The sequence below is a fragment of the Terribacillus saccharophilus genome, assembly GCF_046592895.1.
GTDB lineage: Bacteria > Bacillota > Bacilli > Bacillales > Amphibacillaceae > Terribacillus > Terribacillus saccharophilus_D.
Genome location: NZ_JAWVPU010000005.1, coordinates 168946 through 226285, shown reverse-complemented (window position 1 = coordinate 226285; position 57340 = coordinate 168946). Strand labels below are relative to the sequence as shown.

Below are 57340 nucleotides of genomic sequence, written 5' to 3'. Positions count from 1 at the left end.
CAATGATTTGCCTTCCTGCAATTTGCTTAACCTTGTAACGCTTAGTTATTTGAGCACTTGAGGATTTCACTCCAATCTCCTGTCCAAAATCAATCTTAAGCTTTATCGCAGGGATCTTTGCTTCTTCAAAAAACTCCGCTTCCATAATCGTTCCGACACGAATATCCAGTGCTGTAAAATTGTACTTGAATGATACTGCATATATTTCTGGGCTATATATTTTTAAAATGAAATTAATAAAGGAAAAGCTACTAGATGCTGTGTTCTAGTAGCTTTCTTTCTAATGCCGGAATCGATATGGGCAGCTTATTTGGAACTACTTAACGACTCATCGTTCTGATTCACGGTCAGACTTGGGCCATCCCGCCATCTACGAATAATTCGATGCCGTTTACATAGCTGCTTTCCTCCGAGGCCAGAAACATAACCGCGTCGGCAATCTCCTCCGTCTTGCCCATGCGGCTTAGCGGAACGGTATTTTTCGCTGATTCAAGGACTTGATCTACCGCCTCGCCAAACATATCATCATAAGCAGGAGTATGAACGCCGCCAGGGCTCAGTACATTAAGTCGAATCCCTGTACCTTTCAAATCCATTATCCAGCTCCTCGCCATCTGACGGAGCGCTGCCTTACTACCTCCGTAGACACTAAATCCTGGGTCGCCGATCGTACCAGCCGTCGATCCGGTTAAGATGATGGTCCCCGTCATATCTGGAAACAGCGGCAAAGCCTTTTGTATGGTAAACAAAGTACCCTTTACGTTCACTCCGAAAGTCGTGTCGTACTGCTCTTCCGTAATTTGACCTAATGGTAGTATGCTACCTATTCCAGCGTTTGCGAATAGAATATCCAGATGTCCTTTCTCCTGCTTAACCTTATCAAACAGTCTGTCCAAGTCCTTCAAATTAGAAATGTCACCTTGAACGCCGGTAACCCGGTCACCGATCAATTTTACAGCTGCTTCCAGCTCCATTTGTCTACGGCCGGTAATGAATACGTAGGCCCCTTCAGAAACAAATCGTTGTGCAGTCGTAAGTCCGATACCGCTTGTTCCTCCTGTGACAACTACTACCTTTCCTTCAAATCTCCCCATATCTATATACCTCCCATAATATTTTTGTATCGTCCCAGACCTTAAAACGTTAACGTTTCAACGTCATCACGCATGCGTTATATGACTTCCCCATTCGCCCGTCGGTTGCAACCAGCTGACGCTTCTATCCACAATTAGATCACCTAGTCTTCCTTCGTAATTCTTGCGGTATGGTTTAATAAATTCTTCTGCAAGCCATCTATCTCTCGTGCCTTGCCATGTTTCATATATGATCAGGTCATCCGGTTGATCCAGATCGTCCGATACAATAGCACTAATAAATGCCCTTTCGGATGACATCTCCTCAATAAGGGAAGATAGCTCCTTGCGGAATTCTTCTTTTTTTCCTGGCTTCGCTTTGAATCGAATATTGAGTTGAACTTGTTGATTGGACAAGTTGACACCCCTCCTATTAATTTCCGTCACGGCATTTATCATAACGCTGCCTGTAGAATTCATCAGTAATGTAGATTACGTTGAAGCATACATTCGAATAGAAATTCATACGATTCGAAATCAAGCCAGTTCTTTCATTGCTTTTCCGATATGAACCATGACCATTCTACGGCTGGTCATGATAATACCTTCATTAGATAGTTCCTGTAAGATAATCGATACCGCTTCTCTTGTGGCACCGATCATATTGGCTAATTCTTGATGAGTCAAGGGAATATCTATTTTTAGGTATCCATTTTCTTCTATGCCAAACTTCTTAGATAGTCGGTGGAGAAAGTAAAGTACTTTACCGCGTAGATCCCTAAAAACCAATTCTTCCACAAACTCCTCCTGATCTCGCAGGCGTTTGCTTATTTCTGATAAAAATCGTAAAGACAATTCAGGGTACTTTCTTAAAAGTGGTTCGAATTGTTCAGTCGGAATCGAAAAAACAATCGATTCTTCCATCGTCTCCACATAAACCCCTGTTGCGCCCAATGAAAATGTTTCAACTTCACCGAACATGCCGTCTTCACTTAGGATGCAGACCGTATGTTGTTTGCCATCCGAATTGGTTTTGTATAAGCGAAGTTTACCGGCAATTACGAAAAATAAGCCCTTCCTTTCATTTCCGGGCGTCTGAATGATGGAATTTTTTGAAATCCTATGCGTGTTTGATCTTGTTATGAATTGTTCGATTTCACGGATGATATCTTTCGGAAGTGATTCAAATATCTTTATTTGTGGCAAAAATGATGTTATGTTTTCTTCATAATGTAACATTTTGGCCCTCCTTTTAATGTTGCATGCGACGACTGCTCCACTCTCCGCGATATTTGTTGCTTGGTAACATGACCTATAGCGGAATGTTATATCCATCATAACCCATCAAAATTACTTCTTCTGTAATCCAGATTACAAATCCTTCGTTTAGAACCCAAGGAGAAAATTTCTTATCTTGGAAAAGGATTCTGTTAGTCTATACAACTATGTCAGCTAATAAATGTGATTTATCTATATCTAATATACTTTAAAGTTTACTTTACAAAATTCCCTACAGTCATTGTAGGGATTAATTTTCACATATTTAGCGATGCTTGGTTACGACACTTTCTCTCAATGCATCCCTGCTATAGATTTGCTTATACGTTTGCGTAGCACTGTACAGCTGCCGATCAGCAACAAGCATTTGAAAACTCTGCTTGCTGAACTTCTCTACAATCCATGTATTGTGCAGTATGCTTGAAGATGATATTATAGAAAAAATTCACAAGTGATGAAGCGGAATAGTACAGCACTGTAAGCTCCTTCTGCAGAGAATCCCTGGAATGCTGAAAAGGGTGAAGGAGCCCAGCTGGAACAAACCGCGGAGCTGTCTGCCGGATAAAACTGATGGCAGACCGGGAAAGTGCCCGTTATTGCACAAGGGTCTACGCAGCAATGCGTGTACTTTTTGAGCCTGGCTGGGTGACTTGCCGGGGAAGCTAGGGTGGCACCGCGACGGAATCTCGCCCCTAAGATGACAATCTTGGGGGTGGGTTTTTTTATTTGCTTTACTTCAAATCGAGAGGAGAATGAAGTTGAACAAATACCGTTTACGTGCTATCGGATTGCTTATTGCGATTGCTTGTGCCTCTTGTGGGGAATGGCTGTATTTGATTGCTTTGAATTTGAAAGTTTATGATGAGGCTGGCCAAACTGCAGCTGCTGTAGCAATCCTGTACATGATTAAGCCGGCAGCGGGATTGCTGATGAACATTTGGGCAGGGAGTATCATTGATCGGCTGGATAACCGGAAGTTGATGATTTTACTGTACGTTATACGGATTTCTGGAATAGCTGGGATGATCATGGCCAATTCTTTGTGGCAAATTTACGTGCTGGTTTTCTTTGTAGCAGCTGCAGGCGCCATCTTTGAGCCTGTAAGTTTACCTTATATAACTGGCTTAATCCAAAAACGGCACTGGCAGAAATTCAATTCTTACCGCGCTATTGCTGACGGTAGCGGATTTGTATTAGGTCCGGCAGCTGCAGGAATTCTAGTTGGTGCTGGATCTGTTGAAGCTGCTCTGGGAACCAATATCATGCTGCTGTTACTGGCAGTCGTCGTTATCATTGCTTTGCCATCTGTCAAAGTGATTTCTGAAGAAAGAGATGAAAGGAAGTGGCTGCAAATCTGGAAGGAAGATTGGCACCTTGTTACAGCTTTCAGTAAAAAGTCTGTCATGCTGACCCTTTTACTGCTGCTGTTCAGCTGCATCACTGTCATGACTGCAGCTGTCGATTCGATGGAAGTTGCCTTTTCGGCTGAAGCAATTGGATTATCAGAACCTGCTTATGGAATGCTTGTAAGTATTGCAGGTATCGGCTTTATTACAGGTTCAATGCTGTTGGCTGCAGTAAGTAGGTATTTTCAGTCCATTCAGCTGCTTACTTATGGGGCGGCTGGGGGAGCTTTAGGGTATGTGCTATTTGCTTTTTCACAAAGCTTCCTTCCAGCAAGTGCGGGTGTATTCATATTGTCTGGTGCGCTGGCTTTTTCAAATGCAGGATATGTAACCTATATGCAGGAGCATATTCCAGTCGAGCAGATGGGCCGGATACTGAGTATGTATCAGTCGATTGAAGCTATTTTGATTATAGGGATGACAGCAGTGCTGGCAGGTATCAATCAGCTGACGGATGTAGCCGCTGCGGTGCAAACCGGCTGTCTGATTATGCTGCTGTTAGCTATAATGCTAGGCATAAGCAGTAATAAGGTGAAGGAGAAAAAAGAAGTAGGATAAGAATAGAATCAACTTAGTGCATGCGTCATTTACATGCACTAAGTTGATAAATCAGATGAATCATAACACCAAGCCGCTAACAGCTCCGATTATTACAATGAACCAAGCTGGAACCTTCCAGAAAGCAAGCAGGCTGTAAAAAACAGCTGCCAATGCAATATCAGTGGCTGTGTGGATGGTGGACGACCAGATCGGGATAAAAAATGCACTGACCAAAATTCCCACAACAGCAGCATTTATTCCGGCAAAAGCCTTGCGGAAGCTGCTGTTTCTTTGCAAATTCACCCAAAAAGGCAGAGCTCCCATCAGGAGCAAAAAGGCTGGCAGGAAAATAGCTGCACTAGCTAGTAAACCTCCTTGCCACCCATAAAGCACAGTCCCAAGATAAGCAGCAAATGTAAAGAGCGGTCCTGGCACTGCTTGAGCAGCTCCGTAACCTGCAAGGACGTCTTGCTGGCTGATCAAGCCGGTCGGGACGAATTCACGTTCCAAGAGCGGGAGGACAACATGACCGCCGCCAAATACGAGGGAACCAGCGCGGTAGAAGCTGTCGATCATAGTAACGACAGGATTATCCGTTAACGCACGCAATGCAGGCAGCCCAATTAATAAAAGGAAGAACAGAGTCAGGCAGATTGCACCCATCCTCTTACTGATCGAGATGCTAAGACCAGTTTCCTTATCATTTTGATTCGGATGCAACAGAAGATATCCTGTAACAGCTGCAAGTATGATCACAACCAGCTGAGAAAATTGATGTGACCATAAAAGTGTGATTACCAGCGCACCTAATGCAATTGCTCTCGTTGTGGAAGTTGCGGTAAGTTTCTGGCTCATTCCCAGTACAGCATGTGCAACGACAGCCACTGCTACGAGCTTCAGTCCCTGAACCCAGCCGGCCTCTGCGGCATTTGTTTGTCCAAGGAACAAGGCGAACAAAATGAGTATCAAAACAGAAGGAAGAGTAAACCCGATGAAAGAAATGATACCTCCCATGAAGCCGCCTCTGGCAATACCGATGCCAATACCGACTTGACTGCTGGCAGGCCCGGGAAGAAACTGGCTCAATGCAACCAGGTTGGCGTAGGATTGTTCATCAAGCCAGCGTTTATTCCGTACATACGTTTCTTGAAAATATCCAAGATGAGCAATTGGACCACCGAAGGAAGTGCATCCTAAGCGGAGGGAAACAAGGAAAATTTCTAAAAGAGATGGTATTTTCTTTCGATTAGTCGTCATATTCAGCACACCTTTCCATATATTAATCGTTGGTGTGAGGTGAATGGTGTTATGAAATCTTCTTTGTACTATAGCATTTCCTTTATATTTTGATTATGAAATTAACGATAATTTTATAAAGAGAAAATGCAGAATCTATTCTTGACAGAACAAACAAAAGAAATTATCATTATCTAGACCAATCGTTATAATTTAAGGAGTGCAAGGTTGTATGGAACAGTGAAAAAGAAGGAAAGCACAAAAGAAATCATCCTACGTACCGCTTCAGAGTTGTTCCAGCGCCAAGGTTATCACGGCACAGGCTTGAATCAGATCATTGAAGAAAGCGGTGCCCCCAAAGGCTCGCTTTATTATCATTTCCCGAGGGGGAAGGAAGAGATTGCACAAGAAGCAATCATGCTAATGAAAGAGCAGGTCCTGGAAGGAGCCGCTAAGGACTTACAAGAGAAGGATACCGCGGCAGAGGCTTTTCAGTACCATATACAGAAGATCGCTTCCGAATTTGAAAAAAAACATCAAATGGAAGGTGTGCAGATCGGATTGATTGCATCCGAGACTGCTACAACGCATGAAGCGCTGCGAAACAGCTGTCAGCATGCTTATACAGATTGGCAGGCATTATACAGAGATCGACTGATTGCTTTTGGGTATGAAAAAGAAATGGCGATTGATTTAGCCGTTACAATAAATGCCTTGGTGGAAGGAGCGGTTATTCTTGCTCTGACAAGTGCATCGGGAAGTCCGCTGTATAGTGTAGCAAGACAGCTTCCATCGTTACTTACTAAATAAAATTCGCATTGGAGGAGAAAGTTTTGCAAATGGATAGTAATAATGCAGCTTCAACAGCTGTGGATACAAGTAAAATCAAAGCCATGCCAATCATCATTTCATTTTTGATTGCAGGTTTTATCGGTCTTTTCAGTGAGACCGCACTGAATATCGCATTGGAGAATATCATCACTGGATTCGGGGTCTCCCCTGCACTGGCCCAATGGCTGACTACAGGTTATCTATTGACACTTGGTGTGCTTGTACCGGTATCTGGTTTAATCATGCAATGGTTCACAACGCGCCAGTTATTTTTGGCTTCAGTCGTATTCTCCATCATAGGAACACTGATTGCTGCAATAGCACCATCATTCACCGTTCTTTTAATCGCGCGTATCGTACAGGCAATCGGAACTGCACTGCTCCTTCCGCTTATGTTCAATACAATCCTGAATATCATACCGCCGCATAAACGCGGAAAATCAATGGGCTTGATCGGATTGGTTATCATGTTCGCGCCAGCTGTAGGTCCGACTATTTCAGGTCTTATCATCGATAAACTGACTTGGCACTGGATTTTCTGGTTCTCCTTGCCATTGTTAGTGGTTGCACTTATTTTTGGTGCATTCTTCATGCAGAATGTCACCACACTGACGAAACCTAAGATCGACATTTTTTCGATCATTTTATCGACTATCGGTTTTGGCGGAGTAGTGTATGGTTTCAGTCACGCAGGTGAAGGCGGAGGCTGGGGTGACCCAATCGTCATCGTCACTATCGTAGTCGGTGTACTGAGTTTGATTCTATTCTCTGTACGTCAAATCAAGATGGAACAGCCGATGCTGAACTTAAATGCTTTCAGATATCCAATGTTCGTATTGGGCTTGCTGTTGATCCTTGTAAGCATGATGGTTATGCTATCTTCCATGATCCTGCTGCCGCTCTACTTGCAAAGATCCCTGGCACTGACGCCTTTGGTTGCCGGTATGACCATGCTTCCTGGCGGTCTGATCAACGGTTTGCTTTCTCCTGTCATGGGAGGACTATTCGACAAATTCGGACCAAGATTCCTTGTGACTCCAGGTCTGATCATCGTCGCAATCGTTATGTTTGGTTTCTCCACGATTTCCATGGAAACATCGATTGCATTCATCATTGGTTTGCATATCGCATTGATGATCGGTATTTCCATGATCATGATGCCGGCTCAGACAAATGGTTTAAACCAGCTGCCTCCTCGTCTGTATCCGGATGGAACAGCTATCATGAATACATTGCAGCAGGTTGCTGGTGCAATCGGTACAGCAGTTGCCATTTCCATCATGACTGCTGGAAGTAAAAGTTTCATAGAAGGTGCAGCTAACCCACAAGATCCGAATTTAGCTATTGAAGCTTTCACAGCAGGTGTCCAAAGTTCCTTTATCTTTGGTATCATCGCTGCTATCATCGGTGTTGTAATCAGCTTCTTCATCCGACGTGTGAAAGTGGATCATCAAGCAAATTAATCAATATCCTGCCGTTTATACGGCAGGTTTTTTTATTATACAGATATAAGTTATGATAAGTATTTATACAACATAGGGGGTATCGCTATTGCTTACAGCGGATCAATTGAACGAAATAAAAGCACTTCAGCAGACGGTGGAACAGCATGACATTATAGAGCTGAAGCTGAATTGGGACATGCTCGAGAATAGAAGCGAGGGAGAATTGACGGATTTCTTTGCGTTTGATTCCGGTAAGGTCGTTGGCTTTTTGGGACTATATCGTTTCGGAAGCAAAATTGAGGTTTGCGGCATGGTGCATCCGGATTTCCGGAAAAGGGGCATATTTTCTGATCTGTTTCGGCAAAGCATTACTGTCCTACAGAAATCACGTTACATATTATTGAATGTCCCGGCAAATAGTGTAACAGGCAAAGCATGGCTAAATAGAGTGTCTTGTACATTTAAAGAATCGGAATACCTGATGCGTTGGGAGGGCAGCAAAGCAATTCCTGATTCCGATCAGCCTATACAGTTGCGGCCCTCCCTTCCAGAAGATAACGATTTGAAGATCGAATTGGATATTGTCTGCTTCGATTTTCAAGCGGAAGAAGCAAAAGCATATAATGATTACTTGGCGAAGGGTGGATTTCAAAAGGAATTTTATATGATCGAAGCACAAGGTAAAACTGTCGGTAAGATCCGCATCCATCGTGTAGGGAAAAGAAGTGAAATATACGGGTTTGCCGTACTGCCGGAATTCCAAGGAAAGGGATATGGGAGGAAGGCATTGCAACAAGCTGTCAAGTTGGAAAAGGATCAAGGGCAAAGTGCTGTATACCTGGATGTCCAGCTGAAAAACGAGAGAGCATTGTCATTGTATACTTCCTGCGGGTTCGTTCAGGAAAGCCAACAAGATTATTATCTTTATTCCATATAAAAAAGACCGCCCGCGAGCGGTCTTTCCTCATTTTTGCAATAAGCGATTGATGCTTACCATTTCGACACAGAGACATAGTACCTCGATGGCCCTTTTCAGCTCTTCGATCGGAGGCAATGTCGGTGCAATCCGGATGTTACGGTCATACGGATCCTTGCCATAAGGGTAGGTTGCACCTGCACCGGTCAATGTCACACCAGCCTTCTTGGCCAGTTCGACTACCTCTTTGGCGCAGCCTTCCATCGTGTTCAAGCTGATGAAGTAACCGCCATTAGGATCGGTCCAATCTGCAATTCCTTTGTTGCCCAGCTTTTCTTTTAGAATGGAAAGGACAGTCTGGAATTTTGGAGCGAGGATTTCAGCGTGCTTTTTCATATGAGCTGTCAGTGTGTCTTTATCTTTCAAAAATGCTACATGGCGCAGCTGGTTAAGTTTATCAGGACCAATTGATTGGACAGACAGGTGTTTCTTGTAAAATGCAATGTTCTTTTCACTGGAAGCGAGTGCTGCTACTCCAGCTCCAGGGAATGTCACCTTGGAAGTGGAAGCGAACTCCATGACACGATCCGGGTAGCCTGCTTCCGCAACAGCTGTCATGATATTTTTCAATTCATCTGGTTCTTCGGTAAGGTGATGCACAATGTAGGCATTATCCCAGAAAATACGGAAATCATCCGCGGCGGTTTTCATATCGGCAAGTCGATCAACAACTTCATCCGTGTAGGTGAAGCCATCAGGGTTGCTGTATTTTGGAACACACCAAATTCCTTTGATTTGCGAATCAGCTGCGGCCAGCTTCTCCACTTCATCCATATCCGGACCGGACGGAGTCATCGCTACCGGAATCATTTCGATTCCTAATGCCTCGCATATCGTGAAATGACGATCATAGCCAGGACTAGGGCAAAGGAATTTTACACTTTCTTGCTTAATCCATGGTTTTGCTGTTTCTGATACGCCATGCAGGAGAAATTGAACGATGCTATCATGCATCATCGTCAGGCTGCTGTTTCCTCCAACGATCACTTGTTTTGGTTCGACATCAAGAATGGATGCAAAAAATTCCTTTGCTTCAGGAATTCCATCCAATCCGCCATAGTTCCGGGCATCTGTTCCATTTTCTGTTTTTACCACACTGCTTGATGTAAGAACATCGAGCAGTGGCTGGGATAGATCAAGCTGTTCGGTGCAAGGTTTCCCGCGCGACATGTCCAATTGCAGCTGCTGACTGGCAATTGCCTCGTATGCATCCTGCAGTGTATTGTACTTCTGTTGTAATGCTTCATCTGAAAGATCTTGATAATTAGCCATGATTGCCGCCTCCGTCTGCTTATTTTCAAAGATTATCTTATCACGAAAAAGGTGGATTTCCTAACGCGTTCAAATTATTCTATTAATAATACAAAGAAAGGTTTGGGAATTGCCCTTGCAGCATTTCGATAGCTTATTCAATGTGAAGGCAGGGAATATTATTTCTATGAGGTGATACAGATGCGGACACAAACCCACGTAAAGAAAAAACGAACGAAGGCAACGATCGCAGCAGCTCTGCAGTATGTATTGAATGCAGCACTGATCCTGCTTGCAATTGCCATCTCGATCTTATTGGTGAAGGAGTTGGTTGATATCATCAGCAACTCCTTATTCAATGAAGGTAACACTTCCAGACTGGAATTTTTGAATAATATTCTTGTGTTCTTCCTGTATTTCGAGTTCATTGCTATGATCGTGAAATACTTTCAAGAGGATTATCACTTTCCGATTCGCTATTTCTTATATATTGGTATAACTGCATTGATCCGTCTAATCGTTGTTTATCATGAAAGTGCGCTTCATACACTCTATTATTGCGGAGCGATCCTTTTATTGGTCATTTGTTATTTCTTTATGAATATAGCCAACGTGAAGTCGAAAAAGGAAGATCTCTAGAAGGGAAGCATGCTGCTTTAGGAGCCGGCATGCTTCTTTTTTTTCGGATATAGGATATAACTGAAACTTATGATGAAATCAATGACAAGGACGATGGACCAAACACGCAGCACATTCGTGAGTGCTTCTGTACGTTCGGCATCGCCGATCCAATAGGTGACAAAAAGCAGTAAACCAGCGCCAATGATGTAGGCAAGTAAATGCTGCAGCCAGCTCTTGATTTGTTTTAGAGTATACTCTTTGCCATAAAGTTTCTTTGGTTTTTCGCCTTGTTTGGTGATGTAATAAGCAAATCGATGATCAGCCCAGCGGATCATCGATTTACCATAAGCCAGACTGACACCGATGTAGATTGCGGCAATGGCATGTGCAGCAGTAGCAGTAGCACCGCGCGCCAAATCGAAACCTGTAGCTGCTAGCAGCAAAAGGTCAATCAATGGAGTTGCGCTGAGCAGGACCATTCCAACTCTAGGAAGCTTGAATACGTAGCGAGCAACCAATCCGGCTGCAATGAAAACCCAAAAACCGATTTCGCACAGAATGATCAATACAATGATGGCGTTCATCTTCCATCTCCTTTTTTAGTACAGTTGTAATATTATGCTAACACGATGCTTTATGTGATACAAGTGTATTAAATAAATTGATTTAAAAAACAATGTTTGCTACAGTAAAGCTATGCCAAAAAAAATCGATCATGAAGCAAGAAAACAGAATATAGCCAAAGCAACGTGGAAGGTCATCCTGGATGGTGGTATCGAAGCCGCATCAGTGCGCAACATAGCTAAAGAAGCAGATTTATCATTGGGGTCGCTGCGCCATTATTTCACAACGCAGGAAGAACTGCTGCAATACGCGATGGAACTTGTCAAAACCCGCTGCCAAGATCGGATCATGCAAGTCATTCAGCAGCCATTGCCGCCAAAGCAGCTTGCCATAAAAGTGTTGCTGGAGCTTCTTCCGATGGATTCAAATACGATGGCCGAGATGCAGGTATGGTTCGCATTTACGATGCACTTTAAATACAAACAGGGAAACGATTTTCAACAGACTGACGGAATCAGGGAAGTCGTCCAGCGCTTACTGGTATTGCTCGAAGAAAATAATGTGCTGAAGAAAGGGAAGGATATAAACAAGGAAACGGAAAAATTATATGCACTGATCGATGGACTGGCGATCCACCGATTTTTTGATCCAGAACGTTTTTCAGGTGAGTATGCTGGAGAATTATTGACGGAATATGTAGATGAATTATGTGTGTAAGAAGAGAAGGGCAGAAGCTGCCCTTCTCTTTTTTTAGTTAAAAAAGTATGCTTTTTTCTAGTAAAAATTATGGGTTGCAACTCATCACCCGGAAGATTTTTATAATGATAATGACATACTAATTTCATATGTTATATACTCAGGAACCTTGATATTACGGAAAAAATTAATTTATATTTTTTGAGCAAAATGATTCCATTATAAAAATGTTAGTAGTAGAATGAGTGTCAGAAACTTTTTTAAGTTTTTTAATTAAATAAACTAACTGCAACACGAGGAGGAAAAAGGAATGGAGTCAACAATTACAGCACAACGCTATTATGTGAATGGCGAATGGAAAGAAAGCACCACTGGAAATGTGGTGGAAATACTGTCTCCTTACAAAGAAGGCGCCGTTGGTACTGTACAGGCATTGTCTCAGGAAGAGGCAGCTGCGGCAATCCAGTCTGCAAAGCAAGCACAAAAAGCATGGGCAAAGGTTTCTTTGCAGGAAAAAGCTGAGTTGCTTTATAAATGGGCTGATGAATTGCTCGCGATTCAGGATGAATTGGCACAAACGATGATGCTTGAAGTCGGCAAGAGCTTGAAAGATGCCAAAAGTGAAGTGCAGCGGACATATGATTACATCCGTTATACTGCACAGGAAGCATTGCATACCAATGGCGAAAGTATGAGAGGCGACCGTTTCCCGGGTGGTTCCAGTTCCAAAGTTGGGATTGTAGACAGAGTACCATTAGGTGTAGTTCTGGCAATCTCGCCATTCAACTATCCAGTAAATCTATCAGCATCGAAATTGGCTCCAGCTCTTATTTCCGGTAATACAGTCATCTTCAAGCCTGCAACGCAAGGCGCACTAAGCGGTATCAAGATGATGGAAGCACTCGACCGGGCTGGCTTCCCAGCAGGTGTGGTAAACATCGTCACTGGCCGCGGTTCTGTCATCGGTGACTTCCTTGTGGAGCATAAAGATATTAGCATGGTTTCCTTCACGGGAGGAACCAAAACAGGTGAGAACTTGGCGAAAATCGCTGGTATGAAGCCTGTCGTCCTTGAACTTGGCGGTAAGGACCCTGGTATCGTCCGCGAAGATGCGGATCTTGAAAAAGCAGTGAAAAATATCATCAGCGGCGCATTTTCTTACTCTGGTCAGCGTTGTACTGCAATCAAACGCGTTCTGGTCCATGATGATGTGGCAAATGAACTGGTTGCAAAACTGCAGGCTGAAGTGGAAAAACTCGCTGTCGGATCACCGGAAGATGGTAACACTGTCGTCCCATTGATCGATAGTAAAGCAGCTGATGGCGTGCAAGCATTGATTGATGATGCATTGGCAAAAGGCGCGACACTTGTTACGGGTAACAAACGTGAAAACAATTTGATATATCCTACTTTGCTTGATCATGTAACAGAGGATATGGATGTGGCATGGGTAGAACCATTCGGTCCTGTACTGCCTGTCATCCGTGTTGGTTCCGATGAGGAAGCAATCGAGATCGCCAATAAATCCGAGTATGGCTTGCAAGCCAGCATCTTCACACGTGATGTGGATAAAGCCTTCTATATCGCGAATGAACTGGAAACTGGTGCTGTCCAGATCAACGGACGCACAGAGCGCGGCCCTGACCATTTCCCATTCCTTGGAGTGAAAGGTTCCGGTATGGGCACACAAGGTATTGCGAACAGCATCCTTTCCATGACAAGAGAGAAACTGACAGTATTGAACTTGGATAAATAATATAAAAAAGAGGAATCCCGCGGGATTCCTCTTTTTTATGCTTAGTCTTCGTCGATGATTGTAAGCTGACGTGTTTTCTCAGCAATTTCTTCTGGATCAACTGTAATACGGTTGACGCCAGTATCCATCGCTGCTTTCGCTACTGCTTTGGCAACAGCTGGAGCGACGCGTGGGTCGAATGGAGCTGGGATGACGTAGTCTTCGTTCAAGTCGCTTTCGTCGATCAATTCTGCGATTGCTTTCGCAGCGGCAATCTTCATTTCTTCATTGATGCCAGTTGCGCGAACATCTAGGGCACCGCGGAAGATACCAGGGAAGGCAAGTACGTTGTTCACCTGGTTCGGGAAGTCGGAGCGGCCAGTACCGATTACGCGGGCACCTGCTTCTTTTGCATCATCTGGCAGGATTTCCGGATCAGGGTTCGCCATTGCGAAGATGATCGGATCTTTTGCCATTGTGCGTACGTCGTCTTTGGACAGTAGGTTGGCCAAAGACACACCGATGAACACGTCTGCATCCTTAATTGCGTCAGACAGGCTGCCTTCTTGACGATCACGGTTTGTGATTTTCGCTACGCGGTCTTTCATTTTGTTCATGCCCTCCGGACGACCTTCGTAGATCATACCTTTGGAATCACACATGATGACGTTGTTTACACCAAGGCTGTGCAGCAATTCGATGATTGCGATACCAGCAGCGCCAGCTCCATTAGCGACAACTTTGATGTTATCGAAGCTTTTGCCTACCAATTTCAACGCGTTCAGCAAACCAGCAACTGTTACGATTGCCGTACCGTGCTGATCATCGTGGAATACTGGAATATCCGTCTCTGCTTTTAGACGCTCTTCGATTTCGAAGCAGCGAGGTGCAGAGATATCTTCCAGGTTCACACCGCCAAATGTTGGTGCCATCAATTTCACAGTACGAACGATTTCGTCCACATCGTTTGTATCAAGTACGATTGGGAAGCTGTCCACACCTGCGAAGCTCTGGAATAGAACGGATTTTCCTTCCATTACCGGCAGGGATGCTTCCGGACCGATGTTTCCAAGGCCAAGCACGGCAGAACCGTCACTGACAACCGCAACCATATTGCCTTTCATCGTGTATTCGTACACGTCATCCTTGTTTTGGTGGATTTCTTTACAAGGTTCCGCGACACCAGGAGAATAAGCAAGGCTCAAATCCGTCGCATTGCGGACAGGGATCTTCGACTTCATCGTCAGTTTCCCTTTATTTTCACGGTGTATTTTCAGTGCATCTTCTCGTAGATTACTCATCCTCTTACATCCCTTCTGTATATGTAAATATCTAATAGTAGATTTCTATACCAGCTTCGATTATACCTTTCTGCAGAGCAGGAAAGCGATTAATTGGCTTGTAATTTCCATTTTATAATTAAAATAAATGATAGTATAAATAAAGAAAGTAGCAATCCGTTATACGATAAGCCAATTGACAGGAAAAAATCGCTATGATATTTTCTATATAAAGCGTTTACAAATTGAACGAGGATTGTTACCGCATTGCGGGCAAAACCTGAATTTGCACAAGCAGCGAATTGCTATGTGTGAATTTGGGTTTTTTTCATTCTGTGATTGAAATGGGGGAAGATGATGAAGATAGAAAAAATCCTGAACAATAGTGTCGTGGTCACAAGGAATGACAAGAATCAGGAATTGGTCGTGATGGGCAGAGGTTTGGCTTTTAAGAAAAAGATCGGGGACCCGGTAGATGCATCGCAAATTGAAAAGAAATTCATCTTAGAAAAATCAGGCGTGACGGATAAATTGGAGACGCTGTTGCGTGATGTTTCTCCCTTTTATCTTAATATTGCCGCTAAGATAGTCGAATACGCACGCGGTCATCTCCCGTACGATCTGGATGAATATCTATACGTAGCATTGACTGATCACCTGAGTTTTGCCATCAGCAGGGTGAAACAAGGGATTACCTTGAAGAACCCGCTTGTCTGGGAGATACGGAAATATTATAAACAAGAATATAAGATTGCATGGAAAGCACTGGACATCATCGAAGAGGATACAGGTTATAAACTAGGGGAGGATGAAGCAGCATCCATCGCATTGCATTTGGTGAACAGTCAGCTGACAGGCGAGCATATGATGACGGCTGTCCAAGTGACGGAAATGGTCAGCAACTTGCTGAATATAGTTACTTATCACCTAAAAGGCAATTTGGATGAGAGTTCTGTCAATTATGAGCGGTTCCTTACACACTTGCGTTTTTTTGCGGTTCGTTTTCTGCGGGATGAAAGACTTCCTGAGTTGGCTGAATCATTCCTATATGATCAAGTGCGCTTGAAGTATGGAGATGCATTCCAATGTACGGAAAGAATGGATCTCTATTTGCAGGAAAAGTATAACGCTGGGCTTACGCAGGATGAGCAATTGTATTTGACTGTCCATATTCATCGCCTGACAAAACGATCACAGTAAAATAAAGGTAAATAAATTGCAAATGTAAGCGTTGACATTTGAGGGTGGGGATGATACATTTTAGGTATCAGCTGAATATCCTTCGAAGGAATGTTACCTTAATAGGGCATAACCTGATTAGCTTGGCAGGCACAATTTGTGCGCCAAACTAATCAGGTTTTTTATTTGCCTAATTCCAATAAAAGGTGGGATTAAGATGAAGTATGAACAATTGGCTAAAGATATCCTGGAACAAGTCGGCGGCCGCGAAAATGTCAACAGCGTTGTCCATTGTATCACTCGTTTGCGCTTCAAGTTGAAGGACGAAAATAAAGCAAATACCGAAGCATTGAAGAACATGGATGATGTTGTCACCGTTCTGAAGAGTGGCGGACAGTATCAGGTTGTCATCGGCAACCATGTACCGGATGTTTATAATGCAGTATCACATGTTGGTGGTTTTACAGGCAATGAGCAAGTCTCGCAAGAAGAAGACAAGGATACGAACCCTTTCAATAAATTCATTGATATCATTTCGAGCATATTTACACCTGTACTTGGTGTTCTAGCTGCAACAGGTATGATCAAAGGCTTTAACGCCATGTTCCTTGCTTTTGGGGTATATCCAGAAGAATCTGGAACCTATCAGATCCTTAACGCTATCGGCGATTCCTTGTTCTACTTCTTCCCGATTTTCTTGGGTTATACCGCGATGAAGAAGTTCGGCGGCAGTCATTTTATCGGGATGGCTATTGGGGCAGCACTTGTTTATCCGACATTATCCGGTCTTACAACGGGTGATCCGCTGTATACATTATTCAGCGGTACGCTGTTTGAATCACCTGTGCATATCACTTTCTTGGGGATGCCGGTTATCTTGATGACTTATTCATCCTCAGTTATTCCAATCATTTTGGCGACATTCTTTGCAGCGAAAGTGGAAAGAGGCTTTGCGAAGATTGTACCTAGTGTCATCAAGACGTTTGTTGTACCGTTCTTGACGCTGCTTGTGGTTGTGCCGTTAACATTCTTGATTATCGGTCCAATCGCTACGTGGGCAGGACAGCTGATCGGGCAAGCAACACTTAGCATTTATGACTTAAGTCCAATCATTGCTGGTTTGTTCCTAGGTGCCTTCTGGCAGATTTTCGTAATCTTCGGCTTGCATTGGGGACTTGTCCCGATCTCCATCAATAACTTGTCCGTTTACGGCGGAGATCCAGTATTGGCATTAGTCTTTGCTGCTTCCTTTGCCCAAATCGGTGCAGTATTGGCTGTTTGGTTCCGTATCAAGCAGAAAAAACTTAAAACGTTGAGTATCCCAGCCTTTATTTCAGGTATCTTTGGTGTGACGGAACCAGCGATTTATGGTATTACATTGCCGCTGAAAAGGCCATTCATCATTAGTTGTATCGGTGGTGCTTTAGGTGGTGCAGCTTTAGGTATAACGAAAACGACAGGATATATGACAGGGGGACTCGGCATCTTCCAAATCCCTACATTCATCGGTCCAAACGGTTTTGATTTAGGTTTCTGGGGATCATTCATCTCGATTGGAGTGGCATTTGTGAGTGCATTCGTACTGACGATGCTATTTGGCTTCACAAAGGAAAATAACAAGCCAGATACTGTCGGGGAGCCAGCAAAGACGATTCAGAAGGAAGAAAAGTTAGCGGTCGGAAATGCTGTAATCTCAAGCCCGTTTCAAGGTTCCGTCGTATCGTTAACAGAAATCAAGGATGAAGCATTTGCTTCTGGAGCACTCGGTAAAGGGGTAGCGATCATTCCATCAGAAGGTAAATTATACGCTCCTGCTTCTGGCGTTGTATCTGCATTATTCCCGACAAAACACGCCATTGGAATTACAACAGATGATGGAGTCGAGATTCTTATCCATATCGGAATGGATACAGTGCAGTTAGACGGAAAGTTCTTTGACGCGCAAGTGCAGCAAGGGGATCGAGTCGAAAAAGGCCAGCTGCTGATTACGTTTGATCTGGAAAGTATACAGGATGCTGGATTCGATATAGCGACACCTGTTGTTGTGACAGATGTAAAGGGTTACAGTTTGGTTGCAGCTACGGAAGAGAAACAAGTGAAATGGGGAGAGCCGCTTCTTACCCTGAATATATAGAATGCGTGGGTCAATAGATATTATGATAGAGGGGAGCAAAGAATATGACTATTTTTCCGGACGGATTTTTATGGGGGGGAGCTGTCGCGGCCAATCAAGTGGAAGGTGCCTATCGAGAAGGTGGGAAAGGGCTGACAACAGTAGACTTGCTGCCGATAGGAGAAGACAGATTTTCAATTATGCAAGGTAATCTTGATACACTTGAGCCAATTGAAGATTCCTATTACCCTTCACATGAGGCGATTGGTTTTTATCATACCTATAAAGAGGATATCGCTTTATTCGCAGAGATGGGGTTCAAGGCATTGCGGGTCTCCATTGCTTGGACCCGCATCTTCCCGCAGGGGGATGAAGAACAGCCGAATGAAGAAGGGTTGCAATTTTATGATGAGTTGTTTGATGAATTGCTAAAGTATGAGATCGAGCCAGTTGTTACGATGGCACATTTCGATGTGCCGGTCCATCTTGTAAAAACTTATGGAAGCTGGCGCAACCGCGAGCTTGTGAATTTTTTTGAAAGATATGCAGAAACCATATTTACAAGATACAAAGACAAAGTGAAGTACTGGATGACATTCAATGAAATCAATATGCTTCTGCATTTGCCGTTTGTCGGGGCTGGTCTGGTCTTTAATGAAGGTGATGACAAAAAGCAAACTCAATATCAAGCAGCTCATCATCAGCTGGTTGCTAGTGCATTGGCTGTAAAGCGATGCCACGAAATCATTCCGGAAGCAAAGATCGGCTGTATGCTGGCTGCTGGTACGACTTATCCTTATTCGGCAAATCCGGATGATTATCTGGATGCGATGGACCGAGATAGAGATTCCTTCTTCTTTATTGATGTGCAGGCACGAGGTGCTTATCCTGGATATGCGAAGCGCTTTTTCAAAGATAATGACATTGTCATCGAGATGGAACCTGGGGATGAAGAAATTTTGCGCCACACTGTCGATTACATCGGCTTCAGCTATTATGCAAGCCGTACTACCAGCACAGATCCGAAAGTGCTTGAGAAAACGACTTCCGGAAATGTATTTGGATCAGTCGAAAATCCGTATCTGCCGAAATCGGAGTGGGGCTGGACGATTGATCCGACAGGCTTCCGGATAACGGCAAATCAGCTTTATGACCGTTACCAAAAGCCATTGTTCGTGGTGGAAAATGGCTTGGGTGCAGTTGATGTAGTCAATGAAGAAGGAAAAGTTGAAGATACCTACCGGATCGACTATCTGCAAAAACATCTGGAGCAAATGGGCGAGGCAATAGAAGATGGTGTGGAGATACTTGGCTACACAAGCTGGGGACCGATCGATTTGGTCAGTGCGAGCACGGGGGAAATGAAGAAAAGATATGGTTATATCTATGTAGATAAAGATAATGAAGGAAATGGTTCCTTGAAAAGAATCAAAAAGAGCAGCTTTGATTGGTATAAGAAAGTCATTGAAACAAATGGCGCAAACTTGGATGCCTAAAAAACAGCACCTCACCGGACCATCCGGGAAGGTGCTGTTTCATTGTAATCAGCCTTTTTGTTTTGTCGGGCGAATGAGCAGTTCATTGACTGCAACATCATCCGGCTCGCTCAAAGCATAACGGACAGCTCGGGCAATGCTGTCGGGTGTGACAGCTGCATCCAATGTCTCACCCATGCTTTCACGGATTTCATCATCTGTGATGCTGTCCGGAAGTTCTGTTTTGATGGCTCCCGGGGAGATGATTGTCGTGCGGATATTGTTTTCTGCTTCCTCCTGACGCAAGCCTTCCGTGATGGCGCGTACAGCAAACTTAGTAGCAGAATAAACGGCTGATCCAGGATTTGTTTTATGTCCGGCTACAGAAGAAGTATTGATGATATGCCCTTGTTTTCGCTCGCGCATATGCGGAAGAACGGCAGCGATACCATACAGCACGCCTTTTATATTCACATCCACCATTGTATCCCACTCGGAAATCTGCTTTTTATGCAGGAAGGATAATGGCATGAGTCCGGCGTTGTTGAAGATGGCATCGATTTGACCATACGTATCAAGCGCGAGCTGTGCCAGTTGTTCGACTTCATCTTGATTGGTAACGTCCGTCACTTGATAGACAGCCTCTCCGCCATCCTTATTGATGGTATCTGCCAGCGCCAGCTCCTGCAAACGCTCTTCGCGGCGGGCGGCAAGGACGATTTTAGCACCGTGGCTTGCCAATTCTTTTGCAGTTGCTTCACCGATACCGCTGGAAGCACCAGTGATGATGACGACCTTATCTTGAATGTTTTCACTCATGATTGGTATGCTCCTTTTGATTGACTGATTTCCCTACTAATAACCTTTCTGGAAAATCTGAAACCTGAAAAAGAGCCTCCGAAGGGAGACTCTTGCTGATCAATCATCATCACCATCGTCATCATTGATGGATTCTTTTTCTGTATATGTCACTTCTCCGGACTCAGCATCCACGGTTACTTCGATTTCATCTCTATCGGTACGAAGCTCCACGTCGTACTCCAGTCTGCCGTCATCCTCATCTAGGTCGATGTCTGTCAGTGTAGCGCCTTTTTCTTGTGCCAAAGCTGTTTCAGCTGCTGTCTTGATGTCTATTTTTGGCTCTGTGACTTGGTTGCTGTCGTCGTCATCATCATTATCTTTCCGTGACTCGACAGAACCGTCATCTGCATTCACGCGCAGGTCATATTCCGCTTTATCTTCTTTTACGTCCACTTCATAATAAGCCTGCCCATCTCTTGCTGTATCAAGCTCTACGCTCGTGACAGTCCCAGTTTGCTCTTTGTTTGCATTATCGATTGCTTGATTCAGGTTTACTTTCGTATCAGTTGGCACTTTATCATCATCGGCGCTTACGTGATGGAAACCAAAACCCAACCCTGCCGCGATGGCAATTGCTAAACCGCTTGCTAGTAGATTCCTTCTTTTCATGTCATCCCATCTCCTTGTTCGTTGTTATGGTATTACTATATCCAACGGATCTTAGAGCAGCATGAAGTGAAAATTAGAAAACGCTGAGAAAAGGAAAAGACATTTCACAGATGACTTGTTTAATCTCCTGTACAAGGGGAATCGTCTCTAAGTCGAGACAATTCCTAAGGAGGCGTTATCAATCATGCAAAAGCAATTCGATTTACTTTATATAGACGGTGAATGGCGCAAAGGAAATAGTGAAGAGACGTTTGAAAATATCAATCCATATACAGGAGAAACATTGCTTACCATCCAAGGGGCAAATGAGGATGACGTGGATGAAGCTTATAAAGCGGCAGCAAGAGCACAGAAGCAATGGGCGCAGCAGCCGCCGCAAGTGAAGCGTGAGCTGATCGAGAAGGCGATTCAGATCATCGAGCGTGAAAAAGAGCTGTTCATCGAATGGCTGATCAAGGAAGCAGGCAGTACGTATCGGAAAGCTGTCGGTGAAATCGCCACTGCAGTCAATTTCATGAAAGAGGCTGCATCATATCCGAATCGCATGAAAGGGGAGGTATTCCTTTCCCATGTTCCCGGCAAAGTGAACAAGGTCTATCAGGAACCGCTCGGAGTAGTCGGAGTCATCAGTCCATGGAACTTCCCGCTTCATCTGACAATGCGCTCTGTTGCGGCCGCACTGGCGACAGGAAATGGTGTCGTGATCAAGCCTTCCAAGGATACAACAGTCACAGCTGGTTCACTTGTGGCAGCGTTGTTTGAGGAAGCTGGAGCTCCTAAAGGTTTGATCAATCTTGTCAGCGGTAAGAGCTCTGAAATCGGGGACAGCTTTGTCAAACACCCGACTCCGCGACTGATTTCCTTTACGGGATCCACTGGAGTCGGCAAGCATATCGCTTCCCTTGCTGCAGCTGAACTGAAAAGCACAGCACTGGAGCTGGGCGGCAATAACGTACTCATCGTGATGGAGGACGCCAATATCGATGCGGCGGTGGAATCCGCGGTTTATGGTAAGTTCTATCACCAAGGACAAGTTTGTATCGCGTTGAACCGTATCCTTGTTCAAGCATCTGTTGCAGAGGAATTCACGAGCAAGTTCGTTGCAAAAGTGAAAGAACTGCGATACGGTGACCCTGCAGATAAAAACACGCAAGTAGGACCGATTATAAATCAGCAGCAAGTGGAAAGCATAAAAGAGCAGCTGCAGCGCGCAGTCGATGCTGGGGCAAATGTCCTGACAGGCGGCAATTGGAATGGCAATGTACTGGAGCCTACTGTCGTCAATCAAGTGGACAACCAGTCTCCGCTTGCAGCCGAAGAAATATTCGGACCAATCGCACCGATCATTACATTCGAAACAGAAGATGAAGCAGTCGAAATGGCCAATGAGCATCCTTATGGTCTTTCCGGAGCTGTGCATTCCACAGTCGGACGTGGTGAACTGATCGCCAAACGGGTCGAAACAGGCATGATTCATGTGAATGACCAGAGCATTAATGACGAACCACAGGCGCCATTCGGCGGGGTGAAGCAGTCCGGTCTTGGCCGTTTCAATGGCAAATGGGCATTGGAAGAGTTCACCGAAACAAAATGGATCGGTGTCCAAAACGATCGCACGGATTATGACAACTTCTTAAAATAAACAGAGATGAGGGATTAAGATGAGCAAAGTATTTATTATTGGAGCAAACGGTAAAGTGGGAAAAAACTTAGTTAACGTATTGAATGAAAAGAATGAGCATGAAGTATCTGTAGGACTTCGCAAGGAAGAACAATTCGGATATTTCGAAGAAAAAGGCGTCAAACCAGTATTCTTGAACTTGGAGGATAACGTGGACGCGATCACAGACGCCATTCAAGGTTCTGATGTCGTTGTGTTCACAGCAGGATCTGGCGGCAGCACTGGAGCCGATAAGACTCTGGCGATCGATTTGGACGGAGCTGCGAAGTCGGTGAAAGCTGCCGAAAAGATTGGTGCCAAACAGTTCATCATGGTCAGTGCCATCCATGCTGACTCTCCAGAAGAGTGGAGTGAGAGCATGAAGCCATATTACATCGCGAAACATTACGCTGATCAAATCATTCAAGGCAGCGAACTGAATTATACCATCCTGCGTCCAGGCGGACTATCTGATGATGCGGGTACTGGTAAGGTCACGACCGACCCATCTGGATTCAAGACAACACAAATCCCGCGTGAAGATGTGGCACGTGCCATCGTTGCAGCAATCGGGAATGAGAAAGCAGAAGGAAAGATTGTCAGCTTGCTTGCTGGAGATACACCGGTAGAAGATATTTACTAAATGAATACAGATGAAAGAAGGCCGCTAAGTAGTAGCGGTCTTTTTTTTATCCCGGAATCATGTATAAGTCGATTGTAAAATAGTTCAAATAAACGAATCCTCCCCGCAATTATTCGCGTAGACTTACTAAATACAGTTTCTGGGAGGGTAAGTGTGAAAAGATTACTTTCTTTGATTTTACTAGTTGTGATATTAGCAGGATGCTCCATTGAAATAGAAGAGGCGGACGAAAGGAAAGATGGTTTCTCTTTTGAAAGGGTCAATGGAAAGGAAGAAAAAGATAGTGGGAGGTAACGGATGAAAGGGCATATAGAAAATAGACTCAAACAGCTCTGCTCCGGCGAATTACTTGCCGTTATCGGTTTTGCGATTGCCAGCGTGCTTGTGAATCATCATTATCCAAGTCTGAAGCTTTATTCACTTTTTTCGTTTTGGACAGCATTCCTTCTTATGGAATTCATATTATTACAAGGCACCATGTATTGGTATGCGAAACTCAAAAGGTTCAGGGACGAGAAGACGATCATCACGCCAGGAAATGTAATACGTAAATTAGTGAAACTAAGGAAGTTAAACTTACTGGTTATTGCCATTCCGCCTTTTGCTTTTATCTTTGATTTTGTACGCTTGCAGTCACCGCTTCCTTCAGGGGGGATATGGATAGCTGCATGTATTTATCTTTTCACTATTTTGGAATACATAAACTACTTCCATACACAGCTTTCCTACGATAACAAAGCTGATTTACTTTATCTGAAGCAGCATAAAGCATTGAAGCAAGCTAGCATGAAAAGAGACATCAATCGATTATTCCATAAAAACGTAAAAAAGAACCTCTGAGATTGAACTGCACCCAAAGAGCGACATTGACTTTTGGGGTGCGGTTCAGATAGAGGTTCTTTTACTTGATTACTTCCAAAGTTCGGAAAGCAGTGTATAGCTATTGCGACGTTTTTCTTGATCGTAAATATCCGCAGAAACAATCAGTTCATCAAACTGTGTCTTCGCATGGAAGGCTTCTAGTTCACTGGCTACTTTTTCTTTATCCCCAACGAAGGAATAAGTCAGCGTGTTGGTAACATGCAGTTTTTCCTGTTCGTTCCAAATATGATCCATGCTTTCAACCGGAGCGGTGGATGCACCGGAACGGCCGCGGATGATGCTTAGGAATTTCAGCTTCAATGTCGTGGACAGGAATTCGGCCTCTTCATTTGTATCCGCAACGATTCCATTGACTGTAACCATCGCATATGGTTTGTCCAGATAGGCGGATGGCTGGAATCGTTCGCGGTACAAACGCAGTGCATTATGCAATTCGCCTGGTGCGAAGTGGCTCGCAAATGCAAATGGTAACCCGAGCATTGCAGCAAGCTGGGCGCTGAATGTACTGGATCCTAAGAGATAAACAGGCACATGCGTCCCGTGTCCAGGATGCGCTTTGATCGGTGTATTGGCATCACCCAAGTATTGCAGCAACTCTTGGACATCTTCCGGGAAATTCTCAGCACTGGAATGCGCATCACGGCGTAAAGCGCGGCTTGTCATGAAGTCTGTACCAGGCGCACGTCCCAAACCGAGGTCGATGCGATCTGGGTACATCGTTGCCAATGTCCCGAATTGCTCCGCTATCACTAATGGAGAGTGGTTCGGCAGCATCACACCGCCAGAGCCGACACGGATGGTCGAGCTGTGGCCTGCAAGATAGCCAATCAATACACTAGTTGCAGAGCTGGCAATGCTCGGCATATTGTGATGTTCTGCAACCCAGTAACGGTTGTATCCAAGTTTTTCTGTATGCTGAATCAGCTTCTTGCTGTTCTCGAATGCCTCTTTTGGTGTTTGATTATCTGGTACTGGTGATAAGTCCAAGACTGATAGTGGTGTTTTGGTCATGATTCATACTTCCTTTCTGATTGGTCCTTCTTATTTATAATCGTAGCCGTTTTGTTTCAGAACGTCGGCTACTTTTCCGTATTCTTTATATCGTTCCGAATAGAAAGCGGCAATTCGTTCCGACCAAGGATGTGCTTTTGTTTCACCTGTGCGAGCTTGAATGGCTTCTTGCTGTTGTTTATCCATTGCTTCAACGGCTGCCTGCTGGTTTTGTACATATGTTTCTTTATGATAGAAAGCGTCCATTGGAATTCGCGGACTTTGCGGTGGCAGTGGATCGGCTGGATAGCCGATAGCTAGTCCAGAGATCGGGAAAGCAAGTTTCGGCAGCTCGAGCAGCTCTGAGATTTCAGCCGGGCTTCTGCGGACGCCGCCGATCGGGACGGTGCCGATTCCCATTGATTCTGCTGCGGCAACAGCAGTGCCAAGGGCGATACCGACATCGGTGGAGCCGACTAGTACAGCCTCGATGTTTTCCATCACTTCAAGTTTTTTATCATGCATATCCGTAATATGTTTGGCGCGACTGTAATCCATGCAGAAAACAAGGAAAGCTGCTGCGTCATCGATATGTTTTTGATTGCCGGAAAGCTCTGCTAATCGGCTTTTCCTCTCTTTGTCCGTCACGACGACAACTGAAACCTGCTGGCCATTGATCCAGTTAGGTGCGTGGATAGCTGCTCCCATGATTGCATCGAGTTGATCTGGTGTCAGTTTTTTATCTGTGAATGTCCGTACAGAACGGTGATTGTGCAATTGGTTGATAAAGTCGTTCATAATAGCCTCCCATTGGTCATGGTACTTACATGCTCTATGGAATATTATACGTAGGTAAAAGAATAGAAAGCAAAAGAACAGCTTACAAGCACAAAGCACGAGCGCTATGCTCGTGCTTTTTAGTTCAATCTTTATTCAATGTGAGCACTGTTTCGGCTGTCTCGTTCAATACATGGATTTGCTGGGTTGGTGTTTGCGGATAATAATAGCCATGCTCCATCATGTAGCTGAAGATGCGTTCATGCTGCTCGATATGTTCATGCAGCTTTGATTTCAAGTTGGTGCGCAGCTGTTCATTTCCCGTTTCATTTATAGCCTTCGCTGTGTTGATGATACCGGTTTTGACAGTGACCAGTAAATCAGTCACGATGACTTGATCTGTCACTTCCCGAGCTGATCCTAGTATTTCAATAAGCTTATCCATGCCGTTCCTCCTGATTCAGAAAATGCTGCAGCATATGGATATGACGTTTATCTGCATCTGCCTGAGCACTCAGCAGGGTTTTCAGTCCGTCATCCTTTGCCAAAAATCGCATACCTGAGGATTTTGTCAGCGAAAGACAAGCTGTATTCAGCAGCTCCATTGCTTCCATCGTTTCATGGATACCGGATTGATGCATATCAGATGTGCCCCCTCTTTTAACACTATTTTGTGAGAAACTGGCGGCTTTATTCATACATAAAATTGTTGCTCGGGGACAAGCTGAAATCAGATAAGGAGGATGGACGATGAGTGATAACCAGCAACTGGCCCCGCATGAAACGATGGAAGTCCATGAGCTGCTGAACTTCAAGACAACAGCAGTCATGAAGGCGAAGTTTTTGCAAGGTGTTGTATTCGATCAGAAAATCAAACAGCTGATGGAGAAAGATGTGGAAAACTCTGTGAGGCAAATTCGGGAATTGGAGAAGCTGTACAGTAAGTCGCAGCTTTTAAAGGAAGGTGAAGCAGATGCGTGATTTCTTAGATCCGGAAAACGCCAAAGGCATGCCAGATTTGATGGATTCCGCCATTTGTACAGAGATGCTCATCACGGCTAAGTCAGCAGTGAATAACTATGCAATCGCCATAACGGAGGCTGTGCATCCAGTGCTGCGGCAAACATTGATCCGTCATTTGGATGAAGCGATCGAGATGCAAGGTGCCATATCCGCTTTGATGGCACAGCATGACTGGCTGTTTCCAGCTGACCCGAATTCACAGTACCCATTTGATCGGAAAGCTGCCAATACCGCAATCGATGTCGTGAGTATGGATTTGTTCCCATATGATACAGACCGTTTAGGTATGTTCGCGACGCCGACCAATACCGAGTCGAAGGAGAATCAGCAATGAAGGCAGTGACGTATCAAGGAATAAAAGATGTACGTGTAAAAGAAGTGAAAGCACCTTCGATCAAAAAGCCGGATGATATCATTGTCAAACTGACAGCTACAGCGATTTGCGGTTCTGATCTGCATTTGATCCATGGCATGATTCCGAACATGCCGGAGAATTATATCATCGGTCATGAACCGATGGGAATTGTGGAAGAGGTCGGCCCAGAAGTGACAAAAGTGAAAAAGGGAGACCGTGTTGTCATTCCGTTCAATGTGAGCTGTGGGGAATGCTTCTTCTGTAAGCATGATTTGGAAAGCCAATGTGATAATAGCAATGACAATGGGCAAGTGGGAGCCTATTTTGGCTACTCTGATAATAACGGTGGTTATCCTGGCGGCCAAGCGGAATACATGCGGGTACCTTACGGAAACTTTGTGCCATTCAAAATCCCCGACAATTCGGAAGTGGCGGATGAACAGCTGATCATGCTTGCGGATGCAGGATCTACCGCTTTTTGGTCTGTGGACAATGGCGGTGTAAAACCTGGTGATACAGTGATCATTTTTGGATGTGGACCGGTTGGCTTGCTGGCACAGAAATTTGCCTGGCTGAAAGGAGCCAAACGAGTCATCGCAGTCGATTACATCGATTACCGGCTGGAGCATGCAAAACGTACCAACAACGTCGAAGTAGTCAATTTCGAGCAACATGAAAATACCGGGGAATATTTGAAGGAGATCACCAAAGGCGGAGCGGATGTTGTCATCGATGCTGTCGGCATGGATGGGAAAATGACACCGATGGAATTCATCGGCAGCGGACTGAAACTGCAAGGCGGCGCATTGGGTGCATTCGTCATGGCAGCTCAATGCGTGCGCAAGGGCGGCAATATCCAAGTGACCGGAGCATACGGAGGCCGTTATAATGCCTTTCCTTTCGGTGATATATTCCAGCGTAACGTCACCATTAAAAGCGGGCAGGCGCCTGTCATTCATACAATGCCATATTTGCATGGCTTGCTTCAGGAACGAAAGGTGGATCTAGCCGACATCATCACCCACATCCTTCCCCTTGAACAAGCGAAGGAAGGGTATGAAAAATTCGATACGAAAACCGATGGATGTATCAAGGTCATCTTGAAGCCGTAAAAGCATGACGGGATCCAAATCTTAATCCTGTTAAGATGCGGGTGGGTAAAGGCATTCAATGCAAAATCATTGAGTAAGTAAAAATAGTAAAAAAGAACTTTTCTATATCTGGGAACAAATGCCCCCGCATCTTCGTATGAAGGAAATAGATAAATTTGCGGAGGTGCGGCAATGGCGACTTACTATATCAAACAAAAGACATTCAGCTTCAAGGATAGCTTTTCGGTATTCGATGCAGATCAGCGGGAAGTTTATCGTGTTAAAAGCAAACTGTTTTCTTGGCAGAATAGATTGACGATCACGGATCTTGATGATCGGCCGCTGGCTGAGATCAAGCAGCAGCTGTCTTTTTTGAAGCCTAGATATATCATTGAAGAGAATGGCAAACCAGTGGCTGAGGTGACCAAAAACTTCACCTTCTTCAAAGCTAATTTCTCCATGAAGCCGCAAAACTGGAATTTGGATGGCGATGTTTGGGCGCATCAGTATACGCTGACGGATGAAAACGGGACGCTTATGCATGTGACGAAGAAGTGGTTCAGCTGGGGCGACACATATGAAATGCAAATAGAAGATGAATCCCATCTGCTGACGTATATTGCGGTGATGATTGTGTTGGATATGGTGTTGCATAACAATAACGGCGGCTTCGCATTTGACGGCGGCGGGGGAGAGTAAGAAAAGAGGCAGTGCATATGCGCTGCCTCTTTTGCTTTTATTGTGCCAGTTGCGGGACGTGCAGTCCCAAATGCATTCGGTCAACCAGCCGATTCAAGTGTTTCCGATACAGGAACATGACGAGCATGTGGATTGGTGCTTGCGTATATTTATAGACGATCCATGGCAAGGCAGGCAAATATTCATGGATGGCTACGATCATTTCCTGTTTGCCGGGTATTTGCCGGAATTCGATTCGTCCATTCTGTGCTTCTTTTACATTCGCGAACAAGCCGCCGGTGATGTAATAAAGGGCACGGTGCTCGGTGCTTCTTTCCTTGGCGTAGGACAGAATCAGCAGCGGCTTTTGCATGAACCTCAGATAGATTTTGCAGTTAAGATTCTCATCGACTTCAGTTCGCACAGCAGGACGCAGTGATTCGGCTACCCAGGTCATATAATGTTTGGCTGCCCAATCCGCGTCTTTCCCAGCAGGAAGCTGCATCCGCTGTACAGAGCGGACATCTTGGCGCGTAGGGAGTGAAGGAAGCTTCGACTTTTTGCTTTGGCTGCCGGAGGCTTTGTTTTTTTCTTCTTCCTCCAGTGCTGATCTGGCGGCTTCGTCAAAAGTGATTTTGCCATTGCTGATACCTTCGACGTAATGGGATTTTTGTGCAACCATCGGATGCGACAAGCTCTCGATCAACGGATAAACTGTCGCTTTTGGCATGCCGCTTATGAGTTTCACCCACAGACGGGAAAGTTTCACAGTCGGGAATGGGACATTGAAGCTGCGGAGTTTCCTGCCCATGACACCGGCGAGATGTTCGAGCATTTCCTTATACGTCATGACCTCAGGACCTCCGACATCGATTGCTTTATCGGTAACGTCTTTGTTGCCGACGCTTTTTTGCAGAGCAGTCAGTACATCCGCAAGTGCAATCGGATGTGTCTTTGTTTTTGTCCAGCTTGGTAAGACCATGACAGGCAGCCGTTTGACCAGCTTTTCGGCTATCGGGAAAGATGAACCTTTGGGGCCGACGATCAGTCCGGCTCTTACTGTCGTGACAGGCACGCCGTATGAACCAAGGATCTTTTCCACTTCCAACCGGCTGCGAAGGTGGCGGGATAGTTTTTGTTCAGGCGGTATGATGCCGCTCAGGTAGACGATCTGTTTCACCCCGTTTTTCTTGGCGGCCTGGGCGAAGTTATCGGCTAAAATGACATCCATATCCTCGAATCGTGCTTGTGTGAGTTTGGCTGAAGGGCTCATGGAATGAACAAGGTAGACGGCGATATCCGCTCCTTGTAATCCTTTCTCCGTATCGATTTGTGAAAACAAATCACATGACCGCCACGTCACTTGTTCGGTGTTTTCGCGCTTATCACCGCTCCTTGATAGCGCAATGATGTCGAAGCGCTGTTTCAACTTATCCAAAAGGTGGCTGCCTATGTAGCCGCTGGCGCCTGTCAGGGCGACGACCGGTCTTTTTTTCTGTTCTGTTTGCATCGTTATAACGCTCCTGTCTGCTTCGGTTCTTGTATCTAATCGTACCCTTCTTTAAGGGGGCTGTAACACAAAAAACCTTCTCTGGAGAGAGAAGGTCAATTTGGTGCGGGTTTGGCAATATTTTGTGTTGAATGAAGCTGTGCCAAAGCCGCTTGCAGCTGGTTGAGCTCTTGCTGCACATCAAGCTCGTCGTATCTTTCAATTGGAATAGGCTGTTGGCTATTGAGACTCGTCATGACACCGCCCAGCTGATTTTGAATTGCATCATATTGCCCTTCTGTCAGCTTATCTTTTTGTTTGCGCAAGCTCATGAGCAGGTAGCCTGCATGCTGGGCGTGCATGATGGCAGGCCATAGAATCTCTGCACGCTGCTGGGAAGCTGAAAAATCACCAAGACTTCTTTCATATGCTGCACGCAATTCGAGCAGACTGTTCAGCAGTTTCTTGGTTTGTTTCTTTTCGTGTTCCCCGGCTTGGATGGCGCGGAGCAGCTGCTGCATGCGCAGGATCGTTTCCTTCAGAATAACTGGAAGAAAGCGAGTATGGATGCCTCGCCATAATAGCAGCACAGCTATGATAGCAATCAAGCTGCCGACAATGGTATCCACGACTCTTGCTGTTACAAAGTAACTAACAGTATTGCCGGGATTCATTGTTTCTACTAAAACGAGAACAAGAGGTGCGATGAACATATTGGCAAATACATAGTTGCGGACAATCACCAGTTCCACACTTAGCTGCAGCAAACCGACGATAAGGATCAGATAAATGCCGGATGGCTCCAGTGACAATATCAGCCCGCCGATCAAGGTACCGACGATGGTGCCCAGGGACCGCTGAATCGCACGGTGGATGGTCAGGGTAGTGTTGGCGCCGATCAGTACAGCGGCACAAGCGACCGGTACCCAGTAAGGCCTATTAAAGCCTAGCCAATGAGCCAGCAGCGAAGCAATCATAATGAAGAGCCCATAGAACAAAGCATGCCGCACAGTGATATTCGTACGGGAAATGCCGTTAAGCAGCACATTCCATGAAGATTCCGTATCGACTTGGATGCGACTTTCTGCTTTTGGCTGCGAGGCTAGCTGATACGCTTCTTCCAATTCGGTCTGCAGCATTTTTATTACTGGCTGTTCGGATGCTGAATGTGCCGGCCAATTGCCTTTTGCATCCTCAAGCGCCTCGATAACGGCATTGAGCTGATCTTCAAGAGGTTTTCTTATGTCTGCGGAAATAGTACTGTTTTTAAGCTGGGTAAGCGTTTGGAATATATCTGCTGCCAGTTCGTGCAGACGAAATGCTGACGGCTGCCTTTTGGATGCGTAGATGATCTTGTCGGCTTGCTTTAGTGTCAGCACAGTGAGATGCTGCATCTGGTAAAACGATGGGGTGCCGATGGACTGCAGCATCGCCATGAGCTGACGGTATGATTTGATAAGGATTTGCTTATCGGTGCTTTTTTTCGCCCAAAGCCAGCTTGACATGGCAAGCAGCCAAGACAATGCTCCGCCCAGCAACACATATAATCCTCTCTCCCAAGCACTATGCGGGTCTGTTGGCAGTCCTGTAGCCATGCAGAAAATCAAGACAAAGAACATTGGACCCGGAATGAGAAGCTGTAATGTGTTCAAGACATAAAAAGCGATGACGCCGATGATGCCTGCAACGATGGAGAGTAATATCATATAAGGTGCAAGCAGGCTTCCGAGCACCATCGCAGCTGCAAGGCACAGTGCAACCGCGGCAAGTTTCTTTGCCCGCTGCTTATATGTTTCTGCTCCAATATAAATGAATGTGAAAGCCCCAAGCGCAGCTGAAAATCCGTGGATGATGTCACCCAGGAGAAATCCGATCAATATCGGCAAACAGGTTGCCAGACCTGATCCGATCGCTCGGTTCCAAGGGTAAGCTGCGGATCTGACACGCAATGCATCCCGTAAACTGAGCCGGGATGGCGCCTGTGGCAAATGATATTCTTTCAAGTGTAATCCCTTCTTTTCTTTCCGTGATACCCATAAAAAAAGGCCATAATCAGAACTATTATATTGTAATCCAATTCACAAACTAATTCAAACGCATGAAGTAAATAGGAAGGAACTTGCTCATGGAATACCTGTAATCAATTGTGTTGCAAGGCATCCATTTTTACATTTTAATGTTATGATGATATGTGAAACATATAATCTATTATTTCTGAAATAAAGGAGAGATAGTGAGATGGCAAAGAAAAAATCCGCAGGCAATACATCACAGGCTGCTTCCAAAGCATCCAAGGTCATTGTTTGGGTAGTCCTGGCGATTGTCCTTTTGGTTGTAGCGTTGGTCTTGATTAATTCTTATTCAGGAAGCAAAGATGCACAGGATATCAGCTACAGCGATCAGCCATTCCTCGGTGATGAAAATGCCCCGGTTAAAATAATCGAATTCGGTGATTACAAATGCATCCACTGCCAGGAGTTCGAGCATAATAACTTCCCGGTGATCGACCAGGAACTGATTGAGACTGGTAAAGCTAGCTTCTACTTCATGAACATGCCGATCATCAATGACGATTCAAAGAAGGCTGCCCGCTTCAGTGAGGCTGTTTATCAAGTACTTGGCGATGACGGTTTCTGGAAGTTCCATGAAGTGCTCTTTGCAGAAGATTTGAATACTAGCTTCACGGATGACTTCTTGATGGACAAGCTGCGCTCTGTTGTCAGCGCTGAAGAGGCAGAAGAAGTGCTGCAAGTGTATCAGGATAATGGCACCGACAAAGCTGTTTCCACAGACACAAAACTTGCAGATGATCTTGGTGTCAAAGGTACGCCTACCATCTTCGTCAATGGTAAATTGTTTGAAGGTCAGGATATGAATGACTTGATCGAGATGGTGGATGAGGAAACGCAGGAGGCAAACTGATGAATAAGAGTTTGTTCTTAGGCTGGGTTACAGCAGTCATCGCGATGCTTGGGAGTCTTTATTTCAGTGAAATCATGAAGTTCGTCCCTTGTACGATGTGCTGGTATCAGAGAATCCTGATGTATCCGCTGGCTATCATTCTCGGAATAGCATTCTATAAGAATGATGTGCGCATTTATAAATATGTGCTGCCGCTCAGTATCCTGGGAGTATTGATCTCTGGATATCATTATTTGCATCAGAAAGTGCCAGCATTGAAGGGTGCAAGTCTTTGCTCCGGGGGCGTGCCGTGTTCTGGACATTATATTAACTGGCTTGGATTCATAACAATTCCGTTGCTGGCATTCACTGCTTTCGTGATCATTACAGTCTGCATGTTCGTTTTGCGGAAAAAACAAGCATAAAAAAAGCATCTGCCGTTCATGGCAGATGCTTTTATTCATAAAATGGTGATTTGCAAGAGGGAGGGAATGAGCAAACCGGCCCAGACCAGTGTCATGGCAGCAGCCATGATCATACCGATTGTCGAGAAGGTACCTTCTTGCTCGCCATATTCCATTGCTTTGTTCGTTCCGACACCATGAGCACCCATACCAAGTGCCAAGCCTCGGGCAACAGGGGATTTCAGCGCCATCAGCCGGATGACGTAAGGACCGATGATGCCGCCTGTGACACCTGTGACGATGACAAAGACAGTTGTCAATGTCGGCAAGCCGCCGATCGTTTTGGATACTTCGATTGCGATGGGAGTTGTGATGGATCTTGGCAGGATACTGATCAGTAAATCACCGTTGAAACGCATCACAAGACTTAACAGCAGCGAAGAACCGATGGCAACAAGCGTACCAGCTGCAATGCTCGCCAAAATGATCATGATGTTTTTTCGCAGCAAGGGAGCGTGTTTATAAATGGGAATTGCAAAAGCGACAGTTGCTGGTCCGAGCATATGTGTCCATACGCTGGAAGATAAAGCATAATCGCTCGGATCCAAATGGGATGATTGAATGATGCCGATCAAGATAAGGGGACACAGCAGCAATGGGTGAAAGAAAGGCAGCGGCCATTTTTTATACACGACTTTTGAAAAGCGGTATATGACATACGTTACGATGGTGCCTATCAATATGGTAAGTGCAGTCGTCATGAAGTGTGTCCTCCTTTCCTTTTTCGTTTGTAAAGCTTCTCAGCAGTGAACCCGGTAGCGGCCATCACGATGAATGTACTGATCAGGATCAGTAGAACGGTCTCAAGTCCTTGCCAGTTCAATATCTCTTTGTAATTCAATATGCCGACAGCAGAAGGGACAAAGAAAAGCAGAAGTTCAGCCAAAAGCCAGCCTCCTGCTTTTTCGATCCACTCCAGTTTGATGATGCCTGCAAACAAGCTTAGTAATAACAAGACCAGACCTACAATTGAGCCTGGTACTGGAAGAGATAATATATGTGCTAAGCCGACACCGGCAAAATAAAATACGTGAATGATCGCTAGCTGAGAAAGCATGGTAATCGTTTTGCGTACCATATTTCTTCCTCCTAGATTAAATTATCGGTAACTTTATTTGATAATTTAATCATACTGCGGTCTCGCGTATTCGTAAAATACATATATTTTATATTGTGTATAACTTTTAGTTATATCAACTTAAAGGAAAAATTCGATGAACCTTCTTCCAGCATAGGAGATATATCTGTCTTTCTTTGTTATGATTGCTAAATTCCATGGGATGGAAGGTGTTAAATCGATGATACGAATGTCGGCATTGTAAGTGCGGTTGCAAATCGACTCTGGAAGCAGGCTGACGCCGAGGTTTGCTGCCACCATTTCACTGATGAAATCCCATTGTGCACTCTTGAACAGGATATGAGGCTCAAAGCCTTCTTCGATGCAGCGTTTCCGCATGATATCGTGCAAAGCAAATTCCTCATTATAAAAGATGAAATCCTCATTTTTCAATTCTTTGAGCTCAACCAGCTCCCGATCGGCCAGCGGATGTTCGCGGTGGACCATCAGCTTCATATCTTCTTCTACGATTGGATAATAATTGAACTCTGCTTCATCAAGCGGAAGAACGGCTACTCCAAGTTCGAATTCCCCTTCATCCACTGCTTTCACAACGCGGGCAGCCCCGTATTCGGTAATATTGATCGTAACATTCGGATAGGTCTGGTGAAAGCGAGCCATCACTTTAGGGAAGAACAGGCTGCCGATGATCGGCGGAATACCAATGGTGACAGCGCCTTGCTTCAAATCGGTAAGATCCTGCAGCGTTGTCTGCATTTCATCCAATTGGGAAAGCACCTGCTGAGCATACGTATGTACAATCTTTCCGGCATCAGTCAATGTAGTGGCTTTGTTTGTACGATTAAACAATGTGATGCCCAATTCCTCTTCCAAGCTCTTGATAGTCTTGCTGAGAGCCGGTTGGGAGACATGCAAGCTTTCGGCTGCTTTTGTGAGCCTTTTTTGTTTGACGATTTCCACCAAATAGCGCAGCTGTCGTAGTTCCATAAACATACCGTCCTTTCTTATCTATCAGTATACCCATTTCACGGGGAATGAGAAATGCTATAATACAAGCATTAACAAGTAGAAGGAGTCCTTTTGATGGGATATGAAATAAAATCATTAACTGCTGATGAGGCGTATGCGGTCCTGCATTGGCAGTATGAACCTCCTTATGATCTGTATAACCTTACCTACACAGAGGGTGCCGTCATGATGCTCATGGTAGGTGACTATTATGGCGTATACGAAAATGGGCATTTACTTGGGTATTTTTGTGTTGGGGAAGATGCACAGGTGCCGGGCGGGGATTATAGTGACACATCGTTTGTGGATATTGGTATTGGTATGGCGCCCGGGAAGACAGGACAAGGAAGAGGATTGCCGTTTTTTGATGAAATTCAAAAGTGGATCAAGAAGAATGTCGCAAGAAATCACTTCCGCCTTACTGTGGCGGCATTCAACGAACGTGCTGTCCGTTTGTATGAAAAGTCAGGGTTCCGGCAAATCGATCGTTTTGAACGGGAATCGGACGGTTTATTGTTTTTGATCATGGTAAAGAGCCCATGCTGAGCATGGGCTCCTATTATATTAACGCACCTTCTGGATCATAAGCTGATATATCGATATCAGTTTCTTGACCTGCTATCAGCTTGGTGAGCTGGGAGGCTACAAACGGGCCCATCGTAAGACCTGATGCACCGAGTCCATTCATTACAAACAGATTTTGATGGTTTGGCATGCGGCCGAACACCGGCAGGAAACCAGGTGTAAAGGGACGGAAGCCTACTCTTGTCTCCGTCAATCCTGCCTCGGTCAGTCCTGGGGCAATTCCTATTGCTTTTGACAATACTTCATGCACGCCTCCGGCTGTGATGTTTGTATCCATATCAGTATCATTTTCATGCGTGGCACCAGCTACAACTCGACCGTCAGGGAAAGTGAGCAGATACTGGTCATTTGGGGGCATGACCACAGGCCAATTTTCTGTTTTGGTATCCTGCAGCTGTAAATGGCAGATTTGTGCTTTTTGGAAGCTGACTTGCAGGGAATAACCTAATGGCTCCAACAGCGACTTTGCCCAAGCGCCAGCTGTGACGACGACTTGATCGGGATGGAATTCCTCCTTACCGGCTGTGACGGCAATTTGGCCTGTCTTCATGGAAAGGCGAGCTTCGGCTGTTATGAAGCGGGCATTGTATTTCTTAGCGGCCCGGTGCAAGCTGTTGCGCAATGCCCGGCCGTCGACACGAGCAGCTCCGCTTACATGTACCGCACCGTACCCCGGTGCAAGCAAAGGGAAAAGCTGGCGCGCCTTGTGTTCATCCAGCAAGGTGATTTCACCGATTTCCGGTGCATCTGCTTTTCGTTTTTCTGCTCGCTTTTGCATAGCATCTAGCTTCTTTGCATCTTGATGCAAACTTAAGGCGCCTACCCGGGCATATCCTGTTTCTTCTTCGCCATCGAGACGCAGCTCTTCGATTATTTCTGGATAATAACGGGCACCGCCTTTGGCAAGCTGATACCAATCTTTATTCCGCCGTTGTGACAGCCACGGACATACAATCCCGGCTGCTGCATCTGTTGCTTGCCCCGTGTCGAAGCGATCGATCACGGTTACCTGCATGCCTGCTTTGGCCAGTTTATAAGCAGTGACCGATCCCGCTATTCCTGCTCCTATGATTGCAATATGCATGTTGAACATCCTTTTCTTCATTTAGCTACAATATACCATAGCATATTCACACTTTTTTCAGTATTATATTCGAATGATATATCGTAGTGAGATGGCAATTGAACAAAAATGGCACTGAGGAATATGTGCGTTGTACCAAACATAGCATTTCTTATTTTATAAACAACTACATATTAGTGGCTGATATGACAATGGTGTATCCGTTTACGGTTTCTCAATTCTTTGTTTTCAGATAAAATGGAATCACATCATTAAATTACTGGAGGAGTGACAGAATTGGATAAGAAAGAGATAGAAATATTAGAGCTATTAGAAAAAAACGGCAGGATGGATGTACATACGATAGCGCGTATGGTGGAGCTTTCCGCGGAAGAAGTGGAAACAGCCATCACTAAATTCGAGGAAATGCAAATTGTCCATGGTTATTCCACATTGATAGATTGGGCTGAGGTACGCGGTCATGAGGGTGTGACTGCCATGATCGATGTCAAAGTGACACCGATACGCGGTAAAGGATTCGATGATGTGGCCGAGCGGATTTACCGATTTCCGGAAGTAAAAGCTGTCTATCTGATGTCTGGTGCTTATGATCTGTCCGTTTCGGTGGAAGGAAAAACGATGTCCCAAGTGGCGCGGTTTGTCTCCGAGAAGCTGTCCACTTTGGATACTGTCATTTCGACGACAACACACTTCATCCTGAAAAAATATAAACATGATGGCATCATCTTCGGTGAGGATGACGAAAATGATCGCAGAATGCCGGTGACTCCATGAGTTCCGATACAAGCCGTTTTATTGCGGAACATGTTGATGCATTGAAGCCATCAGGAATCCGCCGCTTTTTCGATTTGGCATCGACAATGGAAAATGTCATTTCTCTTGGTGTCGGTGAACCGGATTTCGTAACACCATGGAATGTCATTGAAGCAAGCTATCACTCGCTCGAGCAGGGGTATACTGCGTACACGGCCAATGCAGGTCTGTTGGAGCTGCGTGAATTGATAGCTGAATATCTTAAAACAACTTATTCCGTATCTTATCGCCCAGCGGACGAGGTGATTGTGACGGTCGGGGCCAGCCAAGCCATCGACATTGCACTTCGGGCTATCTTGAATCCAGGGGATGAAGTCATCATCGTCGAGCCATGTTTCGTGGCCTATGCCTCCGCGGTGAGCCTGGCAGGCGGTATACCGGTATCAGTCGGGACAAAATCGAAAAACGGTTTCAAGCTGCAGCCAGAAGAACTGGAGAGTGCCCTTACGTCAAAAACGAAGGCCATCATCTTGTGCAATCCGAATAACCCGACAGGAACCATGCTGAATCGGGAGGAGCTGCTGCCGATTGCGGAGCTTGTGGAAGCACATGACTTGGTCGTCCTTTCTGATGAGATTTATGCTGAGCTAAGTTATGATGCTGATTATGTCAGTTTCGCAAGCTTGCCGAATATGCAGGAACGTACCGTCCTTATATCCGGATTTTCGAAATCGTTTGCGATGACAGGCTGGAGGCTCGGTTATGCTGCAGGTCCTGCCGAACTGATCCAAGCGATGACCAAGATCCATCAGTATACAATCATGTGTGCGCCGACGATGGCACAATATGGTGCTGTCGAAGCGCTGCGCAGCGGAGCTGCAAGTGTGGAGCATATGAGGAAGAGCTATCGTCAGCGTCGGAATTTCGTTACAACAGCTTTCGAGGAAATGGGCTTGATGACGAACAGACCAGGCGGAGCTTTTTATATTTTCCCATCCATCAAAGAAACCGGGATGACTTCCGAAGCTTTTGCCGAAGCATTGTTGATGGAAGAAAAGGTTGCCGTCGTACCTGGAAGTGTGTTCGGGGAGAGTGGAGAAGGTTATATCCGCTGTTCGTATGCAACTTCGATGAAACAGCTGACAGAAGCGATGAAGAGAATAAAGCGGTTTGTTGAAAAACAGCTTGCATAAGAAAAACCCTCTCAAATGATGAGAGGGTTTTCGCTTATTCATTCAATAGTAGTCTATCCCGACCGAATTGGAACCAGTCTTTAACAGCTTGTTTCTGATCCTTGTCAAGACTAGTCAATCCTTTTTCTGATTCTGCTGCGAATACAGCATCACCATATAGTTTGCCAAGTTCATGAACATGGTCATTATGACGCTGGAAAATGGTGAAGTTCAATGGGTCGTTTTCGGTAGCATTTTCATTGCTGACGACAACGATTCCCTCAACCAATCTTGTCATGATCGGTGAGCCGCCGACGAATTTTTGGATGCCTTGCGGGTCTGATGGGACGGACTTTGCAGCAAAGTCTCTTTCTGGTTTCAATACTAGTGCTGATATTTTTGCCATGAGGGCTCTCTCCTTCGAATGCTTTTATTCCATTAAAGCATAATAGGATGCGCTTCGCTATTACTCTGCTTTTGTCGGAACCCAGCCTTTTGTTTGCAAAACAATATTCCAAAGCGTATCTGTAAGACCATGATGATCTGCGCGGGCAGGATCGATCAAGCTGATGATTTCATCTTCGCGTCCTTCTTTCAGCTTCGTTGCGAATTCAGGATCGATCAGCATTTCACGTCCCAGAGCAATCAGTGGTACACCAGTTGCTTTTGCTGCAGCTACATCGTCAGCAGTATATAAGGATCCAACACCGATCAATGGAATCCGTCCATTGATCCGCTCTTGGATCAAGTCGATGCGTTTCGCATTCGTATCAGCACCGCGGCGGGCAGTGGAATGGAAGTCCATCAACGATACATGCAGATAATCCAACGGTTTTTCTACAAGGGCATCAATTAGCTCGAATGTTTCTTTCATCGTCAAACCAGGCGTTTCCGGTTCTTCAGGAGAGAAGCGGTAACCGACGATGAAGTCTTTGGATCCGTGCTTTTCTACCGTTTCGTTTACTTTATCGATGATAGCCAATGGGAAACGCAAGCGCTCGCCCCACTCATCATCACGACGATTGGAGAACGGAGAGAAGAACTGCTGAATGATATAGCCGTTTGCGCCATGGATTTCGACACCGTCAAAACCAGCTTCGATTGCACGGCGAGTCGCTTCACCGAAATCTTCGACGATTTGCTGTACTTCTGCAGTTTCCAATGCACGTGGTGTAGCAGCGCCTTCTTTCTCGACAGCGCTTGGAGCAACGATATCCCCATTAGGGACTAGATCAGCAACGGCTTCCCGTCCGCCGTGATGCAGCTGGATGATTGCTTTTGCTCCTTCAGCTTTGATCACGTCCACCTGTTTTTTCAGTCCAGGAATATCTGTATCATGAGCGATGGAAGGCTGACCTGGGAAAGCTTTTCCGCTATCGGATACGTTGGACGCAGCCGTGATCACCAAGCCGATATCCTTGGAACGCTGTGCGATATATGGAAGTTCCTGATCTGAAATCGTACCATCAGGATTGGAAGAGTAATGTGTCATCGGAGCGAGTACGAAGCGGTTTTTCAACGTAACGCCATTTGGTAAAGTCAAACTCTCGAAAAGAGAAGCGTATTTTTCATTCATGGGAAATATTCCTCCTTTATATGGACTTTATTCTAGTGCCTTGTGAAAAAGGTAGCAAACAAAATGCTCATTCGTAAGTGAGTTATTTTTTGTAACAGGTCTGTCTGCAAATATGACGGGTAACATGCTATACTGTTGGAACAACACAGACAGGAGCAACGATAGTATGCTGAACAAATACGATTATTATTATGGTGCCTTTCTCTCCAAGCTCGTATCCATGCAGATAGTGCCGGCGCTGATCGAGGAAAGCAAGGAGAGGCGGGTATATCAGCTGGAGACAAATTCGAACCGGGTGAAAGTGTATTCCAAATATGCGACAAGTGCGACCAGTACATGGAATTTCCGCTTTTCAGAAGAAGAAAGAACACGGCTGCTGCAATGGTCGGATGAAGAACGGAAGCAGCTCTTTGTATTGATTTGCAGTAAAAAAGACTTGCTGGGCGGCGAGATTGCCATTTTGACATTCGACCAGCTGCTGGCTTGTATGGATGTCCGGGAAAAATACAAGGAAGCAAGCTTGAGGGTGGCCATAAAGAAAAGGAAGCACAGTCCTTTCCTTTATGCATATGGCACTTCCCGAAGCTTGGACGACGCCTTGCCGGTCACGCGTAATTTTGCGGATTTATTATTGCATACATCGATACCTGAGCCAGTATAAAGAAATGTATAGCAAAAAATAGCTATACATTTTTTCTATATAGGAAAGAAAGCGGATTCAAAAAGTTACACAAAGGACTAAATATCTATTACAATATCGATATGCATAATAAAAGGAGATAGCTTATGGGGAAATCCTTTTCTGTCCAAAAGGTACTGAATAATAATGTACTCATTGCTGAAAATGAAGCTGCGAAAGAAGTTGTGCTGATCGGTAAAGGAGTTGGTTTCGGAAAAAAAGAAGGCAGCAGACTGGAAGAAGGCGCATTTGAGAAGCTGTTTGTCCTGCAAGATGAAAAGGAACAAACTAGCTACAAACAAATGCTGGATCATATCGATGAAGAGCTTGTAGCAGTGATGAATGATGTGATTCATTTAATAGCGGAACGGATGGAGCATCCGCTGAATGAGCATATTCACGTTGGTTTGACAGATCATTTGGCTTTTGCGATGAAAAGGCTCGATCAAGGCTTGGACATCAAGAACCCATTCGCTGTCGAAACGAAATTCATCTATCCAAAGGAATATACTGTGGCAAGTGAGGCAGTTTCCGTATTGAACGAACGTCTCGGAATCGAGCTTCCGGAGGGGGAAGTCGGTTTCATAGCCTTGCATATTCACAGTGCCTGTATCAATCAGCCGGTTGGGGAGTTGAGTCAGTATACAAGGCTCATCGCGCAGATGTTCCAGGTTATCGAAAAAAGTCTTGCCATTACAGTCGATCGGGAAAGCATCAATTATATCAGGCTTGTCCGTCATTTCCGTTTTGCAATCGATCGGATAAAGCGGGGTGAGGAAGTCCGTGAGCCGGATAAGATCACGACTCTCTTGAAAAATGAGTATCCGCTGTGCTATAATACTGCATGGAAGCTAGTCAAAATATTACAGCAAACGTTAAAACGTCCAGTGCAAGAAGCGGAGACGGTCTATCTCACTTTGCATCTGTACCGTTTAACCAATAAATTATAATGTGCATTGCATTTATACGTGTAACTGCTCAGATCAGGCATGAGGATAAAAGGATGCGCAAAAAGAATATCATTCTTTTTGTGTCAACTTCTTTATCGCTCATGTCTTTTTTATTGACTATATTGTAACCGTTATCACATAGCGTGATAGGAGGCTTGAAAAGATGAAAAATGCTTTTGGGGTTTTGCAGAAAATCGGACGGGCGCTTATGCTGCCTGTTGCAATCCTTCCGGCTGCCGGTATTTTGCTTGCGCTTGGGGATGCATTGCAGAATCCGGATCTCATGGGGAATATCGGCTTTTTGAATAGTGCTTTAATACAGCAGATTGCCTCTGTCATGCAAAGTGCCGGGGATATTGTATTTGCCAATCTGCCGCTATTATTTGCTGTTGGTGTTGCCATCGGGCTCTCGAATGGGGATGGTGTAGCGGGTATTGCTGCCATCATCGGCTATCTGATCATGAATGTGACGATGAGTGCGGTCCTCATCGCTAATGGCAGCATACCGGAAGATGCTGTGGAACAAGCGGAATTCCTTGCCGGGAATAATCCGGCGTATACATCGATGATTGGAATCCCGACACTTGCTACAGGAGTGTTCGGCGGAATCATCGTCGGTGTGCTGGCAGCTATTATGTTCAATAAGTTTTACAAAGTAGAGTTACCGCAGTATTTGGGTTTTTTCGCAGGTAAACGTTTTGTTCCAATCGTGACATCTCTTGCAGCATTAGTGCTTGGTCTGGTGATGCTTGTCATCTGGCCGCCGATCCAGCATGCACTGAATAGCTTCTCGAGCGGCCTGTTATCTTCCAATATGACGCTCACAGCATTCGTTTTTGGTGTCATCGAGCGGGCACTGATTCCGTTCGGACTGCATCACATCTTTTATTCGCCGTTCTGGTATGAATTTTTCAGCTATACAAATTCGGCTGGTGAATTGATTCGTGGTGATCAGCGCATCTTCATGGAACAAATCAGGGACGGAGCAGAGCTGACAGCAGGTACATTCATGACTGGCAGATATCCGTTCATGATGTTCGGTTTACCGGCGGCTGCTTTGGCCATCTATCATGAAGCAAGTCCCAAAAGGAAGAAAGTTGTTGCCGGATTGATGGGGTCGGCTGCTCTGACATCCTTCCTGACAGGAATCACCGAGCCGCTTGATTTCTCTTTCTTGTTCGTTGCGCCTTTATTATACGCTGTGCACTGTGTGTTTGCCGGCCTTTCTTATATGACGATGTACATACTGGATATCAAAGTAGGAATGACCTTCTCCGGTGGTTTCATTGATTTCTTCCTGTACGGAATCCTGCCGAATCGAACCGATTGGTGGCTGGTCATTCCAGTCGGACTGGCATTTGCGGTCATCTACTATTTCGGATTCCGATTTGCCATTCGCAAATTCAATTTGATGACGCCAGGGCGCGAAAAGGAAATGGCGGAAGATACAAACGAAGCCAATGTGCAGACTGGGGGATTGGCGTATCACGTACTTGATGCAATGGGCAACAAAGATAATATCAAATATTTGGACGCTTGCTTAACGCGTCTCCGTGTCACAGTGAATGATAAAAACAAAGTCGACAAAAAAGCACTGGAGAAACTAGGTGCAGCGGGTGTGCTGGAGGTAGGCAACAATATGCAAGCCATCTTTGGGCCAAGATCCGAAGGGCTGAAAGAGCAAATGCGTGATATCATGAACGGCAGAATTCCGAGAGCACAGGCTATACTCGCTGCAGAATCCGGTGATTTGGTGGAAGATGCTGCATCAGACTTCCTTCAGGACGATCCAAGAGCGCAACCGTTTGTGATGCCTATGTCTGGTACACTCCATTCTCTGGAGGGTGTGCCGGATTTGGTCTTCTCGGAAAAGCTGATGGGAGATGGTTTTGCAATCGAACCTACCGATGGAACAGTTGTTTCACCGATTAACGGAGAAGTCATCCACATCTTCCCGACCAAGCACGCGATTGGATTACAAGCAGACGATGGTCGTGAAATATTGATTCATATCGGTTTGGAAACAGTGAACTTGAAAGGCAAAGGTTTTCAGGTTTTCGTGAAGGAAGGAGACCGGGTGACTATGGGGCAAAAGTTGATAGAAGCAGATCTTACAATAATAGCAGCCAATGTCCCCTCGTTGCTATCGCCGATTATATTCACAAACCTCCATGCTGCGGAAAAAGTGGTTTTTCAAGAAGGAGAGCGAGTTGAAATGGAACAGGGAGGTAAAATCACAGTAACATTGTTTTAAGAAAATAGTTCGCCAGTAAAACAAGGCAGCCGTCTGATTAATGGACAGCTGCCTTTGTTCATTTGTATTGCTTGAACCATTGTTTCCATTTGTCCTTGCCTGATTTCAGCAAAGATTCCGTTGTCTTATCGTACTTTTGCTTCTGATATTCCATGTAGCTTGCAGATGCGATCAGCAATAAGCCAGCTCCGATAAGATACAGCCACCACGGAGCACTGCCCCAAAGCATGCGCGTATTAAAGAATAAATTGAACACGATGGTAATTGTTCCTGTCAGGAAATAAGCACGATATTTCCTTATGAATCCGATGATAGCCGCCGCTAAGGAAAGGCTGCCAAGGGATAATGCATCATGAATCGTCATAGTCGATAGTCCATCGATCACTAATATTCCAAACCCGATTGTGAGCAATGTCAGCTCGATATTCGGGGTCACATCAGGGTCATAAAAGAATAAGCGTAAAATGACCAGGACGAGTAATGCAATCGGCACGACGTATAACTCTGTTGTCAAATAAGGACTGATATCCGCGATTTGCAGCGCAAGCAGATACGGATACAAACAAGAGACAATGGCAGCCAGCCGGATATAACGTCTTTCAGCTGGAGGTGCTGTATATACGCTGATAGCAAATAACAATAGCGGAACAGTCAAGCCGAACAGCGTATCCACAAAGCCTGATGCGTAAGCGGTGACGCCTGCAAGACTGCCGATGAAGCAATAAATGATCGTAAAGATCCGATATATATCCACTCTATTCCAAACAGATTGATCTGCTGCCAGGAAAGACTGGTAACTGTTGCAGCTGGTGATTGCTAGACCAATGCTGCCTGCCAGCAATAAATAAGCTGTACGGATTTCCTCGCCTATCGTTCCGTAGAGAAGCAAAATGGCCATCAGCAGGAACAATGTACAGGAAGATATAAGCACCAGCTTCCATTGATGCTGGTGGTAGACAGCCACTGCACCTGCAATGAGGCTCAACAAAATGATCTGCCAAGAGAAAGAAATGGTAAGCTCAGTCAAAGCGAACAGCAAAATGAACTGATAAGCAGCCAATAAGCTGTATTGCAGTATATGACGCCATTTTGGCAGCAGCGCAAACGTGCCGGCTATGCACAGAGCTGTCACTGCTGCAGTCAATGTCATCAGATGCGTCAATTCTGTGTAGTGATGCAAATGCGTTATCACAAGAAGGAAGAATACAAAGATACTCGTATTCGCAAAAATGAACCTTTCGATGATTTGTTTAACCCAATGAGCAGACAAGACGAACTGGGCCAGCGGCAGGATAAACCAAGCTGGCGGAACCAAATCAAGGAGTTGTGCAAAGAATATCCACATGATCGCAAAGAAAGCCACAGCATGACTAGTCCAAAAGAAATAAACTGCGCCTATCGACGACCGCTGCCGCAGGAAAATACTTGCCGCAAACAGAATAACATTGCATAAAAGAATATAAGCAATTGTTACATTTGGGCCTTCGATATTGAATAAATCCTGAAGCGAACTATAAGCCAGGATGATGGAACCAATTACAGACATCCACAACGGATGTTTACGGAAGACAAGAAGTGCCGCGAATTGAATACCGACATTGACAAACGTTACAGCCGTAATGGTCGCAGCTGGCAGATTCCACGATAAGATGGCTGTTAAAGCAGCCAAGCTTTGCAGGATCTGTCCAGTTAGAAAGAATGATAGAAACAGCGGTTGGTACTGGTATTTCCGGCAAATCAAAGCAACGGCGACAGTGATCAATGCGATGAAAGTAGCGTGCCCGGAAATGCCGATGTGCTGCTGGTAAAACATATTTTCCGCATGCAATCGGTAACCACCCAGATATAGAGCCGCGATGAAGCTGATTGGTGTAATGATCTTACTTACCAGTACAATCTCTGGATTTTCTTTCGAGAAACAGAAAAAGCCGGCTGCAGCCACTAACAGCAGAAGATAGCTATTTGCTTCATATAAACCATAACTATGATTCACGAAGAATAATGGGATGACTATTCCAACTGCCGCCCAGCTGATTGTCCCTTGGAATAGTTTCAAATAAGACGTCTTCTTTGGCCGGATATAACAATACGCCAGCCCGACGAAAGCCAATGTCGCAAATATACTCGTCTGCAGCCACACGGGGGCGCTTGTCACATGAAGCAGCCGATATATGACTACAATGAGAAGCCCTACACTTGGATAGCTGTAATGTGGATTGCGCGAGGTCATGGTCCACACTGTGTATTGAATCAGCAGGAATAAGATACCGACCAAGTACGCCCAATCGAATTCATAGGAATAAAGTAAAACGGAAAAGAACAGGAACAGAAATCCATTGATGCTATGAATCAAGCTTTCATAGATATTGTGCAGCCATCTTGGCAAATTCCATGTCAATAAAACCAGCACAAATCCGATACTCATGAATTGACCTAAGAACAGGTTGAAATAAGAATTGATTTCCAAAAGCAGCAGAATGCCTGAAATCAATGTAAATACCATAAACCCAAAGTGATAGAGCTTGCTGTAATTTTTGGCAGCAAGTATCAGTGCGTTGATTCCAATCAACAGCAACGTCAGGTCATACGTGATGGCGCCGCTTATAAGAATGATGGTGATGATGGCTTCCGTTCCTAGCTTCATTTGCAGGTAATATGGCCAATATTGCTGTAATATTGGAAGTTTGAAAGATTTGCGTATCGTTCGCTCAAACAAGAGCAGCAGTAAATTGGCTAGCTGTAAACAGAATAAAAATGCACTATATGTAGTTGTCACATATAGCAGTGCCGAGATCAGTGTCGACGATATGCCGACATACGTCACCCATATGAAGGCTTTGGATCCTGTGCGTGCTGCCACGGAATAGTACAAGGCAGTACAGCCCAGTGCAGCGACGGTTCCTATCAAAGCCGCTCCGTCACCCCCGAAGGATAGATAGCTGCCGAACAGCTGGTAGTAAGAAGCGGAGAAAATGACAATCGGCACGAACAACGCAGCCAGCATCAAAAAAGCAAAAGCTGTCTGCGGAATGGCGAATTTATAGCTGATATAGCTCAAGCCTGCGAACAGGAAAGGAATCAAGCTGATCAACAGCACCTTGCCTAAAGAGGAGAAGTTTCCCCAATTGGACGTGCCGAGATACAATCCGCCAAAGAAAAGCATGATGATTCCGAGGACAAGTACAATCGTTAAATTGCGCTCCCGTATTTGTTCAGGGGTCTTTTGTTTTTTAAATGATGTTTTCTCATGCACAGAAGGTCTTGGTGCAGCTTGTGTTTGTACTGCTGCAGCAGCTGTTTGCTGCACCGGAAGCTGCTTTTTCGGCATTTGTGCTTCCCTGGATTTGGATGCCTCATAAAGCTGCTTCGTCCGATAACCGGTCAAAACACTTGAGTGCGCTTCGCTAGATATGTAGCCTTGCTCTAATAAATCCTGAAGTTTCCTTTCGAAGGCATCTCCTGATTTATTTGGCGGCTGAGTATCCATTTTTTCACCTCGCAATGTATTGGCTGTTATTTCCAATCTTATTATATAGAAGTGGAACTTGTCTGAAAAGACGTGTCATTCCTTTCATTTCGGTTTTCTGTTATGATAGGCGGTAGAAAACGTGAACGACACAGTTCATATAGAAGGAGAATGAAAATGAAGGATTTTCTACAATTACAAGATAAGCATATTGTCATCATGGGTGTTGCCAATGATCGCAGTATCGCATGGGGTGTTGCGCAATCCTTGTATGCAGCAGGTGCGAAACTTATTTTTACATACCGCCAGGAGCGTTCTGCTAAAAAGTTGAACAAGCTATTGGAAAAGAATGAAATGGAAGCAGCAGTCATCCAATGTGATGTAAATGATGATGACAGCATCGCATCCGCATTCGCAGAAATCAAAGAAAAGTTCACGACTGTCCATGGTCTTGTGCATTCTGTAGCACACGCGCACCAGGAAGATTTGAGAGGTGATTTCATCGATACTTCTCGTGATGGTTATGCATTTGCACAGGATACAAGTGCTTATTCACTAGTTGCTGTAGCAAAAGCAGTTCGCCCGATTATGTCAGAAGGCGGCTCCATCGTGACGATGAGCTACCTTGGTGCTGATCGTGTGCTGCAAGGCTACAATGTCATGGGTGTTGCAAAAGCGGCGTTGGAAGCAAGCGTGCGCTACTTGGCAAATGACCTTGGTCCGGATAACATCCGTATCAATGCGATTTCCGCAGGCCCGATCCGTACATTGGCTGCCAAAGGTGTACCATCTTTCAATGATATTCTTTCCAAAGTGGAGCACACTGCACCGCTTCGCCGTAATGTTTCCGCTGAAGAAGTCGGCGACATGACAGTTGGCTTGCTAGGCGCTCTTTCCCGCGGTGTAACTGGCGAAATACTTTATGTTGATGCTGGCTTCAATATCATCGGTATTGGCTGATTTAGTGATGAATCCGTCCTGATTTTGATCAGGGCGGTTTTTTAGATGACAATGGAAACGTGGGAAATACCTTCTAATCGCAATTAATTTATTGGAAAAGCTAGATCTTGGGATCTGGCTTTTTATTTTGGAAAAAAGTTCTTTTCAAATGGAAAAGGCTGGTGTATACTTTGGTGTATCAAGTGTACTACTATAACTAATACAGTTAATACAGAAAACTGATTGAGGTGAATACATGTTTGAACTTGACTTGCGGAGCGGCAAGCCGATTTATGAACAAATCGTCGATAAGTTCAAGGAACTGATCATCAATCAGGTGCTGGAAACGGACGAGAAGCTTCCTTCGGTACGGGAGCTGGCCCAGCAGCTGACGATCAATCCAAATACAATCCAAAAAGCATACCGTGAATTAGAGAATCAGGAATTGATATATTCCGTGAAGGGGCGAGGAAGTTTCGTGAACGCAATCAACGTACAAATCGATCCGCAGAAAGTGAAGCACATGCAGGAAGAATTGAAAAAAATGCTGACCGAAGCACTTTTTATCGGCATGACAGCAGATGAAATCCGGGATATAGTAGAGTGCCAGCTGCGCAATGGAGGAGGAAGCGATACATGATCAAAGCAGTGGAAATCAGTAAGAAATTCGATCGGAAGCAAGTGCTGGATCAAGTGGGCTTCCAGGTGAGAAAAGGGACGATTTATGGTCTGCTCGGTTCCAATGGTGCTGGTAAGACGACAATCATGCGAATCCTGGCTGGAATATTGAAGCAGGACAAAGGCTGTGTACTGGTTGATGGAAAATCGGTATTCGAAAATGTGGCTTTGAAACAGCGTATCATCTTTATGCCGGATATCCTTTATTTCCTACCGCAATATACGGTCAAGCAAATGGGACGCTATTATGCCGATATGTACGCCAATTGGGACCAGCAGCGTTATGACCAGCTGATCAGCCAATTCAAACTTGAGAATAAGAAAGTCGCTACCTTTTCAAAAGGGATGCAGCGTCAAGTGGCCTTTTGCCTGGCCTTGGCGGCAAAGCCTGATTATCTGATCATGGATGAACCGCTGGATGGACTGGATGCTGTTGTGCGGCAGCGAATCAAAGGCTTACTCATGAATGACGTAGCGGAGAGGGAGATGACGGTCCTTATTTCTTCCCACAATCTGCGCGAAATGGAAAACCTCTGTGACGACGTCGGCATTGTACATAAAGGGAAGATGATCCTGGAGCGCAATCTGGATGACATGATCACAGAGGTTCAAAAAGTTCAGTTCGCATTGCGAAAAGGGCAGGACATGAGTTTCATGGAAAAACTGAACATCCTGCATGAAGAAAAACGCGGAAGCATCCATCTTCTGATCGTCAAATCGGATCGTCGGGAATTGGAAGGACTTCTGGCAGCACAAAATCCAGTGGTGCTGGATATGCTGCCGCTGTCCTTGGAAGAAATATTCATTTATGAAATGGGAGGTGCTGGCTATGCCATCGAAAACATCCTCGATTAAGAAGCAGATCATTTTGCATGATATTCGCCAGGTTGGTTGGCTTGGTGTGCTGTACTTTTTGGCTTTATTACTAATCCTGCCAATACATATCATCATCCAGTATTCCAACCCGCAGGCAAGAGAGTTTATGGAAAAAGGGAATTTATTCTTATATATTCCTGAAATTCAATGGCTTCTGTCCATCACGGTGCCGGTGCTGATGGGAATATTATTGCTGCGCTACTTGCACAAAAAACAGACATCTGATTTTATTCACAGTTTGCCAATTAAAAGAGCATCATTATATCATCATCATCTAGTGGCTGGACTGGCGATATTAATTATGCCGATTATATTGAATGCACTGATTCTGCTAGGGTTACAAGCATTCTCTGGTATAGGGGATTATTTTAATATGATGCATGTGTTTTCTTGGCTTGGCATCATATTATTCCTGAATGTTTTTATGCTATTGGCTACCTTTTTCACTGGAATGATCACAGGGATGTTTTCCATGCACTTTGTGCTCACCTATATCCTAGTCTTGCTACCGGCAGGTCTTGCACTCTTGTTGTTTGCAAACATGGGTATATTATTCATAGGTTTCCCAATAGAATACTATACGAATATAGCCATCTATAAGTTCTCACCGATTTCGTATTTCCTATACAACTTCAATCCTGATCCAGATTTAACTTGGATTGTGACGTTAGCATATGCAGCAGCAGGCATTCTGCTATACCTGGCTGCATACTGGTTATACGTTAATCGGCGTATGGAGGCTACCTCCCAAGCGATCGTATATCCATTCATGCGGCCTGTTTTCCGATATGGTGTCACCCTCTGCTTCATGATGGCAGGTGGATATTATTTTCATGTTGTATCGTTTTCATTCGCATGGGTGATATTCGGTTATGTTGCAGGATCTCTGATCGGGTTTATCATCGCTGAAGCAATATTGAATAAAACCTGGAAAATATACAGCAGCTATAAATCTTATCTGATATTCGTAGTTTCTTTAGCTGTAATACTATTGGCAGTTAATCTTGTAAAAGAGAATTATGAAAATAAGATTCCTGCTGCTGACAATGTTGAAAAAGTTTATTTCGGAGACTCCTATTCTTATACGGGGAATCCGGAAGATTTGGAACCGGGTACCAAGCCGCTATTTTTCACGGATAAGCAGGATATTGAAAGAGTTCGGGCTTTGCATGAGCAAGCGATAGATGCACCGAAGGCAGATGATTATTACGAAGGTGATTTGCGTTCGACCTTTATCGTATACGAGCTGAAAAACGGTAAAAAGGTAGCAAGATCATACACTTATTCTCTCGACGACAGTGCAGAACTGAAAAGTCTTCAATATGAGATTGAAGGAACGAATGCGTATAAGTATGCAAATAATGCAGTCTTCAATTTTAATTCAGACGAAATCTATGGCGTGGATGTAACATCGAATAGCATGAAGCAAAGCAGCACTACCATCTCTGATCCGCAACTGATCAATAAGCTATTGGAAGCTATCAAGAAAGATATCGAGATCGGCGACCCGCAAGAGGATTCAGAGCAAACACAAACCTATTCTTTTGATTTCCTGACAAATAAAAACCAAGGAAGTTCCTATTATGCTTCTTTTGATGATGGTGACAAAAATACAATTAAGGTCCTTCAGGAAGCAGGGCTTTATGATGATTTAAAAGTTTATCCTGAAGATATTTCCAGTATTGATTTAGAGAATTATGAACGGGACTATAGTATAACGATAGATGACCCTGAAGATATCAAGCATATTAGGGATCACATGGTCTATTACAGTGACAACGAAGATTCGTATTATGTAACGTTCCATCTTAATAGAGGACAAAGCATGCAGGATGAATTTTCCATTGAATACGACGATCTCCCAGACTCTATCAAAACCCAACTGGAGGAATAAGACGTGGCTAGCGATCATGCATATGTGATGGAGAATGTGTTTCAGCATATCTATTCGCTTTACCATCAGCGCGTTTATCATGCAGCACAAAAGGTGCTGCGTGATCCGCAGCTGGCGGAAGATGCGGCGCAAGAGACGTTCATCAAAGCTTATCGGAATCTGGATAAGCTGGATGATATGTCAAAGGCGGGTGCATGGCTGGCTACGATTGCTTCCAGGACAGCGATTGATATGCTTCGCAAGGAAGGAAAGCGAAAGTTCATCAGCATAGAGCTGGCAAACTGGGAGCTGGAGCAGTATTATCTGGAGCATATCGTCACGAGAGAAGTGGAACTGCGGGAGACCATACAAGAGCTAGAGCAGGACATCCAGGGTCTCAAACCGAAGCATCGGGAAGTGCTTGCACTCCGATATATGAATGATATGAAAGACAGTGAGATTGCAGCATCTTTGGCTTTGCCAAAAGGTACGGTGAAAACAAGATTATACCGTGCAAAGGCGGCGATCAAGCAGGCGAAGCAGCAACGGGATAAAATGGCATCAGTTTAAAAGATACAGATCTGCTTAAGATCTGTATCTTTTTTGACGAACTTTTTCTTTCAATCAAACGTGTCATTATTGTATAATTTAGATGAAATAATAAAATAATTCAAAATATGTTCGGTTTTGGGGTGCTTTATGAGTGAAAAGTTGATTTTAGATGTGGATACTGGCATTGATGATGCAATAGCCATACTTTTAGCGGTCAAAAGTGAAGAACTGGACCTGATCGGCATTACAACGGGCTGCGGTAATGTATCGCTTGAAGCAGCCACCACTAACACGTGTAAGGTGCTGGATTTGATTGAAGCGCCAGCCATTCCTGTAGTGTGTGGCAGTGAAGCACCATTGAAACGACAGCCGCATTATGAACATAAAGTGCATGGTACTGACGGTATCGGAGGCGCGCTGCAGGATGTTGTCTCGCATAGGGAAGTAGCTGAAGGAAACGCTGCCGACTTCATGATCGAGCAAGTCATGAAGAACCCTGGCGACGTTACGATCGTCTGCACAGGACCATTGACTAATCTAGCAGTGGCCATCATGCGGAATCCTTCCATTGTCAGCAATGTGAAGGAAGTCATCTATATGGGCGGTGCAATCAACGGGATTGGGAACGTCACCCCGGTTGCAGAGTTCAATACCTATGCTGATCCCGAAGCTGCAAGCATTGTTTTGGATGCTGGTATACCAAAGCTTACGCAAGTCGGACTGGATGTTACCAAAAAAGCGCTGCTGACAGATAAGCATATCGATGCGATCCAGCAACCTGTGCTGCATGATTTTGTGAAAACAAGTACAGCAACGTATCGTAAAGCATTTTATGAGCAAAATGGCATTTGGGCCTGCGCCATGCATGATCCGCTTGCAGTCGGTGTGCTGATCGACCCTACTTTGGTCGGGAAGACAGCGTGTACAGTCGCCGTAGAAACGAACAGTACTTACTGTGACGGGCAAACAGTGTGGGACAGACAAGGAAAATGGGGGAAACCTGCCAATGTCCAAGTGTGCATGACCGTTGAGAATGAGCGTTTTCTGGATTTATTGACTAATGTACTGAACCAAGCTTAAGATCATACATTGAAACAGGGGAGTCTGCGTCTGCAGGCTCTTTTTATATGCTAATATTAGAAGCGTTTGCGCAGTTCCGATATAATGGAAGAAAATCATGAAGATGAAGGTGAGTCGCATGCCAGATTATAATAAGACACTCTATGATTACATCATGGACAGCGCTCCTCAAATCACGGATCGCTGGGCCAAATTGTTATATGACTATAAAGATTCGATTTATGCGGATGATGCTGGACAGGAGATGCGTGCGAAGCTTCGGAAACAGCATAAAATGACGATTGAAACAGTAGCAAGTGCAATTTTGGAAGATGAAACGGAATATGAGAAGCATGTGAAATTATGGGTGGAAAAAGTGGCGAATAGTCGCGTGCAGACGAACACACCGATTCATGAAGTGCTGCAGGCAGTTGGGAAATCAGGAACGGTCATATGGGAATTCATCGAATCATTCACGGAAGAACATAAGCAGGATATCACTCCGGCGATGGTCATACGCTGGTCCAAGAACCTTCACCGTGCCCTCGATGAGGTCATCAATAAATTTACGAAATTATATTATGAGCTGACTGACAGGAAAATCAAGAGTCAGCGCGAAGAACTACATAAGATAAGCTCTCCAGTCATTCCTATCATCAAAGGCATCGGAGTATTTCCGTTGGTTGGACACATCAGTGAGCGGCGAGCGGAGCTGATCATCCAGTACATACCGCAAGTGTGCAAGGAGAAGGATATCGAAACGCTCTTCATCGATCTGTCTGGAGCGAGTTTCAACGAGACGTATGTGAGGGAAAAGCTCAGGCAAATGGTGCGAATTCTGAAGATGCTTGGAATAGACTGTGCAGTAGCCGGTCTGCGTCCCGATTTGGTGATGCTTTTGGGAGGAGACAGACAAGTCAAGGATATCTTTTTCTATAATTCCCTTCAGCAAGCGTTGGCGCATTATGGTTTGACCCGCAATTGATTTTACAAGTACAAGGAGGGTTCTGATGAGAGTTGAACACTTGACAGTAAAAGCAAATGGATTGAATCTGCATATGGCGGCGGCTGGTCCGAATGATGGCAAACTGGTGATCCTTCTGCATGGATTCCCTGAATTCTGGTATGGTTGGAAGGAACAGATCGTGCCGATTGCAGAACAAGGTTTCCGGGTTTTGGCACTGGATCAGCGCGGCTATAATCTGAGTGATAAACCAGAAGGTACAGCCAATTATGTCCTGGACACCCTGCGTGATGATGTAATCGATGTGATGCGCGTTTTCCAACGGGACAAGGCCATCATCATCGGACATGATTGGGGAGGAGCCGTCGGCTGGCATATGGCGGTGACACGACCGGAGCATGTTGAGAAATTCATTGCTATCAATATGCCGCATCCCGCTGCCATGCCAAAGGTTCTTGCCACGCAGCCGCTGCAATGGTTCAAGAGTTCCTATATGGCTTTTTTCCAGATGGAAGATGTGCCGGAACGTTCCTTGGCAGCTAATGATTATCAAGCTCTCGCGATGGCACTGACGAAATTCAGCCAGAATGGTACATTTTCGCAAATGGATGTGGAAAATTACAAGGAATCTTGGGCTAAGCCTGGTGCGCTTACGGGCATGCTGAATTGGTACCGGGCGCTGACGGAGAAAGACAATATCAGTATGTATGGGAAGAAGGACGACGTCATGGTTCATGTACCAACAAAGATCATTTGGGGTATCAAGGACCAATTCCTTCTGAAGAAATTGGCTAAGGAATCAGCCAAGTATTGTACGGATCATGAGCTTGTGTATATTGATGATGCGACCCATTGGGTGCATCACGAACAGCCTGATATCGTGAACAGCCTGATTAAATCCTTCCTCGAAGAAAATATCCAAGTGGCAAAAGGAGCGAGGGTATGACGTTCGATTTGCATACACATCATTATCGATGCGGACACGCAGAAGGTCAAATAGAGGACTACGTGAAAGCCGCGATAGAAAAAGGATTGGAATATATCGGAATTGCCGATCACTCTCCGTATTTTTATAGTGAGGAAGATCAGCTTTTTCCTGGCATCGCCATGCCGATCAGCGGTTTTGAAGCGTATGTTCAGGAAGTGCTGCATTTGAAAGAGAAATACAAGGATCAGATTCATGTGTTATTGGGCATGGAAAGTGATTACTTTCCTCAGCATGCGGCCTTATATGCGGATTACTACCGAAAATATCCCTTTGACTATATAATCGGCTCGGTCCATTATGTGGATGAAGTGAATATCTTCAAGCAAGGAAGATGGGATGGTTTGACGGAAGCTGCCCGCATCAAGGTGAAAGAAACTTATTATGATCTGATTCAGCAATCAGCTAAAAGCGGCATATTTCAAGTGCTTGGTCATATCGATGCAATGAAAGGCTTCTATCCTGCCTTTTCAGATATTCCTGCGGACGATGCAATCGAACAGACATTGAAAGTGATCGGGGAAGCTGGGGTAGCCATCGAGGTAAATACATCAGGAGGCACGAAGGCTGTCGGGGGCTGGTATCCTTCTGACTCGATCCTTGAACGTGCACTGCATTATGGTGTGGAAATTTCCTTCGGTTCAGATGCGCATATACCTTCTCGGATCGGCGAGGATTTCGACAAAG

Annotated in this window: 58 protein-coding genes (2 of these 58 running past the window's edge); 35 read left to right on the top strand and 23 right to left on the bottom strand. The window is 44.9% G+C overall.

Translation table 11 applies throughout. The features are described from left to right. From csaA to SFC66_RS15705, 4 genes are all read right to left on the bottom strand, one after another. Positions 1-205 carry the 5' portion of a chaperone CsaA gene (gene csaA, locus SFC66_RS15720; protein WP_411219786.1) on the bottom strand. The gene continues 137 nt to the left of window position 1, outside the view, so 205 of the gene's 342 nt are visible here — the first part of the coding sequence; its start codon is at positions 203-205; its stop codon lies off the left edge, out of view. Between the two features lie 142 nt (positions 206-347). Continuing rightward, entirely contained in the window at positions 348-1094 is a 747-nt protein-coding gene (locus SFC66_RS15715) for an SDR family NAD(P)-dependent oxidoreductase (protein WP_411219676.1), read from the bottom strand. A 66-nt stretch (positions 1095-1160) separates the two neighbouring features. Continuing rightward, entirely contained in the window at positions 1161-1490 is a 330-nt protein-coding gene (locus SFC66_RS15710) for a putative quinol monooxygenase (protein WP_411219675.1), read from the bottom strand. Positions 1491-1610: 120 nt separating this feature from the next. After that, complete coding sequence (locus SFC66_RS15705; protein WP_411219674.1) at positions 1611-2312, bottom strand: Crp/Fnr family transcriptional regulator; 702 nt, start codon at positions 2310-2312, stop codon at positions 1611-1613. Between the two features lie 797 nt (positions 2313-3109). Here SFC66_RS15705 and SFC66_RS15700 point away from each other — a divergent pair. Beyond that, on the top strand, positions 3110-4315 hold the full coding sequence (locus SFC66_RS15700) for an MFS transporter (RefSeq protein WP_411219673.1): 1206 nt from the start codon (positions 3110-3112) through the stop codon (positions 4313-4315). A gap of 60 nt (positions 4316-4375) precedes the next feature. On the opposite strand, the gene chrA is transcribed toward SFC66_RS15700, so the two are convergent. Continuing rightward, positions 4376-5554 (bottom strand): chromate efflux transporter, encoded by a 1179-nt coding sequence (gene chrA / locus SFC66_RS15695; RefSeq protein ID WP_411219672.1) that lies wholly within the window; start codon positions 5552-5554, stop codon positions 4376-4378. Between the two features lie 207 nt (positions 5555-5761). Between chrA and SFC66_RS15690 the strand changes: the two genes are divergently transcribed. The 3 genes from SFC66_RS15690 (at position 5762) to SFC66_RS15680 (ending at position 8746) form a co-directional block, all read left to right on the top strand. After that, positions 5762-6343 carry a TetR/AcrR family transcriptional regulator gene (locus SFC66_RS15690; protein ID WP_411219671.1) on the top strand — a complete coding sequence of 194 codons (582 nt, stop codon included), beginning with the start codon at positions 5762-5764 and terminating at the stop codon, positions 6341-6343. 29 nt (positions 6344-6372) lie between these two features. Further along, positions 6373-7827 (top strand): DHA2 family efflux MFS transporter permease subunit, encoded by a 1455-nt coding sequence (locus SFC66_RS15685; RefSeq protein WP_411219670.1) that lies wholly within the window; start codon positions 6373-6375, stop codon positions 7825-7827. A gap of 88 nt (positions 7828-7915) precedes the next feature. Then, positions 7916-8746: a GNAT family N-acetyltransferase gene (locus tag SFC66_RS15680; RefSeq protein ID WP_411219669.1), complete on the top strand. Its 831-nt coding sequence runs from the start codon at positions 7916-7918 to the stop codon at positions 8744-8746. Between the two features lie 27 nt (positions 8747-8773). On the opposite strand, the gene SFC66_RS15675 is transcribed toward SFC66_RS15680, so the two are convergent. Then, a complete protein-coding gene (locus tag SFC66_RS15675) occupies positions 8774-10057 on the bottom strand; it encodes an aspartate aminotransferase type Ic (RefSeq protein ID WP_411219668.1) in 1284 nt (427 codons plus the stop codon). A gap of 180 nt (positions 10058-10237) precedes the next feature. On the opposite strand from SFC66_RS15675, the gene psiE reads away from it, so the two are divergent. Continuing rightward, a complete protein-coding gene (psiE, locus tag SFC66_RS15670) occupies positions 10238-10675 on the top strand; it encodes a phosphate-starvation-inducible protein PsiE (RefSeq protein WP_411219667.1) in 438 nt (145 codons plus the stop codon). 17 nt (positions 10676-10692) lie between these two features. Here the strand turns inward: psiE and SFC66_RS15665 are convergent, their stop codons facing one another. Further along, positions 10693-11241: a hypothetical protein gene (locus SFC66_RS15665; RefSeq protein ID WP_411219666.1), complete on the bottom strand. Its 549-nt coding sequence runs from the start codon at positions 11239-11241 to the stop codon at positions 10693-10695. 112 nt (positions 11242-11353) lie between these two features. Between SFC66_RS15665 and SFC66_RS15660 the strand changes: the two genes are divergently transcribed. Continuing rightward, positions 11354-11938 (top strand): TetR/AcrR family transcriptional regulator, encoded by a 585-nt coding sequence (locus tag SFC66_RS15660; protein WP_411219665.1) that lies wholly within the window; start codon positions 11354-11356, stop codon positions 11936-11938. Between the two features lie 289 nt (positions 11939-12227). Next, on the top strand, positions 12228-13673 hold the full coding sequence (locus tag SFC66_RS15655) for an NADP-dependent glyceraldehyde-3-phosphate dehydrogenase (protein ID WP_411219664.1): 1446 nt from the start codon (positions 12228-12230) through the stop codon (positions 13671-13673). Positions 13674-13714: 41 nt separating this feature from the next. On the opposite strand, the gene ystJ is transcribed toward SFC66_RS15655, so the two are convergent. Next, complete coding sequence (gene ystJ, locus SFC66_RS15650) at positions 13715-14953, bottom strand: NADP-dependent malic enzyme (protein ID WP_411219663.1); 1239 nt, start codon at positions 14951-14953, stop codon at positions 13715-13717. A gap of 333 nt (positions 14954-15286) precedes the next feature. Here ystJ and licT point away from each other — a divergent pair, with 333 nt between their 5' ends. From licT to SFC66_RS15635, 3 genes are all read left to right on the top strand, one after another. After that, positions 15287-16132 (top strand): BglG family transcription antiterminator LicT, encoded by an 846-nt coding sequence (gene licT / locus SFC66_RS15645; protein ID WP_411219662.1) that lies wholly within the window; start codon positions 15287-15289, stop codon positions 16130-16132. Between the two features lie 196 nt (positions 16133-16328). After that, positions 16329-18245: a beta-glucoside-specific PTS transporter subunit IIABC gene (locus SFC66_RS15640; RefSeq protein WP_411219661.1), complete on the top strand. Its 1917-nt coding sequence runs from the start codon at positions 16329-16331 to the stop codon at positions 18243-18245. Positions 18246-18289: 44 nt separating this feature from the next. Further along, positions 18290-19720, top strand: a complete 1431-nt coding sequence (locus tag SFC66_RS15635; protein WP_411219660.1) for a 6-phospho-beta-glucosidase — start codon at positions 18290-18292, stop codon at positions 19718-19720. 48 nt (positions 19721-19768) lie between these two features. Here the strand turns inward: SFC66_RS15635 and SFC66_RS15630 are convergent, their stop codons facing one another. After that, positions 19769-20518 carry an SDR family oxidoreductase gene (locus tag SFC66_RS15630; RefSeq protein WP_411219659.1) on the bottom strand — a complete coding sequence of 250 codons (750 nt, stop codon included), beginning with the start codon at positions 20516-20518 and terminating at the stop codon, positions 19769-19771. A gap of 99 nt (positions 20519-20617) precedes the next feature. Then, positions 20618-21169, bottom strand: coding sequence for a PepSY domain-containing protein (locus tag SFC66_RS15625; protein ID WP_411219658.1), 552 nt, complete (start codon positions 21167-21169; stop codon positions 20618-20620). A 184-nt stretch (positions 21170-21353) separates the two neighbouring features. Between SFC66_RS15625 and SFC66_RS15620 the strand changes: the two genes are divergently transcribed. The 4 genes from SFC66_RS15620 (at position 21354) to SFC66_RS15605 (ending at position 24312) form a co-directional block, all read left to right on the top strand. After that, positions 21354-22811: an aldehyde dehydrogenase family protein gene (locus tag SFC66_RS15620; protein ID WP_411219657.1), complete on the top strand. Its 1458-nt coding sequence runs from the start codon at positions 21354-21356 to the stop codon at positions 22809-22811. Positions 22812-22830: 19 nt separating this feature from the next. Further along, the gene (locus tag SFC66_RS15615) at positions 22831-23472 is read left to right on the top strand and encodes an SDR family oxidoreductase (RefSeq protein WP_411219656.1); all 642 of its coding nucleotides are present in this window, start codon (positions 22831-22833) and stop codon (positions 23470-23472) included. 153 nt (positions 23473-23625) lie between these two features. Further along, a complete protein-coding gene (locus SFC66_RS15610) occupies positions 23626-23766 on the top strand; it encodes a lipoprotein (RefSeq protein WP_411219655.1) in 141 nt (46 codons plus the stop codon). Between the two features lie 3 nt (positions 23767-23769). Next, positions 23770-24312, top strand: coding sequence for a general stress protein (locus tag SFC66_RS15605; RefSeq protein ID WP_411219654.1), 543 nt, complete (start codon positions 23770-23772; stop codon positions 24310-24312). A 69-nt stretch (positions 24313-24381) separates the two neighbouring features. Here SFC66_RS15605 and SFC66_RS15600 read toward each other — a convergent pair whose 3' ends face one another. The 4 genes from SFC66_RS15600 to SFC66_RS15585 all read right to left on the bottom strand — a co-directional run bounded on the left by SFC66_RS15600 (position 24382) and on the right by SFC66_RS15585 (position 26762). Continuing rightward, entirely contained in the window at positions 24382-25365 is a 984-nt protein-coding gene (locus SFC66_RS15600) for an LLM class flavin-dependent oxidoreductase (protein ID WP_411219653.1), read from the bottom strand. Positions 25366-25395: 30 nt separating this feature from the next. Next, a complete protein-coding gene (locus tag SFC66_RS15595; protein WP_411219652.1) occupies positions 25396-26142 on the bottom strand; it encodes an NADPH-dependent oxidoreductase in 747 nt (248 codons plus the stop codon). 124 nt (positions 26143-26266) lie between these two features. Next, positions 26267-26566 (bottom strand): spore coat protein, encoded by a 300-nt coding sequence (locus tag SFC66_RS15590; protein WP_411219651.1) that lies wholly within the window; start codon positions 26564-26566, stop codon positions 26267-26269. Then, positions 26559-26762 carry a hypothetical protein gene (locus SFC66_RS15585; protein WP_411219650.1) on the bottom strand — a complete coding sequence of 68 codons (204 nt, stop codon included), beginning with the start codon at positions 26760-26762 and terminating at the stop codon, positions 26559-26561. Before SFC66_RS15585 ends, SFC66_RS15590 begins: the two co-directional genes overlap by 8 nt. Positions 26763-26871: 109 nt before the next feature. On the opposite strand from SFC66_RS15585, the gene SFC66_RS15580 reads away from it, so the two are divergent. The 4 genes from SFC66_RS15580 to SFC66_RS15565 all read left to right on the top strand — a co-directional run bounded on the left by SFC66_RS15580 (position 26872) and on the right by SFC66_RS15565 (position 29289). Beyond that, positions 26872-27102, top strand: a complete 231-nt coding sequence (locus tag SFC66_RS15580; RefSeq protein WP_411219649.1) for a spore coat protein — start codon at positions 26872-26874, stop codon at positions 27100-27102. Next, positions 27095-27478 (top strand): spore coat protein, encoded by a 384-nt coding sequence (locus SFC66_RS15575; protein WP_411219648.1) that lies wholly within the window; start codon positions 27095-27097, stop codon positions 27476-27478. Before SFC66_RS15580 ends, SFC66_RS15575 begins: the two co-directional genes overlap by 8 nt. Beyond that, the gene (locus SFC66_RS15570; protein ID WP_411219647.1) at positions 27475-28611 is read left to right on the top strand and encodes a zinc-dependent alcohol dehydrogenase; all 1137 of its coding nucleotides are present in this window, start codon (positions 27475-27477) and stop codon (positions 28609-28611) included. Before SFC66_RS15575 ends, SFC66_RS15570 begins: the two co-directional genes overlap by 4 nt. A gap of 171 nt (positions 28612-28782) precedes the next feature. Next, positions 28783-29289, top strand: coding sequence for an LURP-one-related/scramblase family protein (locus SFC66_RS15565; protein WP_411219646.1), 507 nt, complete (start codon positions 28783-28785; stop codon positions 29287-29289). A 37-nt stretch (positions 29290-29326) separates the two neighbouring features. Here SFC66_RS15565 and SFC66_RS15560 read toward each other — a convergent pair whose 3' ends face one another. Further along, entirely contained in the window at positions 29327-30778 is a 1452-nt protein-coding gene (locus SFC66_RS15560) for an NAD(P)H-binding protein (RefSeq protein WP_411219645.1), read from the bottom strand. A 95-nt stretch (positions 30779-30873) separates the two neighbouring features. Beyond that, positions 30874-32760 (bottom strand): FUSC family protein, encoded by a 1887-nt coding sequence (locus SFC66_RS15555; protein WP_411219644.1) that lies wholly within the window; start codon positions 32758-32760, stop codon positions 30874-30876. A gap of 235 nt (positions 32761-32995) precedes the next feature. Here SFC66_RS15555 and SFC66_RS15550 point away from each other — a divergent pair, with 235 nt between their 5' ends. Beyond that, positions 32996-33679, top strand: coding sequence for a DsbA family protein (locus SFC66_RS15550; protein WP_411219643.1), 684 nt, complete (start codon positions 32996-32998; stop codon positions 33677-33679). Beyond that, the gene (locus SFC66_RS15545) at positions 33679-34083 is read left to right on the top strand and encodes a disulfide oxidoreductase (RefSeq protein ID WP_411219642.1); all 405 of its coding nucleotides are present in this window, start codon (positions 33679-33681) and stop codon (positions 34081-34083) included. Before SFC66_RS15550 ends, SFC66_RS15545 begins: the two co-directional genes overlap by 1 nt. Before the next feature lie 35 nt (positions 34084-34118). Here the strand turns inward: SFC66_RS15545 and SFC66_RS15540 are convergent, their stop codons facing one another. The 3 genes from SFC66_RS15540 to SFC66_RS15530 form a co-directional block, all read right to left on the bottom strand. Further along, positions 34119-34823: an LrgB family protein gene (locus SFC66_RS15540; RefSeq protein ID WP_411219641.1), complete on the bottom strand. Its 705-nt coding sequence runs from the start codon at positions 34821-34823 to the stop codon at positions 34119-34121. Beyond that, the gene (locus SFC66_RS15535) at positions 34820-35200 is read right to left on the bottom strand and encodes a CidA/LrgA family protein (protein WP_411219640.1); all 381 of its coding nucleotides are present in this window, start codon (positions 35198-35200) and stop codon (positions 34820-34822) included. Before SFC66_RS15535 ends, SFC66_RS15540 begins: the two co-directional genes overlap by 4 nt. A gap of 120 nt (positions 35201-35320) precedes the next feature. Beyond that, the gene (locus SFC66_RS15530) at positions 35321-36187 is read right to left on the bottom strand and encodes a LysR family transcriptional regulator (RefSeq protein ID WP_411219639.1); all 867 of its coding nucleotides are present in this window, start codon (positions 36185-36187) and stop codon (positions 35321-35323) included. 96 nt (positions 36188-36283) lie between these two features. Here SFC66_RS15530 and SFC66_RS15525 point away from each other — a divergent pair, with 96 nt between their 5' ends. Next, the gene (locus tag SFC66_RS15525; RefSeq protein WP_411219638.1) at positions 36284-36754 is read left to right on the top strand and encodes a GNAT family N-acetyltransferase; all 471 of its coding nucleotides are present in this window, start codon (positions 36284-36286) and stop codon (positions 36752-36754) included. A 13-nt stretch (positions 36755-36767) separates the two neighbouring features. Here SFC66_RS15525 and SFC66_RS15520 read toward each other — a convergent pair whose 3' ends face one another. Beyond that, positions 36768-37877 (bottom strand): NAD(P)/FAD-dependent oxidoreductase, encoded by a 1110-nt coding sequence (locus SFC66_RS15520; protein WP_411219637.1) that lies wholly within the window; start codon positions 37875-37877, stop codon positions 36768-36770. A gap of 276 nt (positions 37878-38153) precedes the next feature. Here SFC66_RS15520 and SFC66_RS15515 point away from each other — a divergent pair, with 276 nt between their 5' ends. Together SFC66_RS15515 and SFC66_RS15510 are read left to right on the top strand one after the other, a co-directional pair. Next, the gene (locus SFC66_RS15515) at positions 38154-38651 is read left to right on the top strand and encodes an Lrp/AsnC family transcriptional regulator (protein ID WP_411219636.1); all 498 of its coding nucleotides are present in this window, start codon (positions 38154-38156) and stop codon (positions 38649-38651) included. Then, a complete protein-coding gene (locus SFC66_RS15510; RefSeq protein ID WP_411219635.1) occupies positions 38648-39823 on the top strand; it encodes an aminotransferase in 1176 nt (391 codons plus the stop codon). Before SFC66_RS15515 ends, SFC66_RS15510 begins: the two co-directional genes overlap by 4 nt. A gap of 34 nt (positions 39824-39857) precedes the next feature. Here the strand turns inward: SFC66_RS15510 and SFC66_RS15505 are convergent, their stop codons facing one another. Next, the gene (locus SFC66_RS15505; RefSeq protein ID WP_411219634.1) at positions 39858-40208 is read right to left on the bottom strand and encodes a DUF3846 domain-containing protein; all 351 of its coding nucleotides are present in this window, start codon (positions 40206-40208) and stop codon (positions 39858-39860) included. 60 nt (positions 40209-40268) lie between these two features. Then, positions 40269-41378: an NADH-dependent flavin oxidoreductase gene (locus SFC66_RS15500; RefSeq protein WP_411219633.1), complete on the bottom strand. Its 1110-nt coding sequence runs from the start codon at positions 41376-41378 to the stop codon at positions 40269-40271. A 166-nt stretch (positions 41379-41544) separates the two neighbouring features. On the opposite strand from SFC66_RS15500, the gene SFC66_RS15495 reads away from it, so the two are divergent. The 3 genes from SFC66_RS15495 to ptsG all read left to right on the top strand — a co-directional run bounded on the left by SFC66_RS15495 (position 41545) and on the right by ptsG (position 45261). Beyond that, positions 41545-42039, top strand: a complete 495-nt coding sequence (locus tag SFC66_RS15495) for a hypothetical protein (protein ID WP_411219632.1) — start codon at positions 41545-41547, stop codon at positions 42037-42039. 125 nt (positions 42040-42164) lie between these two features. Beyond that, positions 42165-43007 carry a glucose PTS transporter transcription antiterminator GlcT gene (glcT, locus tag SFC66_RS15490; protein WP_411219631.1) on the top strand — a complete coding sequence of 281 codons (843 nt, stop codon included), beginning with the start codon at positions 42165-42167 and terminating at the stop codon, positions 43005-43007. Between the two features lie 163 nt (positions 43008-43170). Continuing rightward, a complete protein-coding gene (gene ptsG, locus SFC66_RS15485; protein WP_411219630.1) occupies positions 43171-45261 on the top strand; it encodes a glucose-specific PTS transporter subunit IIBC in 2091 nt (696 codons plus the stop codon). Between the two features lie 58 nt (positions 45262-45319). Here the strand turns inward: ptsG and SFC66_RS15480 are convergent, their stop codons facing one another. Beyond that, a complete protein-coding gene (locus SFC66_RS15480; protein ID WP_411219629.1) occupies positions 45320-48748 on the bottom strand; it encodes a hypothetical protein in 3429 nt (1142 codons plus the stop codon). 156 nt (positions 48749-48904) lie between these two features. On the opposite strand from SFC66_RS15480, the gene fabI reads away from it, so the two are divergent. From fabI to SFC66_RS15435, 9 genes are all read left to right on the top strand, one after another. Next, on the top strand, positions 48905-49687 hold the full coding sequence (gene fabI, locus SFC66_RS15475; protein WP_411219628.1) for an enoyl-ACP reductase FabI: 783 nt from the start codon (positions 48905-48907) through the stop codon (positions 49685-49687). Between the two features lie 235 nt (positions 49688-49922). After that, positions 49923-50306, top strand: a complete 384-nt coding sequence (locus SFC66_RS15470) for a GntR family transcriptional regulator (RefSeq protein WP_411219627.1) — start codon at positions 49923-49925, stop codon at positions 50304-50306. Next, positions 50303-51199: an ABC transporter ATP-binding protein gene (locus SFC66_RS15465; RefSeq protein ID WP_411219626.1), complete on the top strand. Its 897-nt coding sequence runs from the start codon at positions 50303-50305 to the stop codon at positions 51197-51199. Before SFC66_RS15470 ends, SFC66_RS15465 begins: the two co-directional genes overlap by 4 nt. Continuing rightward, positions 51174-53114 carry a DUF6449 domain-containing protein gene (locus SFC66_RS15460; RefSeq protein ID WP_411219625.1) on the top strand — a complete coding sequence of 647 codons (1941 nt, stop codon included), beginning with the start codon at positions 51174-51176 and terminating at the stop codon, positions 53112-53114. Before SFC66_RS15465 ends, SFC66_RS15460 begins: the two co-directional genes overlap by 26 nt. Positions 53115-53117: 3 nt before the next feature. Then, complete coding sequence (locus tag SFC66_RS15455) at positions 53118-53663, top strand: RNA polymerase sigma factor (protein WP_411219624.1); 546 nt, start codon at positions 53118-53120, stop codon at positions 53661-53663. A 129-nt stretch (positions 53664-53792) separates the two neighbouring features. Beyond that, entirely contained in the window at positions 53793-54725 is a 933-nt protein-coding gene (locus SFC66_RS15450) for a nucleoside hydrolase (RefSeq protein WP_411219623.1), read from the top strand. Positions 54726-54843: 118 nt separating this feature from the next. Next, a complete protein-coding gene (locus tag SFC66_RS15445) occupies positions 54844-55689 on the top strand; it encodes an STAS domain-containing protein (RefSeq protein ID WP_411219622.1) in 846 nt (281 codons plus the stop codon). 25 nt (positions 55690-55714) lie between these two features. After that, a complete protein-coding gene (locus SFC66_RS15440; RefSeq protein ID WP_411219621.1) occupies positions 55715-56614 on the top strand; it encodes an alpha/beta fold hydrolase in 900 nt (299 codons plus the stop codon). Next, positions 56611-57340 carry the 5' portion of a histidinol-phosphatase gene (locus SFC66_RS15435; protein ID WP_411219620.1) on the top strand. It continues 80 nt past the right edge of the window, so only the first 730 of its 810 coding nucleotides appear in the window; its start codon is at positions 56611-56613; its stop codon lies beyond the right edge, outside the window. The genes SFC66_RS15440 and SFC66_RS15435 overlap by 4 nt, the downstream gene beginning before the upstream one ends.

Bases quoted from the DNA above. Each gene is read 5' to 3' on its own strand.
- SFC66_RS15625 (WP_411219658.1), bottom strand. From the start codon at position 21,169: ATGAAAAGAAGGAATCTACTAGCAAGCGGTTTAGCAATTGCCATCGCG.
- SFC66_RS15685 (WP_411219670.1), top strand. From the start codon at position 6,373: ATGGATAGTAATAATGCAGCTTCAACAGCTGTGGATACAAGTAAAATC.
- SFC66_RS15620 (WP_411219657.1), top strand. From the start codon at position 21,354: ATGCAAAAGCAATTCGATTTACTTTATATAGACGGTGAATGGCGCAAA.
- SFC66_RS15615 (WP_411219656.1), top strand. From the start codon at position 22,831: ATGAGCAAAGTATTTATTATTGGAGCAAACGGTAAAGTGGGAAAAAAC.
- SFC66_RS15505 (WP_411219634.1), bottom strand. From the start codon at position 40,208: ATGGCAAAAATATCAGCACTAGTATTGAAACCAGAAAGAGACTTTGCT.
- SFC66_RS15465 (WP_411219626.1), top strand. From the start codon at position 50,303: ATGATCAAAGCAGTGGAAATCAGTAAGAAATTCGATCGGAAGCAAGTG.
- SFC66_RS15550 (WP_411219643.1), top strand. From the start codon at position 32,996: ATGGCAAAGAAAAAATCCGCAGGCAATACATCACAGGCTGCTTCCAAA.
- SFC66_RS15595 (WP_411219652.1), bottom strand. From the start codon at position 26,142: ATGAACGACTTTATCAACCAATTGCACAATCACCGTTCTGTACGGACA.
- SFC66_RS15585 (WP_411219650.1), bottom strand. From the start codon at position 26,762: ATGCATCAATCCGGTATCCATGAAACGATGGAAGCAATGGAGCTGCTG.
- ptsG (WP_411219630.1), top strand. From the start codon at position 43,171: ATGAAAAATGCTTTTGGGGTTTTGCAGAAAATCGGACGGGCGCTTATG.
- SFC66_RS15655 (WP_411219664.1), top strand. From the start codon at position 12,228: ATGGAGTCAACAATTACAGCACAACGCTATTATGTGAATGGCGAATGG.
- SFC66_RS15535 (WP_411219640.1), bottom strand. From the start codon at position 35,200: ATGGTACGCAAAACGATTACCATGCTTTCTCAGCTAGCGATCATTCAC.
- SFC66_RS15580 (WP_411219649.1), top strand. From the start codon at position 26,872: ATGAGTGATAACCAGCAACTGGCCCCGCATGAAACGATGGAAGTCCAT.
- SFC66_RS15675 (WP_411219668.1), bottom strand. From the start codon at position 10,057: ATGGCTAATTATCAAGATCTTTCAGATGAAGCATTACAACAGAAGTAC.
- chrA (WP_411219672.1), bottom strand. From the start codon at position 5,554: ATGACGACTAATCGAAAGAAAATACCATCTCTTTTAGAAATTTTCCTT.
- SFC66_RS15495 (WP_411219632.1), top strand. From the start codon at position 41,545: ATGCTGAACAAATACGATTATTATTATGGTGCCTTTCTCTCCAAGCTC.
- SFC66_RS15530 (WP_411219639.1), bottom strand. From the start codon at position 36,187: ATGGAACTACGACAGCTGCGCTATTTGGTGGAAATCGTCAAACAAAAA.
- SFC66_RS15525 (WP_411219638.1), top strand. From the start codon at position 36,284: ATGGGATATGAAATAAAATCATTAACTGCTGATGAGGCGTATGCGGTC.
- SFC66_RS15630 (WP_411219659.1), bottom strand. From the start codon at position 20,518: ATGAGTGAAAACATTCAAGATAAGGTCGTCATCATCACTGGTGCTTCC.
- ystJ (WP_411219663.1), bottom strand. From the start codon at position 14,953: ATGAGTAATCTACGAGAAGATGCACTGAAAATACACCGTGAAAATAAA.
- SFC66_RS15440 (WP_411219621.1), top strand. From the start codon at position 55,715: ATGAGAGTTGAACACTTGACAGTAAAAGCAAATGGATTGAATCTGCAT.
- SFC66_RS15470 (WP_411219627.1), top strand. From the start codon at position 49,923: ATGTTTGAACTTGACTTGCGGAGCGGCAAGCCGATTTATGAACAAATC.
- SFC66_RS15510 (WP_411219635.1), top strand. From the start codon at position 38,648: ATGAGTTCCGATACAAGCCGTTTTATTGCGGAACATGTTGATGCATTG.
- SFC66_RS15590 (WP_411219651.1), bottom strand. From the start codon at position 26,566: ATGGATAAGCTTATTGAAATACTAGGATCAGCTCGGGAAGTGACAGAT.
- SFC66_RS15605 (WP_411219654.1), top strand. From the start codon at position 23,770: ATGAAAGGGCATATAGAAAATAGACTCAAACAGCTCTGCTCCGGCGAA.
- fabI (WP_411219628.1), top strand. From the start codon at position 48,905: ATGAAGGATTTTCTACAATTACAAGATAAGCATATTGTCATCATGGGT.
- SFC66_RS15500 (WP_411219633.1), bottom strand. From the start codon at position 41,378: ATGAATGAAAAATACGCTTCTCTTTTCGAGAGTTTGACTTTACCAAAT.
- SFC66_RS15560 (WP_411219645.1), bottom strand. From the start codon at position 30,778: ATGCAAACAGAACAGAAAAAAAGACCGGTCGTCGCCCTGACAGGCGCC.
- SFC66_RS15450 (WP_411219623.1), top strand. From the start codon at position 53,793: ATGAGTGAAAAGTTGATTTTAGATGTGGATACTGGCATTGATGATGCA.
- SFC66_RS15715 (WP_411219676.1), bottom strand. From the start codon at position 1,094: ATGGGGAGATTTGAAGGAAAGGTAGTAGTTGTCACAGGAGGAACAAGC.
- SFC66_RS15545 (WP_411219642.1), top strand. From the start codon at position 33,679: ATGAATAAGAGTTTGTTCTTAGGCTGGGTTACAGCAGTCATCGCGATG.
- glcT (WP_411219631.1), top strand. From the start codon at position 42,165: ATGGGGAAATCCTTTTCTGTCCAAAAGGTACTGAATAATAATGTACTC.
- SFC66_RS15565 (WP_411219646.1), top strand. From the start codon at position 28,783: ATGGCGACTTACTATATCAAACAAAAGACATTCAGCTTCAAGGATAGC.
- SFC66_RS15575 (WP_411219648.1), top strand. From the start codon at position 27,095: ATGCGTGATTTCTTAGATCCGGAAAACGCCAAAGGCATGCCAGATTTG.
- SFC66_RS15540 (WP_411219641.1), bottom strand. From the start codon at position 34,823: ATGACGACTGCACTTACCATATTGATAGGCACCATCGTAACGTATGTC.
- psiE (WP_411219667.1), top strand. From the start codon at position 10,238: ATGCGGACACAAACCCACGTAAAGAAAAAACGAACGAAGGCAACGATC.
- SFC66_RS15600 (WP_411219653.1), bottom strand. From the start codon at position 25,365: ATGACCAAAACACCACTATCAGTCTTGGACTTATCACCAGTACCAGAT.
- SFC66_RS15665 (WP_411219666.1), bottom strand. From the start codon at position 11,241: ATGAACGCCATCATTGTATTGATCATTCTGTGCGAAATCGGTTTTTGG.
- licT (WP_411219662.1), top strand. From the start codon at position 15,287: ATGATGAAGATAGAAAAAATCCTGAACAATAGTGTCGTGGTCACAAGG.
- SFC66_RS15640 (WP_411219661.1), top strand. From the start codon at position 16,329: ATGAAGTATGAACAATTGGCTAAAGATATCCTGGAACAAGTCGGCGGC.
- SFC66_RS15520 (WP_411219637.1), bottom strand. From the start codon at position 37,877: ATGCATATTGCAATCATAGGAGCAGGAATAGCGGGATCGGTCACTGCT.
- SFC66_RS15445 (WP_411219622.1), top strand. From the start codon at position 54,844: ATGCCAGATTATAATAAGACACTCTATGATTACATCATGGACAGCGCT.
- SFC66_RS15480 (WP_411219629.1), bottom strand. From the start codon at position 48,748: ATGGATACTCAGCCGCCAAATAAATCAGGAGATGCCTTCGAAAGGAAA.
- SFC66_RS15705 (WP_411219674.1), bottom strand. From the start codon at position 2,312: ATGTTACATTATGAAGAAAACATAACATCATTTTTGCCACAAATAAAG.
- SFC66_RS15660 (WP_411219665.1), top strand. From the start codon at position 11,354: ATGCCAAAAAAAATCGATCATGAAGCAAGAAAACAGAATATAGCCAAA.
- SFC66_RS15635 (WP_411219660.1), top strand. From the start codon at position 18,290: ATGACTATTTTTCCGGACGGATTTTTATGGGGGGGAGCTGTCGCGGCC.
- SFC66_RS15570 (WP_411219647.1), top strand. From the start codon at position 27,475: ATGAAGGCAGTGACGTATCAAGGAATAAAAGATGTACGTGTAAAAGAA.
- SFC66_RS15460 (WP_411219625.1), top strand. From the start codon at position 51,174: ATGCCATCGAAAACATCCTCGATTAAGAAGCAGATCATTTTGCATGAT.